Raw genomic sequence first — 54885 nt, forward strand, 5'->3', positions numbered from 1 at the left:
GACCATCGCTTCACGCTCGGTGAGTTTCGAGAGGGCCTTTTCCAGTTCCTCGCTCAGGAGGGTCTTGGCGGCGTTCTCGACGGGGCTGTCGAGGTTCTCGTCGGGAATGAAGTCGCCGTAGAAGGAGTCCTTCTCGTCCCCGATGGGCGTTTCGAGCGAGACGGGTTCCTGGCTGACCTTCTGCACTTCCTCCACCTTCGCGGCGTCCCAGCCGGGACCCATGGCCTCGGCGATCTCCTCGTAGGTGGCCTCGCGGGACAGTTCCTGCTGGAGCTGGCGGGCGGTGCGGGTCAGTTTGTTGATCGTCTCGACCATGTGCACCGGGATGCGGATGGTGCGGGCCTGGTCGGCGATGGCGCGGTTGATGGCCTGCCGGATCCACCACGTGGCGTACGTGCTGAATTTGTAGCGGCGGCGGTACTCGAACTTCTCGACCGCGCGGATCAGACCCTGGTTGCCTTCCTGGATCAGGTCCAGGAAGCCCAGGCCGCGCCCGGTGTACTTCTTGGCGATGCTGACGACCAGTCGGAGGTTCGCCTCGATCAGGCCCTGGCGGGCGGCGGCGCCGTCCTCGGTCTGGCGCATCAGGCGGCGGCGGGCGCGGTCCTCGAGTTCGAGATCCTCCTCGAGCACCTTGCGGGCCTCCTCGCCTTCCTCGATGCGACGTGCCAGCGCGATTTCCTCTTCGAGGGTCAGCAGGGGCACGCGGCCGATCTCGTGCAGGTACTGGCGGACCGGGTCGTTGGACACGGCGCGGGGCATGTCGTCGAAGTATTTCTCCTCGTCGTCGTCCTGCGCGGCGGCCGGGCCGTCCTCGGCGGCTTCTTCCTCGGTGTCGTCCTCGTCCTCGTCGAGGTCCTGCACCTCGATGTTCTGCCCGGCGAGGTACAGCTGCATGTCCTCGAAGGCGTCGGGGCTCTCGGGGTCCAGGCCGTTGGCTTCCAGGGCGCTGGCCAGCGCGGTGGCGATGTCCTCGCTGGAGAGCACCCCGGCGGCGCGTCCGGCCTTCAGGAGTTCCTGAATGCTGGCGTGCGCGTAGTAGGGCTTCTCGGGCTGGCCGCCCTTGACGGGCGCGGCGGCGGGCTTGGCGGCCGGTTTCGCGGCGCGCGCAGTGGGCTTGGCGGCCTTGGCGGGCTTTTCAGGCGCAGCGGCGGCGGCGTCCGCCTTCTTGGCAGCGGGCTTCTTCGCGGGCTTTTCGGGCGCGTCGGCCTTGGCCACCTTGGGGGCGGCCTTCTTCGCGGGGGCCTTCTTGGGCGCCTCGACCGTCTCGGCGGCCACGACGGGCGCGGCCGCTTCGGGTGCAGGCTGTGCCAGTTCGGGCGCGTCGGCCTTGGGCGCGGCCTTCTTCGCGGCGGGCTTGGCGGGCATGGGGCTGGTGGCGGTCGTGACGGGTTTGGGCGTCGTGCCGGGGGCCACCCGGGCGCGGGCGCGCGCGGCGGCCTTGGGTTCGCCGCTCTCGGCGTCGATCTTCTTGCGGGTGCGGACGGTCGTGGAATCTGCCATGCGGCCTCCTGGGGTGGGGTCGGGGCGAATGCTGGTGGGTTGGGGGGTGTCCGGGCGGCGGGCCGTGTGCCGGGCGCCGGGCACCTGAACGCGTCAGTCTAGCAAACGCGCCCAGGACCGCATCGTGACGGGATCATGACGTGGGAGGGGGGAGCTGGTGGGGAACGCCGGGCCAACAGGTGAGATACGAGGCTGGCCGCCCACTGGTTCCCACCCCCGGACGGGGGGCAGGCGCGAGGTGGGGTCAGGCGCGGGTGACGGTCAGGACCTTGAAGCCCGCCTCGCGCAGGGTCTCGCGGACCTCGCCCAGGGCGCGCAGGTCAGACTCGTAGGGCAGGAAGTCGTTGGCGACGAGGTGCAGCGTCCCGCCGGGGCGCAGGCGGCGCCCGGCGGCGGCGATGAATTCCCGCGCGACGTCCAGCACCACGCCGCGCCCCACGTGGAAGGGCGGGTTGGTGAGGATCACGTCGAAGGTCGCCCCCGGGTCCAGGGCGGCGTCCACATCCGAGTGGACGGCCGCGCCGGTCAGGCCGCTGGCGGCCAGGGTGGCCTGGGCGCTGCGGACGCTGGGCAGGTCGCCGTCCACCAGGGTCACGGTCGCGCCGCGCCGCGCGGCCCACGCGCCGATCAGGCCGGTGCCGCAGCCCAGGTCCAGCACGTCCTTCCCGCTCAGCGCGCTGCCGTCCGGGTCGAGGCGTTCCAGGGCGCCCAGCATCAGCGCGGTGGCCTTGTCGGGTTTCGCGGCGCTGAACACGCCCGGCAGGCCCACGACCGTCACGCCGAAGGCCTCGAAGCCCTCGGGGTCCGGGAGGGCCGGGGTGGGACCGGGGCGGCGGATGAGTTTCGCCACGCGCATCCCACCGTCACGCGCCACGACCTCGCCCGCGCCGAAGGCGTTCCCGGCCAGGCGCACGTACCGGTCGAAGCCCTTGTCACGGTCCCCGGCGATGTACAGCGTCCCGCCGGGCGGCGTGCAGGCGTGCGCCCAGGCGACCTGCGCGGCGGCGTACGCGTTCCCACGGTCCCCGGCCAGCACCAGCGCCACGGTCCGGGCGCGGTCCGGCCAGCGCTCCAGCAGGGACTCGCCGGGCACCGCCGCGTGCGCGTCCAGGCCACCCGCCGCCAGGGCGCTCAGCGCGGCGGCGCTGCCCTCCACGGCGCGCAGCGTCACGCCCGGCAGGCTGCCCAGCAGGCCGCCCATGGCACTCAGGTCCAGCACGTCGCCGCGCACGCGGTCCTTGCGCATCACGCCCGCCAGCAGCGCCTGCGCGGCGTCCACGTCCGGGTAGCCACGCACGCCACTCTTCGTGAGGGCCTTCAGGGAATCCAGGCGGGGCGGGAGGTTCGCGGGTCGGACCTCGAAGTAGTTCACGGGGGGCCGCGCCTCCGGGCGGCTCCCGGTCGGGGCGGCCGGGCGCTCGGAGGCGGGTCGGTCAGAGGCGGGGCGGTCGTTCTTGAATCGGATTTTCTGCTTGGGCCTGCGCGTCACCCCCACAGAGTCGCACACCGGGACGCCATTCAGGCGACGCGTCCCCCGAGCGGCCCACCGCGACCCGGCGCCCGCTGCCCGTCCGGCGACCGGGAAACGCGGCCCCCACGTCTTCGCAGGGACCGCGCGTGTCCGGCGTTATGCGGATTCCGTTTGTTTCGTTGACAGCTCGGAACACCACCGATCTGTCAACTCCACGCCCGGAACCCGTTTCGCTCCTTCTCGCATCCGCTCGGGTTGAAAGGTTTTGCAAACCTTTCAACCGGAGGTCGTCTTACTTCAGCGGGTCGGGGTTCACTTCACGACGATGTTGATGATGCGGCCGGGCACGTAGATCTCCTTGACGATCTGCTTGCCCTCGATGAAGCGGGCCACGTCGGCGTTGTCCTTCGCGGCGGCCATCGCCTCGTCCTGCGTGGCCGCCTTGCTGATCGTGACCTGCCCGCGCACCTTGCCGCTGACCTGCACGCCCATGGTGACGGTGTCACGGGTCGCGGCGGCCTCGTCCACGGCGGGCCACGCGGCGGTGTGCACACTGCCGTCCTGCCCGCGCGCCGCCCAGATCTCCTCGGCGATGTGCGGCACCACGGGGGCCAGCAGGCGGTTGAAGATGTCCAGCGCCTCGTCCCAGGCGGGCGTACCGAACACGGGGGCGCGCTTGGCCTTCACCAGGGTGTTCGTCAGTTCCATCAGCGACGCGACGATGGTGTTGAAGCTCAGGCGTTCGAAGTCCCCGGTGACCTTCTTCAGGGTGCTGTGAACCGCGAAGCGCAGGTCCGCTTCACTGACGGTCTCGGCGGGGCCGGTGACCTTGTCGTCGGTGAACAGCGTCCAGACGCGGCTCAGCCACTTGGCGGGGCCGTTGATGCCCTGCGGGTCCCACGGGCCGCCCAGTTCCCACGGCGCGATGAACATCAGGTACGTGCGGACCGTGTCCGCGCCGTACTCGCGCACCAGGTCGTCGGGGTCGACGACGTTGCCGCGCGACTTGCTCATCTTCTCGCCGTCCTCGCCCAGGATCATGCCCTGGTTGCGCAGGTGCGCGAAGGGTTCGCTGTGCTTGGTCAGGCCCATGTCACGCATGACCTTCACCCAGAAGCGCGAGTACAGCAGGTGCAGGATCGCGTGCTCAATGCCGCCCGTGTACAGGTCCACCGGCATCATGGGATCCTTCGCGGGGTCGAAGGGACCCTCGTGGTAGTCGGGGCTCAGGTAGCGGTACATGTACCAGGACGAATCCACGAAGGTGTCCATGGTGTCCGTGTCACGCTCGGCGGGACCGCCGCAGACGGGGCAGGTGGTCTTCAGCCACTCGGTGTCCAGCTTCAGGGGGCTTTGGCCGGTGGGCGTGAACTCCACGTTCTCCGGCAGGCGCACCGGCAGCTGGTCCTCGGGGACGGGCTGCGCGCCGTGCTCGGGGCAGTGCACGAACGGAATCGGGGTGCCCCAGTAGCGCTGGCGGGCGAACAGCCAGTCGCGCAGGCGGTACGTGGTCTTCGCCTTCGCGATCCCGCGCACCTCCAGCTTCTCCACGATCCCGGCGATACTGGCCTTCCCGCCGGGCAGCCCGTCGAACTCGCCGCTGTTCACGATGACGCCCTCGCCGGTGTAGGGCTCGGCCGCGTCCTCGGCCATCGGCTCGGCACCCTCGGCGCGGATGACCTCCACGACGTCCAGGCCGAACTTGCGCGCGAACGCGAAGTCACGGTCGTCGTGCGCGGGCACCGCCATGATTGACCCGGTGCCGTACGTGACCAGCACGTAGTCCGCCACCCAGATCGGCAGTTGATGCCCGGTGATGGGGTGCGTGGCATAGCTGCCGGTGAACACGCCGGTCTTCTCGCCCTCCTGCTGGCGTTCCACGTCCGTCTTGCGGCCCGCTGCCGCCACGTACGCCTCGACCTCCGCGCGCTGCTCGTCGGTAGTCAGGTCCGCCACCTTGGCGTGCTCGGGGGCCAGCACCATGAACGTCGCGCCCATCAGCGTGTCCGGACGGGTCGTGAACACCGTCTCCGGCCCGGCCGGCGTGTCGAAGGTCACCTCCGCACCCACCGACTTGCCGATCCAGTTCGTCTGCATCAGGCGGACCTTCTCGGGCATGTCCGTGTCGCTGAAGTCCAGCAGCTCGTCGGCGTAGTCCGTGATCTTCATGTACCACTGACTCAGGTTGCGTTTCTCCACGGCCGTGCCGCAGCGTTCGCAGTGGCCGTTCACGACCTGCTCGTTCGCCAGCACCGTCTGGTCCTTCGGGCACCAGTTCACCAGCCCGCCCTTCTTGTACGCCAGGCCGCGCTTGTAGAACTCGATGAAGAACCACTGGTTCCAGCGGTAGTACTCCGGGTCGCACGTGGCGAACTGGCGGCTCCAGTCGATCATGGTGCCCATCGCCTGGAACTGCCCGGTCATCCGCTCGATGTTCGCGTACGTCCACGTCGCCGGGTTCGTCTTGTTCTTGATGGCGGCGTTCTCGGCGGGCAGGCCGAACGCGTCGAAGCCCATCGGGAACAGCACGTTGTACCCGCGCATCCGCAGCCAGCGCGCCCGGGCGTCGGGCGCGACGTTCGCGTACCAGTGCCCGATGTGCAGGTTCCCGCTGGGGTACGGGAACATCGTCAGGGCGTAGAACTTCTCGCCCGGCGCGTCCTCGTCGAACTTGTACAGGCCGCTCTGCTCCCAGGCGGACTGCCATTTCTTCTCGATGGCGTGCGGGTTGTACCGCTCCATGCGCGGCTCGGGAATGTTGATCGGGTGCTCGTTGTTCATCTGGACTCCTTCGGGGGTTGAAAGCTGAAAGTTGATGGTTGATGGAAACCGTTGCGTCTGCCAGTGCTGAGGCTGGTCTATCAACCACCGACCATCCACCATCAAAAAAAACGCCCCGGCAGCCAGCCGGGGACGCTCGAACGGACTTATGCAGTCAGTTGAGGCGTCCCCGGTTGGTAAGCGCAGAGCGGATCATGCCTGGAAGTGTAGCGCAGAACCTGCGCGGCCCGCCATCCGCCATCTGAGCAGCGCCGGAACGGGGGCGTTGCTAGCCTGCGCAGATGGATTCGCAGGTGACGTATCTGGAACTCAGTGAGGGGCGTGAACACAAATTCTACGAGGTGACTGTGGCGGGAGCCATCCTCACGATTCGCTACGGCCGGATCGGGACCGAAGGGCAGTCGAAGACGATCACCGCCGCTGCGCCAGCCGAAGCCACGCGAGAAGCGACAAAAAAACTGGCCGAGAAACGTCGCAAGGGCTACGCGGACGCCGTGCCGGGCCAGACGGCCAGGAAAGCCGTCGAGAAACCCCGGGTCAGATTGCACCGGACCCTGGAACCCTACCGGGCGCAGATCGAGGCGACGCTGAAGCCCGTCATGTTCCTGACGCTGCACGATTCGCAACCGGGGCCGATGGGCAGCATGGTCGGAGGCACACCCTACCGGCGGCAGGGGGAATCCTGGCCCGCCGCGCCGGACGGGACGCCCATGACGTTTCTTGCGCAACTGAATTTCGCGGAATTACCGAAGTTGCTGGGGTTTCCCACGTCCGGCCTCCTGCAATTCTTCATCGGCACGAACGACCTGTACGGCTGTGATTTCATGCGGCCCGGTCGGGCGAACCCCGCTGTGTACGAGGTGCGCTGGATTCCGCAGCCCGTCACTGATCTGTTCCTTCTGGACGATACGACCCCGGATCACGCCTGAGAGTATTCACCACTGCCGGCCGGACGCGGGATGGGCATCACGGGTGAGCTGGCCGAGCACCCGATGTCGGACAGGGACCGGCTGTTCACGCAGGCGATCGGGATTGATTTTCTCGACGAGGGGTCTTCTCCCGATGAGGATCTCTCGAAGGGCGAGTGGCTGGAGGAACGGTATGACGAGGCCACGCTGTTCGGGCATCAGGTGGGTGGGCATCCGACCTTCACGCAGGAGGATCCACGCCTGCCGGACGATCCGCGCGTCCTCCTGTTCCAGCTGGATTCGGACTGGCAGCGGGGCGTGATGTGGGGGGATTCGGGGATCGCCAACTTCTTCATTCACCCGGACGACCTGGCCCGGAGGGACTTCAGCCACGTGGCGTACAACTGGGACTGCTGCTGACAGCGGTTTTCAGTTCCATTGAAGGGCCAACAGCACGCCCTTCAATTCCACTTCCAACCGCTGCTGAGGACGGCTGCTCGCTTCGCTCTTTTCAGGGGTGCTGAGGAAACCCCTCAACACCCCTGAAAACCGCTGTGAGCACAACGTCTGGAGGCTGCCCCGACGATTCCGGGCAGCCTCCAGTCAGGGCAGCGGCACTGAAGCCGTCCCGGGTTACATCGCGGGAGGAATCTCGATGCCGATGAGTCCCAGGGTGTCTTCGAACGCGGTGCGGACGCGGGCGACGAGGGCCAGCCTCGCTTCCCGCAGCCCCTCGGGGCTGGCGAGGACGTTCGTGGCGGGTTTGCCCTGCTTGTCCTTGGCGTTGTACCAGGCGTTGAAGGACGTGGCGAGGTCCAGCGCGTACTGCGCGACGCCGTGCGGGGAGTGCGCGCGGACGGCCTGTTCGACGACCTCGGGAAGTTTCGCGACCTGCTTGGCGAGGATCAGGTCCACGTCGGGCAGGGCGTCCCAGGCGGCGCCGGTGCCGTCCACTGGGTGCCCGGCGTCCTGGGCTTTGCGGAGGATGTTCGCGGCGCGCACGGCGGCGTACTGGATGTACGGGGCGGTGTCGCCCTGGAGGCTGCTGGCTTTTTCCAGGTCGAAGTCGAAGGCGCGGCTGGGTTCGTTGCGCAGCATGGCGAAGCGCAAGGCGCCCACGCCGATGCGGCGGGCGATCTCCTGCGCGTCGGCCCGCGTGGCGAGGTCCGGGTTCTTCGCGCTGAGTTCCGCGAAGCCGCGCGCGGCGGCCTGTTCCAGTGCGCTGTCCACGGCCAGGGTGATGCCCTTGCGGCCGCTGATGGTCTGGCCGCCAAGGTTCACGAATTCGTAGCTGAGGTGGATGCTGCGCGCTTCCTTCTCGGTCTCCCCAGCGACGCCGAGGCTGCTGCGCACGAGCATCTGGGGGTGTTTCTGGCGGGAGTCGATGACGTTGATGACCTCGTGCGCGTGCCCGAAACGGGTGGCCTGGGCGCTGTCGCCGGTGGGGTCGCTGGTCCAGATGGTGTGCCCGGCGGGGTCGGTCATGAAGGGTTTGAAGGTCATGCCCTCGAACAGGCCGAACTTCCAGAACTGGAAGCCGATGTCCTTGGCGACGTACATGGCGGTGCCGTCACTGCGGCGCAGCACCACATTGGATTCCTCCAGGCCCGGCATGAACTCGCTGACGTCCATGATGAACGCGCCCGCGAACTTCCCTTCCGTGGGGTACGAGGTGTAGCGGCTGCCCTCCAGGATGTCCATGGCGCGGTTCAGGAAACCGCTGCCGACCACGTCGGACTCCCAGACGAGCAGGTCGTACGTGGCGCCGATGCGGAAGCAGGTGTCCAGCTGGGCCTTCACGGTCTGCTCGACCAGGGGGCGCAGCAGGCCTTCTTCGAGCTTGTGCATGACCTCGCGGATGCCCGCTTCCATGTCGGCCTTGGCGGGGTCGGCGTTCAACTGCACGTAGCCCTCGCCCAGCCAGTGGTCGTACTTCTGCTCGCCGTTCCACACGCGGCCGTAGTGGTCCATGGCGAACAGGCTCTCGGCGGCTTGCCGTCCGGTGTCGTCGATGTAGTTCTGCACCTCGACCTCGTACCCGGCGGCGCGGAAGATGCGCGCCATGCTGTCCCCGAGGACGACGTTGCGCAGGTGCCCCACGTGGAGTTCCTTGTTGGGGTTCACGCTGGTGTGCTCGATGACGACCTTGCCCTCCTGCGCGGGGAGGTTCAGGGGCGTCTGCACGACGCCGCGCACGAAGCCGCCGACATCCACGAAGAAGTTCAGGAATGGCCCGGCGGCCTCCACGCGCTCGATGCCGTCCGGCAGCTGCACGGTCTGCGCGAGCGTCTGCGCGACCTGCGCGGGGTTCTGCCCCAGCGCCTTGGCGATCTGGAACGCGGCGGGCGTGCCGTAATCGCCGGGTTTGTTCGCGGGCGTCTCCTGGATGGCGGCGTCCAGCGGGGCGCCCATCTGTGCGGCGGCGGCCTCCACGGCGGTCTTGAGTCGAGCCTTCAGGTCCATAACTGCCAAGTGTACGGGAAAGCGCCTGGGCGGACGACCCCGCCCGGGGCGGTTACCGGTTCAGAAGATGCGGGGGTTGGGGGGCGTGTCCAGGGTCATGTCGGGGGTTGTTTCGTCCGCCCAGACCTTCATGTGGGTCAGGCGGGCGCTGCCGAACGAGGTCGTGAAGGCCACGTCGGACGCGTCGCGGCCCTGCGCGATGATCAGCCGCCCGGCGCGGGGGCGGTTGTGCCGCGCGTCGAAGGTGCGCCACTGCCCGTCGATGAACGCCTCGAACCACGCGTGAAAGTCCATGGGGACCGGGTCGGGCGTGATGTCGATGTCGGGCAGGTACCCGCACACGTACCGGGCGGGGATGTTCAGGGCGCGGCAGAACGCGACGCCCATGTGCGCGAAGTCGCGGCACACGGCGCGGCCGCTGCCGAGCGCCTGGAAGGCGGTGGTGGCGCTGGTGGAGCCGTAGCCGTACGTGCAGGTGTCGTTCAGGTAGTCGCTGATGGCCTGCACCTGCGCCCAGCCGCCCTGGATGTGCCCGAAGCGTTCCCAGGCGTCGGCGCTCACGAGGTCGCTGTCCACGTAGCGGCTGGGGAGCAGGTACGTGATGGTCTCGTCGGGCAGGCCCTCGACGGGCGTCTTGGGCAGGTCGGGGTGGGCGGGGTCAGGGTTGCGGGTGGTCTCGGCGATCAGATCGTGCCCGATGGTGAACGTGCCGGGCTGCGCGACCGTGCGCCAGACGGTGTTGCCGTGCGTGTCGGTGTACGTGTGGATGCCCTGCGCGGCGCCCAGCGGGCGCTGGGCGAGGAGGCGCTGGCGGGTGCCGGTGGGTTCCAGCCGGTCACGGGGCTGCACGACGAACAGCATGGGGGTGGGGTAGGGCACGTCGAAGGTCAGTTGGAAGCCCGCGCGGATGAAGACTGGTCGCTCGAAGCCGGGGGTGGGGTGGGTGTGGTCGGGGGCAGCGTCGGGCTGGGCCATATCCCTCAGTGTGAGGCGCGGTGGGGGCGGCGTGGGTGTGAGGGCACGCACCCCGGGCGTTCATGTTCCGCCCGCGGGGTACAGGCGGGCGGTACGCTGCGCCCCATGAACCGTCTGGGACAGGAGAGCAGCCCGTACCTTCGTCAGCATGCGGACAACCCGGTGGCGTGGTGGCCGTGGGGCGAGGAGGCATTCCGGGAGGCGCGCGAGCGGGACGTGCCGGTGCTGCTGTCGGTGGGGTACTCGACGTGCCACTGGTGTCATGTGATGGCGCACGAGAGTTTCGAGGACGAGGCGACGGCCGGGTACATGAACGCGCACTTCGTGAACGTGAAGGTGGACCGCGAGGAGCGGCCGGACGTGGACGCGGTGTACATGGCGGCCACGCAGGCCCTGACCGGGCAGGGTGGCTGGCCGATGACGGTGTTCCTGACGCCGGACGGCGCGCCGTTCTACGCCGGGACGTACTTCCCCCCGCGCGACGGACACGGCCTGCCGAGTTTCACGCGGGTGATGGCCAGCGTGGAGCGCGCGTGGCGTGAGGAGCGCCCGAAGCTGCTGGGGAACGCCGAGGCCCTGACCGAGCATGTCCGCGAGGCCAGCCGTCCGCGCGTGGCGGAGGGTGAAGTGGACGCCGGGCTGCTGGAGCGGGCGGTGGGGAACCTGCGGCGGGTGTTCGACGAGGCGCTGGGCGGCTTTGGCGGCGCACCGAAGTTCCCGGCCCCGACGACGCTGGATTTCCTGCTGACGCAGCCCACGGGCCGCCTGATGGCGCTGCACACGCTGCGGCGCATGCTGGCGGGCGGGCTGCACGATCAGCTGGGCGGCGGGTTCCACCGCTACAGCGTGGACGAGGCGTGGCGGGTGCCGCACTTCGAGAAGATGCTGTACGACAACGCCCAGCTGACCCGCACGCTGCTGCGCGCCTACCAGCTCAGCGGGGATCCGGCGTTCGCGCAGGCGGCGCGCGGGACGCTGGAGTACCTGCGCCGCGAGATGCTCGCCCCGGACGGCGGGTTTTACTCCGCGCAGGACGCGGACACGGGGGGTGTGGAGGGCCTGACCTTCACCTGGACGCCCGCCGAGGTCAGGGCCGTGCTGGGCGACGCGGACGGCGAGCTGCTGTGCCGTCACCTGGGCATCGCGGAGCCCGGCAACTTCCTTGACCCGCACCGGCCCGAGGTGGGGCGCCGCAGCGTGCCGTTCGTGGCGCTGCCCGTCCCGGATCTGGCGCTGGACCTCCGGCAGACGGAAGGTGAGGTCGCGGCGCACCTGGACGCCCTGAAGGCCCGCCTCCTCGCGGCCCGCGCGCAGAGGCCGCAGCCGGGCACGGACGACAAGGTGCTCACCTCGTGGAACGGGCTGGCGCTGGCGGCGTTCGCGGACGCGGCCCGCATCCTCCGTGAGCCCGAGTATCTGGAGGTCGCGCGCCGGAACGCGGCGTTCATCGAGGATCACCTCGCCCTGCCGGACGGCACGCTGCGCCACACCTGGGGGGGCGGGCAGGCGCGGGTGGAGGGCCTGATGGAAGACCACGCGCTGTACGCCCTGGGGCTGGTGGCGCTGTTCCAGGCGGGCGGCGACCTGACGCACCTGCACCGCGCGCGCGAGTTGTGGGGGGTGGTGCGCCGCGACTTCTGGAACGAGGAGGCGGGCGTGTTCATGGCGTCCGGAGGCCGCGCCGAGCCGCTGCTGGCGCGGCAGGCTCCGGGTTTCGACAGCGCCGTGCTGTCCGAGAACGCGGCAGGGGCGCTGCTGGCACTGTGGATGCACCGCTACTTCGCGGACGAGGCGGCGGAGGGCATGGCGCGCCGCACCGTGAACGCCTTCCGGAGCGACATGCTGGCTGCCGCGGGCGGATTCGGTGGGCTGTGGCTGGCCGCCGCGTTCCTCCACGCCCCCCACACCGAGGTCGCCATCGTCGGCACCCCTGGGGAGCGTGCCCCGCTGGAGGCAGTGGCAGCAGACGTGTTCCTCCCCTTCGCCGTACTGGCCTTCACGGAGGCGGGTGGTGACCTGCCCGTCCTTCAGGACCGCCCCGGCGACGGGCGCGGGTACGTGTGCGTGCACCACACCTGCGACCTGCCCACCACCGACCCCGGCGTGTTCCGCGCGCAGCTGGACCGGGTGGCCAGTGGGGGCCGGTAGGCTCAGGGCAGCCGCGTCCAGGTCAGCTCCACTGAGCCACTTGCCGACTCCCGGCAGCTGAACGAGTACCGTCCCACGACCTCCCCCCGGTCCAGTAACGTGACGCGGAACCGTTCGGACTCTCCCCCACCGGACAGCAGCTCGAAGCGTTCCGTGTCGTATTCCACCTGTACGGACCGCCTCAGATTCAGCGACGCGGCGTCCTGGCAGGGCGTCCCAGCGTTGCTGCTCCCGACTGGGCCGCAGGCAGTCAGGGCAGGGATCAGCAGGACAGCCGCCCGGTTCACCCATCCATCATGTCCCCCACCATTCCATTTCGTGCATTGCGTTCAGTGTTGTCCCCGGAGTAGTTGCATGATTTTAGCCGTGTGAGCGTTACGCTCGGGGCATGAGCGCGCCCACTACTCCGGCCGCCAGCGCCGCGCCCGCCACACCCACCCCGCCCCCCACGCCCGCCGGGATGCTGCGGCTGTTCGTGGGTGTCGCGCTGGTCGGCATCGGCGGCGGCCTGCCTGCCCACACCCGCCGCGCCCTGAACGCCCGGGGCTGGATGACCGACGCGGAATTCGCCGAGGCCTACACGCTGGCGCAGCTCACGCCCGGCCCGAACGCCGTGAACCTCGCCGCCATGATCGGCGCGCGCCTGCTGGGCGGGGCCGGCGCGGCGCTGGCGGTCGTGGGCATCCTCACGCCCGGCCTGATCGCCATGCTGACCGTCACTGCCGTCACTCTCGGCCTGCCCGGCGGCCTGCCCAGTGGCGTACAGAGCGGCCTGCGGGGCGCGGCCTGCGCGGCGCTGGGCGTCATGCTGACCGCCGCCCTGCCTGTCCTGAAGGTCACAGCGGGCATCCGCTTCGGCCCCACGCTGGCCGTGATCACCTTCCTGCTGCTCGCCGTGCTGCGCGCTGACCTGCTCCTCGTCCTGGCGGGCACCGTGATCGTCGGCCTGATCCTCCACCGCCCCCGGAGCGGCGAATGAGACGGATTTCTGCCGCTCCATGGCCAGATCGGCACCCCACCGATCCGTCCAGTCCACTCCCGGCACCCGTCCTTCTCCCACGCGCATCCGCGCGGACCCGGCGGTTCTCGCCAACCACCGGGCCGGAGGCGAGATGACCGCCGATTCCCTCGACATCCTGCTCACGTTCGCGCGGCTGGGCCTCGTGAGTTTCGGCGGCGCGAACCTCCCCGAGATCGAACGCGTGCTGGTCGAACAGAAGGGCTGGATCACGCCGCAGCTCCTCGCGAACGGCTTCGCGCTGGGGCAGGTCATGCCCGGACCGAACATGCTGGCCATGACCCACTACGGCTTCGCGGCGGGCGGCTGGCTGGGCGCGTTTGCCGCCACCCTGGGCTTCTACGGCCCCACCGCGCTGCTCAGTGCCGCTACGATGACCGCGTGGCAACGCCTGAGCCGCTGGCGCTGGCTGCCCTCCCTGCGCAGCGCGCTGCTCCCCTTCGGCGCGGGCGTCCTGCTGGCGGGCGTGCTGGTGCTGGCGCGAGGTAGCATCCACAGCTGGACCGAGGCGCTGATCGCCGCCGCCTCGTTCGCACTGCTGTGGCGCACACGCGTCAACGCCGCGCTGATCGTCGTGGGCGCCGCCGTGCTGGGCGCCGTCCTCGGCCTGTAGAGGCTCGGGTAGACTGGCCGGATGCCGCGCCTCCCCCACGCCCCCCGGAGCCTCTCTTGAAACCCTGGGTCCACCTGGGCTCCGCGCCCGTGCCCGGCAGCCGTGACGAACTGCAGCTGTGGCAGCGCGACACCGAGTTCAGCATCCGCGTGCGCGCCGCGCCGTACGACCTGATGAACTCCCGCCAGCACGGCAGCGAGGAGGCCCTGGCCGATCTCGCCCTGGCAGGGCTGGGGGCCGCCGCGCCGCGCGTGCTGATCGGCGGGCTGGGTATGGGCTTCACCCTCGCCGCCGCGCTGCGCACCCTGCCCGGCGCGGCGCAGGTGACGGTGGCGGAACTCGTGCCGGAGGTCGTCACCTGGAACCACGGCCCGCTGGGCGAGGTGGCCGGGCATCCCCTGCGCGACCCGCGCGTGACCGTCGCAGTGGCCGACGTGGCGGAACTCATGCGCGCCCACCCCGCTGGCTTCGACGCGATCCTGCTGGACGTGGACAACGGCCCCGAGGGCATGACCCGCGCCGCGAACGACGCCCTGTACGGCCCGCGCGGCCTCGCCACCGCCCGCGCCGCCCTGCGCCCCGGCGGGGTGCTGGCCGTCTGGAGCGTCGAGCACGTCCCCCGCTTCACCGACGCCCTGACCCGCGCCGGATTCACCACCCAGGTCCATCACCCCCGCGCCCGCCACGGCAAAGGCGGCAAACACACCGTCTGGACGGGCCGAAAAGGCGGGTAGCGATTCGCGGGAACCGCGCCCCGCCTCCCCTCCTCACCCTCCGGTGAGGAACCGCGTCGTCTCGCGGAAGAGGAGGTCCACCTGCTCGAGGTTATCGAAGGTATGGCCGGCGCCGGGGATGGCGACGGCGTCGCAGCGCAGGGCCTGGGCGTAGCGGACGCCGTACTCGGGCGGGCATGTTTTGTCCTGGTCGCCGTGGAAGACGCGGGCCTCGCCGCCCCACGCGGCGGCGGCGTCCAGGGGGCGCAGGCGGGTGACTTCCTGGAGGAAGTCGCGGCCCAGCGGCCAGCCGCCATAATCGGTGATCGTGGCGGGCAGGAAGCCGCCGCGCAGGAAGGGCAGCCAGAGGTCCGGCAGGGCGGGGGCCCACAGGGCGAGGCGGTGGGGGCGGGCCTGCGCGGCGCTCTGGGCGGCGACGAGGCCGCCCATGCTGAAGCCGAGGAGCATGACGCGTTCCGGGTCAATTCCGGGCTGGCGGCGCACGTAGTCGAACGCGGCGAGGGTGTCCTCGACCTCGCGGGTGACGGTCATCTCGCTGAAGTCGCCGTGGCTCTCGCCGCTGCCGCGGAAGTCGAAGCGCAGGCTGGCGACGCCGCGCGCGGCGAGGTGCCGGGACAGCAGCGGGAAGAGGCGGTGGTCGCTGGTGCGGCTGCCGGTGAAGCCGTGCAGGAGGATCACACTGGGCCAGCCCTGCGCGGGGGCGTCCCCGGTGGGGCGGTGCAGCATGCCGTACACGCGCTGCCCGCCGACGCTGAACTGCGCGAATTCCTCGTTCAGGGCCTGTTCGTTGCTGCCTCGGGCGCGGTCGGTCATGCGCCGATGCTAGGGACAGACGGGGTGAGGATGCAATGCGCCCTTTGTTCACGGCGGGATTTAGGGCCGCCGTGGGAAGCCCTCAGCGGCCCTGAACCGGGCGGAGCAGAGGGTCAGGCCGGTCAGCTGGTGGTGTGGCCTCCGGTGTCTGGCCTCAGCGTTTGACCTTCACGAGTTCGGTGGTCACGCCGCTGTTCTCGCTGCGGATCATGCCGGTGCCGGGCGCGTACCAGACGCTGCTCTTGATGGTGGTGGTCTTGGGCGCGCTGCTGCCCGGGAGGGTCATGGTCATGGTGGAGGTGGTGTCGAGCCGCCACGCGGTGAACGTCCCGGCGGGCACCTTGACGGATTCGCGTTTCACGATCTTGTTGACGCTGGTGCTCTTGGCGGTGATGCCGCCGCCCATGTTGACATTCTGGTCACTTTTCCAGCTGTAGCCGGGCCGCCAGACGTTCAGGGGCGGCAGGAAGGCGCTGCTGGTCGTCGTGAGGTTGTCCTTGCCGCCGGTGGACATCGTGCCGGTCAGGCCCTTGGCGGTGCAGGCCCAGGTCATGCTGGTGGTGGTCCCGGCGACGGTGGTGGTGGAGGTGACGCTGTTGCTCCTGGCCGCGTTCGTGGTGGTGTAGGTGCTCGGGCTGGGGCCGGACATGCGGTAGGTGTAGACGCCGCTGGGGAACACGTCTTTCAGGGCGCAGGCGGCGTGCGCGGCGGGGCTGGCGAGAGCGGCGAGAGTGACGCTCAGGACGAGGCGGGGGGTGGGTGGGCGCATGGGGTGTCCTCCTGTGGGCCGGGGGCGTCGTGCCGCTCCCGCGTTGCTGGCGCTGTGCTTGTCGCCAGCGTAGCCGCCTGAAGATGTGAAGACAGGCCCATGCTCCTGGGATGAGCCTGCAGGCCGTTCATGGTGTTTTAAGGGCACCGGGGCCGGAACGCCCGGTCTCTCCTCTGCCCGTCACGCCCCTCAGGGCGTGAGGCGGTGGCGGTCGCGGGGGAACGCGCGGGCGTAGCGGACGTTGCTGATGCCCAGCAGTTTGGCGGTGAGGCGTTCGGCGCCGATGGCGAAGCCGCCGTGGGGGGGCATGCCGTACTTGAAGACCTCGGTATAGCCTTCCAGCGTCTCGGGCTTGAGTTTGTACGTGGCGATGGAGTCCATGAGCATGGCGTGGTCGTGGATGCGCTGACCGCCTGACGTGATCTCGATGCCGCGGAACAGCAGGTCGAAGCCGCGCGTGATCTCGCTGCTGGGCGTGCCGTCGGGGTTCGCGTCCGGGTGGGCATAGAAGGGGCGGGCAGCGCGGGGGTACTTCGTGACGAACACGAAGTCGCTGCCCTCGGTCTCCGCGTAGTGCTGGCACAGCAGGCGCTCGGCTTCCGGGTCGAGGTCCTTCCCGCCCACCGCGTGCCCGTACTTCTCGGTGACCAGCGCGCGGGCGTCCATGAGGGTGATGCGGGGGATGTGGGCGGGCACGTCGGGGATGGTCGCGCCGAGCAGGTCGAACTCGGCCTGCGCGGTGGTCTTCAGGCGGGTCATGATGGCGGCCAGGAGGCGGTTTTCGAGGCTCATGACGTCGTCCTCGTCCTCGATGAAGCCCATCTCGACGTCCAAGCTCAGGTACTCGTTGAGGTGGCGGCTGGTGGCGTGTTCCTCGGCGCGGTAGACGGGCGCGACCTCGAACACGCGCTCGAAGACGCCCACCATGATCTGCTTGTACAGCTGCGGGCTCTGCGCGAGGTAGGCGGGGTGCCCGAAGTAGTCGATGGGGAACAGGTTCGCGCCGCCCTCGGCGCCCGCGGAGACGATCTTGGGGGTGCTGATCTCGGTGAAGCCCTCAGTCATCAGGTGGTCGCGGAAGGCGGCGACGAGTTCCGCCTGGACTTTCAGCGCGGCGCGTTCCTTCAGGCCGCGCACGGTGACGACGCGGTAGTCGAGCATGGTTTCCGGGTTGACGTTCCATTCCATCTTGGGAATCTCGACCGGGGCGGGCTCCACGGCCGCCGAGATAACGCGGAAGTCCTCGACCTGCACCTCGAACCCGCCGGGGGCCTTGGGGTGCGCCTTGACCTTCCCGGTGACCTCCACGCTGCTCTCTGCCAGCGGCAGGGTCAGGCCGCTGCCGACGCACTGCGTGACGCCGCTCACGTCGCGCAGCACCAGGAATTGCACGCCGCCCAGGTCGCGCCGGGCGTGCACGAAGCCCTGGAGGCGCACGGTCTGACCGTCATGGTGGCTGAGGTCGCGGGTGAGGGTGCGGGGCAGGCGTTGCTGGGCCGGTTCGGTTGCTGGGGTGGTCATGCGGGCTCCTTGTTCATCGGTGTTCACTGAAAAGCCCCCGACTCCGGTGAGGGTGTCGGGGGCGCGGTATGCGGCGTGACGTCCCCTAGCAGGGATCATCATTCACGTTGTTGTTCGCCGCGATCATGCGGGGCAGTGTACGCGCGCCCGGCAGGGATGGTCAACGCGGGCGGCTAGGCAGGCGCGCGGGACACCGTGACTCACATTTACCGACCGACCAGACGGTATGCTTAATGTATGGCCCGTACCCGTCAGCCCGAACTCACCCGCGCCGCGCTGCTCGACGCCGCCCTGGCCGTCCTGCGTGACCACGGCGCCGCCCTGTCGCTGGACGCCGTCGCCCGCGCCGCCGGCGTCAGCAAGGGCGGCCTGCTGCACCACTACCCCACCCGCGACGCGCTGCTGCGGGCCCTGGGATTCGCGCTGATCGACGATTTCCGCCACAAGCTGGACGCGGCACACGCCGCCGAACTGGCCGCGCACGGCCCGGCGCGCGGCGCGTGGCTGCGCGCGTACATCACCCTGACCTTCACCCCCGACCAGGACGGCGAGGCGCTGCACGCGGCCCTCGCGCCGCTGGCCGGGCACCCGGCGCTGCTGGCCGGACTGAGTGAGGCGCAGGCGTTCCTGCTGACCGACGCCGAGGCAGACGGCGTGCCGCCCGGCACCGCGCACGCCATCCGGCTGGCCTGCGACGGCTACTGGATGGGTGACCTGACCGGCCTGCCACGCCTGAACGGCACGCAGGCGCAGGCCCTGCGGGAGACGCTCACCGCATGGACCCGCTGAACCCAGGGGACCAGCTGAGCCCCCCGGCCCACGGGTACGATCCGGGCCCCGGCTGGCAGCGGCGCTTCTGGAGCATCTTCGGCGGGCAGGCGCTGTCGCTGATCGGGTCGGCCATGACGCAGTTCGTGCTGCTGTGGTGGATCACCGACACGACCGGCAGCGCCGCCGCGCTGGGCGTGGCGGGCGTGGCGGCGCTGCTGCCGCAGGCGCTGCTGTCCCCGCTGGGCGGGATTCTCGCCGACCGCTACAGCCGCCGCGCGATCATGATCACGGCCGACGTGATCAGCGCCGCATGCATGCTCGTGCTGATCAGCCTGTTCGCCAGCGGCGGCGTGCAGCTGTGGCACGTGTACACCATGATGGCGGTGCGCAGCGCCATGCAGGCCGTCCAGACTCCGGCAGCGGGGGCGAGTACCGCCATGCTGGTGCCCGCCAGTTTCCTGCCGCGCGCGGCGGGCCTGAACCAGACCCTCCAGGGCATCATGACGGTGGCCGCCGCGCCCCTGGGCGCCCTGGCGATCAGTGTGCTGCCGCTGGGCGCGGCCCTGGGGATCGATGTGGTCACCGCGCTGCTGGGTATCGCGCCGCTGCTGCGCTACGCGGTGCCGCAACCCCGCGTGACCCGGCTGGCCGGGGCGGGCGTCCTCTCGGACTTCCGGGCGGGCGTGAACGTGGTGTGGCGCGACGCGGGCCTGCGCCGCCTGTACCTGCTGCTGGGCGCGGTGGTGCTGGCCGTCATGCCGACCTTCACGCTGACGCCACTGCTGGTCAAGACCCACTTCGGCGGAGGGGCGGGGCAAGTGGCCCTCATGGAGGGCCTGTCGGGGGTAGGCATGATCGCGGGCGGCGTGCTCGTCGCGGCCCTGAATCCACGCCGTCCGGTGGTGACGATCCTCCTGTCGTTCGCCGCCTCGTGCCTGACGGTGGCCCTGACGGCCCTGGCGCCCGGGGATGCGTTCTGGCTGGCGGTCGTGTGGTGGGTCGTGAGCGGCGTGACGTTCTCGTTCGGGAACGCACCCATGACGGCGCTGCTTCAGCGTGTCATCCCGAACGAGTTGCAGGGCCGCGCGCTGTCCCTGCTGAACATGGTCATAGGGCTGGCCGGGCCGGTGGGGCTGGCGCTGGCGGCCCCGCTGGGCGAATGGATCGGCGTGCGGGGCGTGTTCATGGTGGGCGGCGTCCTGAGCGGCGCGGCGGCTCTGGCGGGTTTCCTGTCCCCGGCCCTGCGCCGCCTGGACGCGCCGGTCGGTCCCCCATCCGGCGAGGCGTCCCGGGCCAGGTAGGTATGCGGGACGCTCAGCCGCTATCCTCTTGGGCATGTCAACGAACGTTCGTTCGGCGGGCCGCCCGTCCGGGCTGGCGCGGCCCCGAAGCCTGCTGTTCGCGCCGGGGAACCGCGCCGACCTGATCGCCAAACTGCCCCGCAGCGCCCCCGACGCGGTGGTCATCGACCTAGAGGACGCCATTCCCGGTACGCCCGAGGCGAAGGCCGCCGCCCGCCCGGTCGCGCGCGACGCCGCGCGGGACCTGATCGCGGCCGCGCCGCACCTCCCGGTACTCCTGCGCGTGAACGCCGTCCACTCGCCGTACTTCGCCGAGGACCTGCACGTGCTGACGCCCGAACTGGCGGGGGTGGTCGTCCCGAAACTGGAACGCGCGGACGACGTGCGCCAGGTCGTGAACGCCCTGGCGACCTCCGGGCTGACCCTGCCGATCCTGGCGGGCCTGGAGACCGGCGCTGGCGTGTGGCACGCGCACGAGATCCTGCGCGAGGACGCCGTGCGCTGGGCGTACTTCGGCGCGGAGGACTACACCACGGACCTGGGCGGGCGGCGCACGCCCGGCGGGCTGGAGGTCCTGTACGCCCGCTCTCAGGTGGCGCTCGCCGCGCGGCTGACCGGCGTCCCCGCGCTGGACATCGTCGTCACCGCCCTGAACGACCCGGCACGCTTCCGCGAGGACGCGGAACTGGGCCGCGCACTGGGCTACGCCGGGAAGCTGTGCATCCACCCCGCGCAGGTCGCCCTGGCGCACGAGCTGTTCGGCGCGACGCCCGCCGAAACGGAGCGCGCCCGCGCCCTGCTCGCCGCCGCGCACGACGCCGCCACGCAGGGCCACGGCGCGTTCAGCTTCGAGGGTCAGATGGTGGACGAACCCATGCTGGCCGCCGCGCGCGCCATCCTGGCGCAGGATCACGCCGGACTCCCCCACGCCGGAGGCACCCATGAATGAGGATCTGAACCGCCCGCAGGGGCGGTACCTGGAGGAACTGACGCCCGGCACCGTGATCCGCCACCGCGTGACGCGCACGGTCACGGAGGCGGACAACGTGTTCTTCACGACCATGACGATGAACCCGCAGCCGCTGCATCTGGATCACGAGTACGCGGCCGCGTCCGAGTTCGGGCGGCCGCTGGTGAACAGCCTGCTGACCCTCAGCCTGCTGGTGGGCCTCAGCGTGCACGAGCTGACGCTGGGCACGCTGGTCGCGAACCTGGGCCTGACGGACGTGGTGTTCCCGAAGCCGGTGTTCCACGGCGATACCATCCACGCCGAGTCGGAGGTGCTGGAGGTCCGCGAGAGCCGCAGCCGCCCCGACGCGGGCATCGTGACCGTGGAGCACCGCGCGCTGAACCAGCGGGGTGAGGTCGTGGCGAGGTGCAAGCGGACGGCGCTGATGCAGCGGCGACCCGCCTGAGCCGGTCGGCCTGATGAGCGCCCGCGCCGACGATCCGGGCGGCCTGCTGCTCGGCGCGTTCCTCAGCGCGCTCGACACCGTCTCCCCTGCCCGGCTGCTGGCGCCGCACCTGGGCGGGCCGCGCCCGGATTTCATCCTGGCAGTCGGGAAGGCCAGCGTGCCGATGGCCCGCGCGGCGCTGGACGTTCACCCGGGCGTTCCTGCGCTGGTGGTCACCCCGCACGGAACTGCCCCGGACCCTGAGGCTCCGACCAGTGAGGGGTGGGCGGGGGTGGATGTCATCGAGGCGGGCCACCCGGTGCCGGACGGCGGCAGTATCCGGGCGGGGCACGCGGCCCTGGAAGCGCTGGGGGCCCTGCGGGCCGGGCAGGGGGCGCTGGTGCTGCTGTCCGGCGGTGGGAGTGCGCTGCTGTGCGCGCCGCGCGGCGTGACCCTGGCGCAGAAGCAGGCGCTGACCGGTGAGTTGCTGCGTTGCGGAGCAGACGTCACGGAGATCAACACGGTCCGCAAGCACCTGTCGGCCGTGAAGGGCGGTCAGCTGGCGCAGGTCACCCGCGCGCAGTTGCGGACGCTGGTCCTGTCGGATGTGGTGGGCGACCCGCTGGACATGATCGCCAGCGGCCCCACCGTGCCCGACCCGACCACCTTCGCGGACGCGCTGGCCGTGCTGGACCGCTACGGGCTGGCCGCCCCGGAGGCCCGCGCGCACTTTCGCAGTGGCGCGCCGGACACGCCGGACACCCTGCCGGACGCGCCCGCCACGGTGATCGGCGGGAACCGCCACCTGCTGGACGCCGCGCGGTCGTACCTGACAGCCCGGGGCGTGCGCACACTGATCCTGGGGGACACCTTCACCGGCGAGGCCCGCGCACTCGCGGCGTTCCACGCGTCCCTGATCCGCAGCGTGCGGGAGCACGGCACGCCCACGCCGCGCCCCGTCGCGTTCCTGTCGGGCGGCGAGGCGACCGTCACGCTCGGCCCGGACGCGGGGCGGGGCGGGCGGAACCTGGAGTTCGCGCTGGCCCTCCTGACCGAGCTGGGTGGCACCCCGGCCGGGCTGCGCGGCGTGCACGTCCTGTCCGCCGGGAGTGACGGCGTGGACGGCAGCAGCGACGCGGCGGGCGCAGTCCTGCACCCGGACAGCCTGGACCGCGCCCGCGCGCTGGGTCTGGATCCGCGCGGGTACCTGCGCCGTCACGACGCGCACCCGTTCTTCGACGCGCTGGGTGACCTGCTGCGCACCGGACCGACCGGGCACAACGTCGGTGATGTCCGCGCCATACTGATCGAATGACGCGCACCCTCCCCCGCCCGGCGTGAGCGGCAGGGCACCTCACAGCGCCGGGCGTGTCGTACGGATTCCGTCTGTTTCGTTCACAGATCGGAAGATCACCGATCTGCCAACTCCACGCCCGGAATCCCCCTTGCTCCTACTCGCTCTGCTGCGCAGCTCTCCGAGTCCGCTCGGAGTGAGCGGTATGGGCACACGGTTCATCCGGAGTCCGTGTCAGTCGTGGTCGAGGACGCGGTTACGGCCGTCGCGTTTCACGCGGTACAGGCGGCGGTCCGCGTCCCCGAGCAGCCGGTCGAAGTCCGGGGTGGCCGTCTGGGCCACGCCGATACTCAGGGTGACGCTCATGCCGGGCGCGACGCTGCTCCAGGGATGCAGCCGGATGAGCTGCTGGAGGTCGTGGCAGCTGGCGCTGAGATCCCCGGCGGGCCCCGGGCGCAGCAGCACGAATTCCTCGCCGCCGTAGCGCGCGGCGATGTCGCCAGGGCGGGCCACGTCGAGAATCATGCGGGCCACGCGTTGCAGCACGAGGTCACCCGTCTGGTGGCCCCAGGTGTCATTCACGACCTTGAAGTGGTCGATGTCGATCAGCGCGGCGCTCAGGGGGGTGTGGTCGGTGGCGGTCTGCACGAGGTGCTCGCCCTCGGTGAAGAGGTGCTCGCGGTTGGCGAGGCGGGTCAGGTGGTCGGTGCGGCCCAGTTCGCGGATGCGGGCGTTCAGGGCGCGCAGTTCCTGCAGGTGTGCCTGGAGTTCGGCGTTGCGCTGGCGTTCCTCGCGCGCCTGATCCTGCAGGGACTGGATGCGGGCGAGGATCTCGAAGGTCTGGAAGTTCTGGCGGCGTTCGGCGGCGTGGGTGCGGCGGGTGTAGGCGAGGGTCTCGCGCAGGTGGTGCAGGGCGGCGGCGGGATCGCCGAGGTGCTCGAGCAGGCCGCTGAGCTGCTCGTGCAGGTCGGGCAGCAGGACGTGGTCACCCAGGAGCGTCAGGTCGCGCAGCGCGTCTGAGAGCAGCGTGCTGGCAGCCTGGGGGTCGGCGTGCGCGGCGAGGGCCAGGGCGACGATGGCGCGCAGTTCCGGGTTGCGGCTGTCGTCGTGCAGCTGCCGCAGGCGCCGCTGGGCGCGGCGGCGTTCAGCGGCGCTGGTGCCGGGGGGCTGCACGAGCAGCAGGGTGGTCAGCAGGCTGGCTTCCAGGTGGGGGTGCTGGTCGAGGTGCGGGTAGCGCAGGGCCTGCTGCACGTGCCGGTGGGCGCTGGGGAGGTCACCCTCGTCCCGGTCGAATTCGGCGAGGTTGGCGTGGGCGATGGCGACGCCGAAGGTGTAATTCAGCCGCCGGAAGGTACCGAGCGCCTCGGTGATGTGCGCGCGGGCCCGCTGCGGGTCGCTGCGGCGCAGTTCGACAGCGAGGTCGTGCAGGGCGGTCGCGGTGAGTTCCGCGTCATTGATGTGCCGGGCCAGGGAGACCTGTTCCTCGTACAGTTCGACGGCGCGGTCGGCCCGGTTCACGGTGCTTTCGAGGGCCGCGAGGATGTTCAGGGCCCGCCCGAGCCACACGCTGGGCTGCCCGAGGCGCAGGGTGCCGATCGCGGCGCTGATGTCCTCGGTCGCCTGCGGGAGCTGCCCGTCGCGCCAGTCGAGGTACCCGAGCAGCACGCTGGCCTGCGTGTGCGCGGGGGTGTTCAGGTGCGCGCGGGCACTCTGGCGGGCGCGGACGGGGTCCGTGTCGCGCTCCTCCCAGGCCTGCGCCAGGGTGAGGTGGAGTGGGGCGGGCGCGTCGGTCATGATTTCTGCTGTCACGATACGGCGCGCGGGGGGATCAGCGCCGGTCACTTGTCGTGGCCCCCGTCAGGGGCACGGCAACAGGGAGGGTCAGGGCGCGGCCCAGAACGCCCCGAGCGCCTCGACCACCTCGCTGGTCTTCTCAAAGTGCGGCAGGCCGTCGGTGCCCTGGATGCGCACGGCGCGCACGCCGGGTTGCGCCGTGAACTGCGGGAGGCGGTCGAAGGACACGAAGGCGTCCTGGTCGTACAGCACCAGCGTGGGAATCTGCAGGCGGCTGTAGAGGTCGCCGTAGGCGTCGGCGGTGAACAGCTGCCCGCTGATGAAGTACACCGGGGCGTACTTCGCGCCGGGCTGCCGGGTGGTGTCCAGCGAGTAGTTCACGAGGCCCTGGTCCACGACACCCCGGAAGGAGCGGCTCAGGAAGTACTCGATGCTGATGCGGGTCCGCAGCAGCGCGTACAGCGGGGTGCTGACGGCGTTCAGGCGGTTGTAGAGGGTCTGCCCGCCGTCCTCGTCCGCAGCGCGCTGGGTGCCGCCGCGCGGCTGGCCCAGGCCGCTGGGGCTGATCAGGGCCAGCGTGCGGATGCGGGGCTCCTGCAGCGCGGCGCGCGCGGCGAATTCGCTGCCCAGGCTCAGGGCGACGACGTCCACGTCGCGGCCCACCTCGGCGACCAGGGCGGTCAGGGCACCCGTCATCAGCTCGGAGGTGTACTGCACGTCCGGGCGGTCGCTGCTGCCGAAGCCCGGCCATTCCAGCACGTACACCGGGCGCTTCCCGGCGAAGGCGTCCCACAGCGGCTTCATCTCGTAGGCGCTGGCGGCGGCGTTCACGCTGACGGTCAGGATCAGGGGACGGCCCTCGCCACGCGGGTCGGCGTAGTACGCGACCCGCCCGAAGCCCGGCAGGGTCAGGAACCGGCGCTCGCCACTCAGGGCGGGACGCAGGGTGGTGGTCGCGGCGGGGGCGGCAGCGGTCTGGGCGGCGGCCACCTGGGTCTGCGCGGCAGCGACGGCGCCCACGGTCAGGCCGCCCAGCAGCAGACCCAGGGTCACGGCGCGGCGCACCCGGCTGGGGCGGGGGGTCGCGCGGAGCTCGGTGCGGGAGTGCGTCATGCCTCCATCCTCCCGGCCCCTCCCGAGGGAAACTGTCCGGGAGAACCCAGTGTGTCTTCATGTGCCCTTCGGCTGCGGCGTGCGGGCGGCTGCTCTATGCTGCGCGGCGATGCGTGCCGAACTGCTGTCCCGCGTGCTGTCCCTGCTGCCCGACCCGGCCCACGCCGGGCGGCCCGAACTCGCCGCGTACCACGCGATGCTGCGCGACTACCCCGGGCGCGGCGGCAAGGGCATCCGCAGCGACCTGCTGCTCGCCAGCGCCCGCGCGCACGGCGTGCAGCCCGGAACCCCGGCGTGGGAGGGTGCGCTGTGGCTCGCCGCGGCGCTGGAACTCTTCCAGAACTGGGTGCTGATCCACGACGACATCGAGGACGACAGCGAGGAACGCCGCGGCCGCCCGGCCCTGCACCGCCTGCACGGCGTGCCCCTGGCGATCAACGCCGGGGACGGCCTGCACGCCTACATGTGGGCGGCCGTGCACCGCGCGGGCGTGCCCGGCGCGATGGAGGCGTTCCTGGAGATGATCCACCGCACCGCCGAGGGCCAGCACCTCGACCTGGGCTGGGTGGAGGCCCGCGAGTGGAATCTGACCGAGCGCGATTACCTGGACATGGTGCGCCTGAAGACCGCGTACTACACGGTCGTCGTGCCGCTGCAACTGGGCGCGCTGGCCGCCGGGGCCGCGCCGCACCCGGACTTCCTGCCGGCCGGGCTGGCGCTGGGCGCGGCGTTCCAGATCCGCGACGACGTGCTGAACCTGAACGGCGACCCCGCCAAATATGGCAAGGAGATCGGCGGCGACCTGCTGGAGGGTAAACGCACCCTGATCGTCCTGCACTGGCTGGCCCACGCCCCCGCCGATCAGCGTGACGCCTTCCTGGCGCAGATGCACCGTGACCGCCCCGACAAGGACGCGGGCGTCATCGCGGACATTCACCGCTGGCTGCTGGAGAGCGGCAGCGTCGCCTACGCGCAGGCCTACGCCGACCGTGAGGCCGTCACGGGCCTCGCCGCGCTGGAGGGGGCCCTGGCGGACGCCGCGAACCCGCAGGCGGCGCAGGACCTGCTGGGCGCCATGCGGACCCTCGCGACCCGCGATTACTGAACCCGCATTCGGATCGGAGGGGGCGGCAGCGCCCCCTCCGTTTCTGTCTGCTCAGCCCCGGGCGAGGGCCAGGGCCTGCGGGGCGGAGCGGGCGAAGGCCTCGTTCAGCGCGCGGATCACGTCGTGGCGGGGCGTGCCGTCCGCGTTCAGGTACAGCCCGGAGTTCACCTCGATGCCGAACGCCGCGCGGCCCGGCGCTGCGTACGCGGCGCTGATGGTGTCGGTCTGCCACGGCACGCCCACCTGCACGTCTGGGTGGGGGGTGCCCGCCAGCACGGGCGCGAAGGCGTCGGCGCAGGCGGCGCGCAGGGCCTCCCACCCCGCGCGCGGGAAGGTGGGGGCATCGTCCGTGCCGGTCATCAGGCACAGGCCCGGGCGGGGTGTGCCCGTGTCGTGGCTCAGAGCCGGGCCGTTTGGGGCCATGCAGTGCCCCACGATGAGCAGCGCGGCCTCCTGCGCCTCCAGGGTCACGAGCGCGTGGAAGGGATCCCAGTAGCGGCGCAGCCGGGTTTCGCGCGCCGCCTCGCTCAGCGTGAACTCCGGCGGGTAGAGGGACTGACGGTCGAAGGTGCCGCGTTTGATCACGCCGTTCTCGTCCCGGTCGTCCCGCTCGCGGTTCAGGTCCACCGCGAAGCGACTCCAGGCGGCCTGCACGCTGCGCGCGCCCGGCAGGTGGAAGATCAGGTCGGTGTACGGGTCGCCGTCCAGGAACACACGGCTCAGGAGCGACTCGCGCGCCCTGGCGTTCAGGAGGTCCGGGCCGAGCATGTCGCTCAGCACCTCGGCGGGCAGCGCGCCGGACGGGTGCGGCGTCACGACCAGCAGTCGGTTCAGTTCAGGCACGCCCGGAGGATACGCCCATCAGCGGGGCCACAGGCGCCCCACCCACCCGGCGGGGTTGGTGCCCTCGCCGCGCACGCGGATCTCCAGGTGCAGGTGCGACCCGGCGCTCAGGCCGGTGTTGCCGACCTCGCCGACCTTGTCGCCCCTCTTCACCTTCTGCCCGACCCTGGCGGTCACGCGGCTCTGGTGGAAGTACAGGCTCACCACACCCGCCCCGTGGTCGATGACGACCAGACCGCCGCGTACCGGGTAGCGCCCGGCGATCACGACCGTCCCGTCGTTGACGGCCAGCACGGGCGTCCCGGCCTTCGCGGGGTAGTCGGTGCCGAAGTGATACGCGACCGGGCCGCCCGCCACGTACGTGCGCGGCTGCCCGAACGACGAACTGGTCGGTGACACGCCCCTGAGCGCGGGCGCGAAGGGTCTGCTCCAGGCCTGCGGGGTGCGGCGTGCGTATGCCTTCTCCACCAGCGCGTCCTCCGCTGCGCGGGCGGGGTCCACCAGCACCTTGCTCACGCTGGGGGGCAGGTTCAGGTGCTGGATGGGATCTTCCAGGCCCAGCACCGGGATGCGGCCGCGCACGAGCTCCCCGTCCAGGCTCACCTCGTACACGACCGGGGTGGTCTTGCCCAGCACCACGCGGCCCACCACCACGAACTGCCCGGCGCCGCCGATGGGCCGCAGGACCTCGTTGGGCATCCGGACGTCCTCGCCGACCTCGCTGGGGAAACGCACGGTCGCCTGCGCGGCCCGCGCGCCGCTCAGGCCCAGCAGGAACGCGTCACCCATGCGCAGGCTGGTGGGCACCGTGATGTTCACGCCCGCGATGCGGGCCGTGGCGGGCGTGGGCGCCAGCTGCCCCGCCGGGAGCGGCGCGGGCAGGCCCGGCTTCTCGGTCGCGGTGGGCGGCGTCTCGCCCCTGGCGGGCAGTTGCAACGTCTGCCCGACCTCCAGCGTGGTGCCGGACAGGTTGTTCAGCCGCAGCAGGGCGTCCACGGTCGTCCCGTTCACCCGCGCGATCGAGTACAGCGTGTCCCCGGCCCGCACCACGTACGGGGCGGCCAGGGCCGGCAGCGCGGTCAGGAGCACAAGGGCGGCCAGCGTTCGGCGCGTCATGCGCCCTACCCTACGCGCAGGACGTGAGAAACCGCCCCCGGATCCACATCCGGAGGCGGCGCCCTCGTGCCCGGTCAGTCGAGGTCGAGGGTCAGGGTGACGGGGCCGTCGTTGGTCAGGTCGAGGACCATGTGCGCGCCGAAGACGCCCTCGCCGACCGGGAGGCCCAGGGCGCGCAGCGCGGCGTTGAAGGTGTGGTACAGCGCGCGGGCGTGGTCGGGCGGGGCGGCGGCGGTGAAGCTGGGGCGGTTGCCGCCGCGCGTGTCGGCGTACAGCGTGAACTGGCTGACGCTCAGGATGCCGCCGCCGATGTCCTGCACGCTGCGGTTCATGCGGCCCTGCTCGTCGCCGAAGATGCGCAGCTTGGCGATCTTGGCGGCCATGGCGTGGGCGGTGGCGTCGGTGTCGCCGGGCGCGACGCCCAGCAGGACGAGCAGGCCGGGGCCGGTCTGCCCGGTCAGTGCACCGTCGACGGTGCAGGTGGCGCGGGTGACACGCTGGAGGGTGGCTCGCACGTCAGTTCGCGTCGGGAGCAGCGTCGGGGCTGGCGCTGGGCGCGGCGAGGCGTTCGCGGACGCTGCCGATGGCGCCTGTGAGCAGGTCGGCCTCGGTGAAGTCCAGGTTGCCGCGGGTCTTCTCGGCGAGCATGGTCAGGAGTTTCAGGCTGCGCTCGGCGGTCTGGCGGGCGCGGCGTTCTTCCAGCAGGCCGTCGCGGGCGGCGCTGGCGGTGGCGGCGTTCAGGTCGCCCAGGGCGGCCTCGGCGGTCGCCTGCAGGGAGTTCACGAGTCCGACGAATTCGGGGTTCGGCATGGCTGGAAGTGTAGCGGCTGCCAGTGGTTCGCCGCCCGCCTGCAGGGCAGGGGGCGGCGTGGTGGGGTGGGGTCTTCAGCTCAGGCGGGGGCGTTTGCTGCGGGCCTCGCGGCGGGTCTTGGGGTCCAGGCCGACGAGCAGGAAGAAGTTCTCCAGCGCGTTTTCCTGACCCTTGATGTCCGGGTGTTCGTGTTCGGGCGTGCCGGTCACGAAGGGCAGGGTGCGGTAGAGGTCCAGCGCGTGGGTGATGACCTCGTCGGGGCCATGGTCGTCGGCGAACGCGCCGAGGCGGGTGTAGACCTCGCGGCGGCTCTCGGCGTGTGTCAGGAACGCGTCGGGGTGCGGGGTTTCGCCCGCGCGGAGCATGTCCTGCCGGGCGATGCGGCGGTAGTGCTTGAGTCCGGTCTGGATCTGCTCGGTGGAGAGGATTTCCTTCATGCCGTCCTCCAGGGTACCCCGCGCGCCGCCGGTGGGGCGAGGTGCGGGGTGCTGTGCCGAGTATAGGCAAGGAGGCTGCCGGTGCGTGCGGCGCGGCTCATGAGGCGGCGCGGCCTGCGCGTATACCCGTGTGCATGATGTGTATCGTCCGCACTGTCAGTGACGTGTGTGGAGGCCGTCGGTCGTCATCCCTTCGGTGGAGCTCGCCGGGTCCGCGAGGCGTCCGCGTGAGAACGCTGAGGGTGTGGCATTTTCGCCAAATGCTCCGCAGGGCGTGTAGCAAAGCACTTTCCGGGCACCGTGCGGCATGAGTCTTATTCTGAGAATCATGGCAACACCAGTCCGTTTCTGACTCATAAATCAGCTTTGCGGACGTATAGAGGGCGTATAGGCGCATACAACGTGCCGGAAAAAAGATGAATTAAGGACGAATAAATAAAGGTAGGTTAAACTTGCCCTACCGATGAAAGCCACGCGCGCCCTCCTGACCCTCCTGGCCCTGTGCGGAACCGCCACCGCCGCCTCCTACACCGTCAAACCCGGCGACTCCCTGTACTCCATCGCCAAGAAGGCCGGGGTGGACGCCCCCACCCTGATGAAACTGAACAAGCTGCCCAGCACCACCATCCAGGTCGGGCAGACCCTCAACCTGGGCGGCACCCCCGCACCCGCCGCGCGCCCCCAGGCCGCCGCGCCCGCCGCGGCCCCCCAGGGCGTCAGCATCCGCGCCGCCGCCACCCGCTTCCTCGGCGCCCGCTACGTGCTCGGCGCGACCGGCGGCGGCGCCCTGGACTGCAGCAGCTACACCATGAGCGTCTTCCGCCAGCTGGGCATCAACCTGCCCCGCACCGCCGCGCAGCAGTGGCGGGTCGGCAGCGCCGTCAGCCGCCGCGACCTGCGCGCCGGGGACCTCGTGTTCTTCAACACCATGGGCCGCACCGCCAGCCACGTCGGCGTGTACCTCGGCGACGGCATGATGGCCAACGCCAACAGCTACCGCGGCCGCACCGTGATTGAACCCCTCTTCGCGAACTCCTACTGGGCCAGCCGCTACGACGGCGCCCGCCGCGTCCTGAACTGACCGTCGCCGCAGCGCTTTCATCGGACCCCCGCCCCCACCAGGGCGGGGGCGCTGCTTTACCATCAGAGCCGGGCGGCCCGGCTCAGCGTTCGCCGGGCGAACTGAGCGTCACGAACGTGCCCGACCCCTGATGCGCGGCCGTGTAGAGCACGGTCTCCCCCGCGCGTGTCAGGACCGCCTCGGCCTGAATGCCGTCGTCCGGCAGGGCGTGCGCGACCGCGTACCCGCGCGCCGTCAGCAGGTCCCGCACCAGGGCCGGGTCCCAGCGGGCCAGCGTGAACTGCTCCACGCGCGTCTGACCGCTGCGAACCTCGCGCCGCACGCCCCGCGACGACGGGCACGACGGCGTCAGGTCCGCCGGGCGGTCCGCGACACCCCACACCCGCGCCGGATCCGCGAAGCAGTACAGCTCCCCGCGCCAGCGTGCGCCGGACTGCCACCACACCACCCCCCCCAGCACGGCGAGAACGGCGAGAGCAGCGGCAAGGACAGCAGGAGCACGCATGACCCGCAGGCTAGCGCGCCGCACGCCCCACGGCCCAGTGCTCCGGGGCGGAGCGGGTCAGGGCGTCGCGCCGCGCCAGGTCCGGGGTCTGGGGGTCGTCACCTGCCGGATGACGCCGGGCGGGGCGCTCGCGGTCACGTGAGGCTGGCAGCCAGGGTGCGCCGTTGCCCTCCGGCGCCGTCGCTGACCAGACCGCCGTGGTCCGTGACGGTGGTCTGCACGTCCTCCTGCCCCAGCCGCCGCACGGATTCGTGGGCCCGGGGGAGGTCCGGGGTGGCACCGGGCCTGGGTGGTGTGGCCGGGCGTGGCGATGACGCGCACGCCGCCGGGCAGGTGGTCCCCGTCCCCCACGCGCCGCTGGACGGGTAAGCGGCCGGGTTCGCGGTTCAGCAGGGCGCGCATGAGTGGGTTGAGGTTCGGGTCGTCCAGCAGGGCGCGGGCCTGTTCGCGGCTGGGGAGACTCTGGGCGCGCCGGTCGCCGGTGACATACGGCACCTCGTCGTCCAGCGCGCAGACTTCGGCGTCAGTGGCCCGCACGACGTCCTCCAGGCTGCCGGTCGAGGGCGTCATGCACCACGAACCTCGCGCCGCACCTGCCCGAGGGCGTACCCGCCCTGGGCGAGTTCGTCGGTGATCGTGCCGAGCATGTCGGGCGGTCCGGCGTCCATCAGGGTCAGGATGTGGTCGGGCCCGACGGGCGCGACCGGGTGGAGCAGGCCGGGGCCCACCTTGAGGGTGGCCGGCGAGTCCAGGAACGGCACCGAGGCGGCCAACGGGCGCAGCCTACCGCCTGTCGGGGTTCCCCGAGGTACGGGGCACCGTGGGAGTCTACTCGGCCTGTTCGGCTTCTTCCAGAGTGATGCCCAGCAGACCGTCCACGTCCAGGAGGATGACCTGCTGGCCGTTGCTCTTGACCAGTCCGGCCTGCTGGAGGCGGCGCATGACACGTGAGACGGTCTCGCGGCTGGACGAGATGCGGGCCATGATGTCCTGGGTACTCAGGGGGAGCACCTCGGGGTTGGGAACGCCGGCGCGGACGCGCTGCTGGTAGAGGTTCGTAAAGACGTGACTGAGGGCGGCCTCGGTGTTCAGGCCGAAGGCGATCAGCTCGTCGTTCAGGAACGTGACGCGTTGCACGAGCATGGCGCTGAGGTTCCACAGCACGTCGGGATAGCGGCGCAGGATCTGCTGGAAGTGCGTGCGGTACAGCATCAGGGTGGTGACGTCGCTCAGGGCGCGGACGGTGGCGCTGCGTTCCCCGCCGCCGAGCACGGCCGTCTCGCCGACGACGGCCGGGGCGTACACGTCGCCCATGACCCGTTCGCGGCTGCCCAGGCTGACGCGGGACACGCGGACGACGCCGCGGGTGATCAGGTGCAGCGCCTCACCCTCGGCGTCCTGTTCCAGGATGGCCTGACCGGCCCGGAAGTGACGTTCGGTGGTCACCTGGGACGCTTCCAGCAGCGCCTCCTGGGGCACATTCTGAAAGAGTGGTGAGCGCTTGAGATCGTCCTGCCGGGCCATGACCTGCCCATCCTAGCCTGACTTGGCACGCCTGAACAGTCACCGCGTGAGATGCAGGCCAGCGCGCGAATGCGAATCCCGCCGGTCAACAGGATGCGGATGTGGGAACGGTTCCGCTGTAGGATGCGCCGCGTGACCCGCGCGCCCACCTCCGTCCGCACCGTTCCCCCGGCCCTGGAGGGCCGCGCGCTGGTCCAGGCCTTCGGCGCGCAGACGGTCTTGCGCGGCGTGAGCGTCGCCGTGCAGCCGGGTGAAGTGGTGGCCGTGACGGGCCCGTCGGGCAGCGGCAAGAGCACGCTGCTGCACCTGCTGGGCGGCCTGGACACCCCGCAGTCGGGCGAGGTGCACTGGGCAGGCGAGCGGGTGGATTCACTGGGGACGCAGCTGCGCGCGCAGCGCCGCGCCGCGCAGCTGGGGCTGGTGTTCCAGCATCACTACCTGCTGGAGGACCTGACGGTGCTGGACAACGTCCTGATTCCCACGCGGCTGTCCGGCCGGGGCGACGGGGTGAGGGCGCGGGACCTGCTGGCGCGGGTGGGCCTGTCGGGCCGTGAGGACGCGTACCCGGGCGTGCTCAGTGGCGGGGAGCGGCAGCGGGTGGCGGTGGCGCGGGCGCTGGCGGCGCACCCGGCCGTGGTGCTGGCCGACGAGCCGACCGGCAGTCTGGACCGCGCGAACGCGCAGGCGGTCGCGCAGCTGCTCGTGAATCTCGCGCGGGAGGAGGGAGCGGGCGTGCTGCTCGTCACGCACGACGACCGCCTGACCCGCTACGCGGACCGCACGCTGCACCTCCTCGACGGGCAGTTCACGGACGAGGCCCCGGACTTCGCGTGACGGCCCGTGCCACAACAGACGGGGCCGCCCAGCGGTGACACCGGGCGGCCCAGGAAAGACCGGTTACTGCCTGATGATCTGCGCGTCCTTGGGGAGCTGGCGGATCGCAGTCGCGGTGACGCCGCTGTTCACCTTGTAGCTGCTGACGGTCAGGTCCGCGATGGTCTTGCCGCCGCTGAGCAGCTGGATGCGCGTGGGGCGCCAGCCGGCCTCGGTGATCCACACGCGGCTGCTGTCGCCGCCGCCGGTCCTGGGCGTGGCTTCCAGCTGGTACACGCGCTTCCCGGCCGTCCCCGTGGTCCCGAGGAGCTTGACGTTGTAACGGGCGAGCATGCTGGCGGTGTTCGTCAGCTGCGTGAAGTCCAGGCCCAGCCCCGCCTGATCGGCGGCCTTCTGCGCGCTGGTCACGGTGATCTGATTGGTGAGGTACATGTACTGGCGGATCTCGGTCCTGTCGGCCACGATGACGTTGTCGGCCAGCGCGTCGGGCGCCATGAACTGCACCCGGGCGAGGCTCTGGGCGGGGATGGCCTTGACGGTCAGGTCGATCTTCTGCGCGGCGCTGTCGAAGCTGGCGTTCCCACTGAGGCGGAAGGAGACGTCCTTGGCGGCCTTCTGCGCGGCGTCCACCTTGTTCACGATGTCCTGCGCGGACTGCGCGCCCGCGACGCTCAGGAGGCCCGCAAGGAGGGTCAGGGTCAGGCGTTTGCTCATGCGTGGCAGTATCCCGCGCGCCCTCATGAGAAGGGAAGCGGGCGCCTGACGGAAGGTTTAACCTCGCGCCAGGACGGGATTTATCATCACAATCCGGTCAGCATGGCGCGGGCAGATGCGGGGGGACCCTGAACCGCACCCGCCCCACCTGCCCGCCCGACCTGAATCCCGCCGTCAGGGGCGGCCGAGGTCGATGCTGTACCCCACCTTGACGCCGAAGCCCAGCGCGCCGTCCCCACTCCGGCCACCCGCCACGTCCACGTTCACGCGGCCGCTCCCGGCAGGCACGCTGGCGTTCACGCCCGCCCGCAGGGGCGCCGCCGCGACCCGCCAGGATTCGTATGTGGCGTAGGCGCGCAGCAGGCTCCCCTCGCCCAGCAGGTCCGGCGCAGCGACACTGCCGCCCACACCCCAGGTGGCCTGCGCGGCCAGGGTGCTGGGGCGGCTGCGCCAGCCGGTCACGCCCGCCAGCGCGTCGAGGTTCAACGCCACGCCCGCCGGGGTCGCGTACCCCACGCCGCCCGTGACGGCCAGCAGGTCCGGACCGCCGCGCACGCCCGCGCGCCACGTGACGGTGCCGGTCACCTCGGTCTCCGGGTCGGGGACGGGCGCGGGGTCACTGCCGTCCCCGGCGTCCTCCGGCAGGTCTGCCGGGTCGGGCGCCACCACGCGCGTCAGGGCGCGGCGGCCCTCCACGCCCAGCGTCCCGTGCGCCTGCGGACCGAACTCGCCGCCCAGCACTGCCACGATGTCCCGGTTCACGCGGTACCGGAGAGCCAGGTCCGCGTTCCAGCCGCGCACTCGCAGATCGGTGGGCGCCTCGGCGTACGCGGCGAGCGGGTCAATACCCGTCGCGGGCAGCGTGAACACCGCCCCCCCACCACTGACCGCGACCGGGCCGGCACTGCCACTCACGCGGCTGCTGAGGCGGTACTCGCGGTTCAGGGTGACGGTCAGGTCCGTGCGGGCCGACACGGTCGCCAGGGGCGGCAGGCTCAGTCCGCGGCGGTACCCGACGCTCAGGGCGCGGGAGGACACGGCGGCGCTCAGGGTACCGCCCGACACGCTCAGGTCATCCACACCGACCTGCCCCCACAGCGGGTACGTCCAGGGTCCAGTGGGGTTCGTGTACGCCACCCCGAAGTTCACGCTGGTGGCGTGCGCAGGAGAGGCAGCGAGCAACAGGCCACCCAGCAGGGCGGCGCTCAGGGGGACGCGCAGGTGAACTCGGAGCGGCATACCGGGCAGCGTAGCAGACGCCCCGCCGCGCGCCGCGCCTCCTCACGAACCGGTCAGTTTCACGTGAGGCGCGCGCGGTACGCTGCGCCGCATGCGACCCCTCCCTGCCCTGACGGCCGTCCTGCCCGCCCTGCTCCTGGGGGCCTGCGCGCCCCTGCAACAGATCGCGCTGGTCCCGCAGGTCGAGGTGCAGGGCGTGCGCCTGACCAGCCTGACCCTGCCGGGGGGCTTCGGTCGCGCGCCCGTCGCGAACCTGACCCTGAACCTGCGCGTCACGAACCCCAACCCCCTGCCCCTGCGCGTCGCGAATCTGGCGGGCTCCCTGATCATCGACGGGGCGAACGTCGGGGACGTGACCTTCCCGAACGTCGCCCTGCCCGCGCGCGGCAGCGCCGAGCAACTCGCGCAGGTCAGTGTGCCCGTCACGCTGAACACCGCCGCGTCGTTCCTGAAGGTCGCGCGCGGGCAACTGGTCACGTACCGCGTGGACGGCGGCTTCACCGCCGATTTCGGCCCGCTGGGCCTCCAGCAGTTCGGGCCGTTCACCCTGTCGCAGGGCCAGTGGAAGCAGGACCCGATCATCCCGTTCTGAGGCGCCTGCCCTCGCGCTACCCTGCGGGCGTGACCGACGCCACTTCTGACCTTCCGGACCCGCAGCGCGCCTGGGCGTACCGACCGGCCTCTCCCCTGCCCGGCGCGCCGGATGGGCCGCTGCGGGGGCTGACGTTCAGCGTGAAGGACCTGTTCGGCGTGTCGGGCTGGCCGCTGCGGGCGAGTACGCGCGCGCCCGTGCCGGACCCCGGCGTGAGCCCGCTGGTCACGCGGCTGCTGGCGCTGGGCGCGTCGGCGGTCGGGAAGACGCACCTGCATGAGATCGCGCTGGGCATCACGGGCCTGAACGGCTTCGGCGGGACGGACCACCCCGGGCTACCGGGGCGGGTGCCGGGCGGCAGCAGCAGCGGCGCGGCGGTCAGCGTGGCCCTGAAACAGGTGGACTTCGCGCTGGGGACCGATACGGGCGGCAGCATCCGCGTGCCCGCCGCGTGGTGCGGCGTGGTGGGGTTCAAACCCACCAAGGGGCACCCGGCGTGGCCGACAGGCGGCGTGCTGCCGCTGTCCGTGACGTGTGATCACGCCGGGCCGCTCGCGCGGGACGTGGCGACGGTGGCGCGCGTCCAGGAGGCCCTGACCGGGCGGGCCGTGCCGGAGGTCGCCGTGCGGGGCCTGAGGGTGGGGCTGTGGCTCCCGGACGGCTGGGTCACGGAGGATGTCCGCGCCGCACTGCGGGACGTGGCGGGCACCCTGTCCCGCATGGGCGCGACCGTGCAGCCCGTGGACTTCCCCGAGGTGCTGGACGCGTACTCCCCGATCGTGCTGAGCGAAGCGGCGCACGTGCACCGCAGCGCGCTGCGGCTGGACGACCCGGGCTTCCTGCCGTTCACGCTGGCGTCCCTGCGGCAGGGCGCGGCCCTCACGGGCACGGAGGTCCAGGCCGCCCACGACCGCCGCGCCGCGTACCGCGCGCAGCTGGACGACCTGCTCACCCGCTTCGACCTCATCCTCGCCCCGGCGGTGCCCACCTCGCCCCCCGCGCAGGGGCAGGACGAGGTGCTCCTGCCGGACGGACCCACCCCACTGCGCCGCGCGGTGCTGCGCCTCACCGCGCCGTTCAGCCTGCTGGGCGCGCCCGTGGTGGCCCTACCCACCCGCACGCCGTTCGTGGGCGCGCAGCTGATCGCCCCGCACGGCCAGGACGACCGCCTGCTGGGACTGGCCCGTGCGCTGGACCGTACCCTGGACAGCGAATGAAAGCCCTGTCGCTCCTCCCTGTCCTTGCGCTGCTGAGCGCGTGCGCGCCCACCGCCCAGACCCAGCCCACCTACACCTACGAGGGCGAGGCCCGCTTCCTGCTCCTCCCGCAGAAACTGCGCGTCACGTACACCGTGAACCCAGGCACGCACGAGGCGCGCGGCGAGTATCGCAACCTGAGCAGCGGCGACACCTTCACCCTGACCGGCACGCAACTCCCCGGCCCGGACGGCGAGACGTTGACCGCGAAGATTGACCCCGGCGACACTCCCCGACTGAACGCCAGCCTGCTGGGTTTCGGGATCAGCAACGTGCCCCTGAAAGCCAGCGGCACCCTGTCCGCCACCATCACCGCCACCCGCCTGAGCGGCACCCTGCGCGTCAACGGCCTCAGCTACCCCGTCACCCTGACCCGCGTGCGCTGAACCGGTCAGCCCCGCTTCATGAGCCGCGCGTACCCTGCCCCCCATGCGCCCCCTCCCGCACGCCCGCCCCGCGCTGACCGCCGCCCTGCTCCTGCTGCCGCCCGCCCTGAGCGGCTGCGCGTGGGGCGCGTACTTTCCCGCGATCACGCCCCTGGAACGGCAGGTGAACGGCGTGTACGAGGGCGAGGGCAATGGCCCGACCGGGCGCGTCCCGTACCGCCTGACCCTGGGCCTCGTGGAACGCGACGGGCGCGCCAGCGGCAGCCTCGTGAACCTGGAGAGCCGCAAGGTGTACGCCGGGAGCGGCAGCTTCAAACGCCTCGTGGACGGCACCGAGATCACCCTAAACCTGTTCGAGAACGGCGCGCACCGCGCGAACCTGTACGTCGTGCGGCGCGACACGGACGGGCAGATCCGCCTGGACGGGCACCTGCGGACCGTCGTGCTGGGCCGCGAAGCCCTCAGCTACAGCGTCAGCCTGCGCCCCGTGGCCGCGCAGCCCTGAGCCTGCCTACTGGTTGAACGGCTTTTCCTGAATGAGGGTGAACCCCCGGGTCTTGAGCGGAGCCGGACTGGACTGCGTGAACACCCGGTCCTCCCGCAGCGTCTGGAGGCCCGTGCGGAGGCTGAGCCCCACCTGCACTGTGACCAGCGCCGTGAGGAACCACGGCAGCACGCGCCGCCACACCGGACGCGGCGCCCACGGAGCCGCCGCCACCGCGCCCCCGGTGAACGCGGCCCGCAGTCGCCGCGCGTCCATCGCCAGGAGCAGCAGCGCCGCCAGCAGCAGGTGACCGCTGAACAGTTTCACCGGCACGTCGTAGAAGAGGTTCAGCGCGAACACGTTCGTCATCGTGACCGCCGCGACCAGCGCCCCTGCCGTCAGGGTGCGGCGGTGCATGAGCAGCAGCGCGGGCAGCACCTCGGCCACGCCCGCCACGAGCTGATACCCGGGACTGGCCGCCATGAACCGCCACAGCAGTCCCATCGGGCTGGACTCGCCGTACGTGCCCGCCAGCTGCCAGCTGTTCAGCAGCCCGAACTGCGAGAACGCGAACTTGCTCAGGCCATACATGGTCAGCCACCAGATCAGCACCAGCCGCAGGAACGTCCGCAGCGCCGCCCGCTGCCCCGCCGTGGGTGCCGTCCGCTGCCGCGCCGCCCAGACCAGCCCGGCGGCCACCGCCAGCAGCAGCAGGCACAGCGTCCACGCCCAGTCGAACGCCGTATCCCCACTGCCCGTCGGTTCGGGAATGGGCGGTACCGGCACCTGAAAGACCGCCCGGCTGACCACGTCCGCGAGCTGCCGCACGGCGGGCAATCCTTCCAGATGCAGGATCGGTTGCGTGCCGACACCCAGCGACAGGAACGCGTACGACGCCGGGAAGGTGAAGGCCAGCCGCCGCCAGAACGGACTGGCCGTCAGGGCGGGTTCAGCAGGGGCGGCGTTCAGGCTGGTCACGCCTTCCAGTGTGCCCCGCGCCGCGCCACTGCGGGACCGCACCTGCCGCCTCCAACCGCTGCCCCGCGACCCGTTAGAATCCCTGTCGCTGCTCCTGCCTCCGTGGAGGCGTGGAAAGGCCCCGGAATCCATCCGTCAGGCTGAGAGGAGAGTCATACATGAAGGCAATGATCGTCACCTACGGGTGTCAGATGAACGAGTACGACACGCATCTGGTGCAGTCGCAACTCGTGAGTTTCGGGGCGGACATCGTGGACAGCGTGGACGTGGCCGATTTCGTGCTGCTGAACACCTGCGCCATCCGCGGGAAACCCGTCGAGAAGGTCCGCAGTCTGCTGGGCGACCTGCGCAAGATCAGGGCCCGCCGCCCCCTGGTGATCGGCATGATGGGCTGCCTGGCGCAGCTGGAGGAAGGGCAGCAGATGGCGCGGAAGTTCGGCGTGGACATCCTGCTGGGGCCGGGCAGCCTGCTGGATATCGGGAAGGCGCTGGAGAGCAACGAGCGCTTCTGGGGTCTGGCGTTCCGGGATGAGCTGCACGATCACGTGCCGCCTGCGCCGGCGGGGCAGTTGCAGGCGCACCTGACGATCATGCGGGGGTGTGATCATCACTGCACGTACTGCATCGTGCCGACGACGCGCGGGCCGCAGGTGAGCCGTCATCCGGACGACATCCTGCGGGAACTGGATTCGCTGCTGGTGGCGGGGGTGCAGGAGGTGACGCTACTGGGGCAGAACGTGAACGCGTACGGCGTGGATCAGGGGGCGCGCGTGGGCGGGTACCCGAGTTTCGCGAATCTGTTGCGGCTGGTGGGGCGCAGTGGGGTGCGGCGCGTGAAGTTCACGACGAGTCACCCGATGAACTTCACGGAGGACGTCGCGGCGGCCATGGCCGACACGCCCGCCATCTGCGAGTACGTGCACCTGCCAGTGCAGAGTGGCAGCAGCCGCGTGCTGCGGCGCATGGCGCGCGAGTACACGCGGGAGGATTACCTGCGGCACGTGGCGGACATCCGCAAGCACCTGCCGCACGCGGTCCTGGCGACGGACATCATCGTGGGATTCCCCGGCGAGACCGAGGAGGACTTCCAGGACACCCTGAGCCTGTACGACGAGGTCGGCTTCGACAGCGCGTACATGTTCGCGTACTCGCCCCGCCCCGGCACGCCCAGCTATAAGCACTTCGACGACCTGCCGCGCGAGGTGAAGACCGAGCGGCTGGAGCGCCTGATCGCGCGGCAGAAGGAGTGGAGTGCCCGGAAGAACGCCGCGAAGGTCGGCACCATCCAGGAGTTGCTGCTGCGCGGCGAGGCGCACGACTCGGGCTTCCTGGAGGGCCACACGCGCGGCAACCACCCGACGGTGGTGCCCAAGGCGGTCGGCGTGACCGGCCCCGGCGTGCACCTGGCGCGGATCGAGCACGCCACGCCGCACATGATGTACGCGACACTCGTGGATTCGGCCGGGAACGCCCTGCCGGAGCTGCCGAAGCTGAACCCGGAGGCCGCCGCGCTGACGTCGCCCCTGGCGATGGCCTGACCGACCCCCACTGGACCGCGCCGCTTCCGCCTGTGCCGGGGGCGGCGCTCATGGTTCAGGGCGCGCCCACCAGACGCTTCTCAGGGAACCATCATGTTAAGGAGCAGTTCAGGCGCGAAAGTGAACCGCATGAACAAAGTGATCCTCGCCGCGCTCGCCACCCCCCTCATCCTCGCCTCCTGCGGCACCGCGCTGGGCGGCAGTGACGGCAGCGAGAAAATCCTGAGCGTCACCACCAGCCACACCAGCGCCGGCGCGCCCGTCCTGTGCAACAGCGTGAACGGCGCCGACACCGGCACGCAGATCACCATCGCCCTCGCAGCCGCCGGGACCCTCCAGAACGTCAAGGTGAACCTCACCGACGCCGCCGGGAAGACCGTCGGCACCACCGACGTGTCCGGCAGCACCCTCCTGAAAGGCGACAAGGACGGCGAGTACAAACTGCCCGTCACCCGCCGCGCGAACGAGAGCCTCACCGTGAACACCGCCGTCACCAGCCCCGCCGCCGTCACCGTCAGCGGCACCCCCGTCGCCACGCTGAAGGCCGACATCGTCATCAACCGCAGCCGCAGCAGCGTGAAACTGGCCAGCACGGTCGCGCTGCCCGTGTACGCCAGCTGCACGAAATAACCCCCCCGCGCCCCCGCACCGGCCCCCGCCGCGCGCGGGGGTCCTGCCGTTCATGACCCGCATGAGGACACGGGCGGGCTGTTCCTTCATTTGTGCAGGGACGTTCAAGCGCGCCGTCATGTTCACCGCGTGGGGGCGGCACACAGTGAGAGGCATGAAGAAACTGATGCTGGCCGCGGCGGGACTGACGGGCATTCTGGCAAGTTGCGGGTCGTACGGCAGCGCTCCGGACGGAAGCGGGAACGCGCGCGTGGTGGACATCACCACGGAGTACACCCTACAGGGCAGCAGCCCGGCGCAGTACGTGGGCTGTGACGCCGTCTCGAACCCGACTGATCCGAGCCGAGCGACAAGTACGCAGGTCGTGGTGAAGTTCGCAACGGGGGGTAGCGTCACGCAGGTGGACGTGACGCTGAAGGGCACGACGAACAGCGATTACGACGAGACGCAAACGTTCACCGTCGGCGACCTGAGCAAAGACAGCTCTGGGAACTATCAGGCTGTGTTTGACTTCAAGTCTGCTACGAACGATTTCCTGCCCGCCAGTATCATCGTTGAACCGAACGACCCTGTCCGCACACCCCGAGCCGTCACCGCGTCGAACCTCGCCGGGTCGTTCTACGCCGATCTGAAGGTGTACACCAGCACAGGCTCCTCCTTCATGATCAGCAGCGTCAACCTCAGCAAGGTGAACGTGTACCGCAACTGCACCCTGGCTGGCACTGCCCAGCCCCTCACCAAGTAATCGCCTGCCCCCCACATGGCCCCTGCCTTTTCGGTGGGGGCTTTGGCTGTTTTCTCATGTCAGGTCAGCTACCCATCACGAGGGCGTCAGGTTCGGCGGGCAGAGTGAGAGGCATGAAGAAGATCGCTCTGGCTGCCGCTGCCCTTGCCTCTGCCCTTGCCGGTTGTTCCGTGACGGTCAGCGTGCCGGATTTCACGCCGGGTACGCAGCCCTCGCCGTCGCTGCGACTGAAGGAGTTCACGTACAGCACGCAGTACCGCACGGCTGCGGATTACCGTGATCAGGACGGGACGTTCATTGCGGCCGGGTCGTACATCATCTGCGACAACAAGAGCACGACGATGTACGTGGATCTGGATTGGACGGGTGGCCTGAAGGAGGTCTACGCGCAGTTCGAGGGTCTGAAGACGGGTGGCACGAAGAACTTCAGCTTCTACTCGTATGGTGCGGCGGATTACAGCGGGTCGGGTCTGCTGAGCGCGACGTTCGGTCCGGGCACGGCGCCCCTGGGTCTGCCCGGTCAGCTGGGCGCGCAGGCGATCGTGGTGAACCCGGTGATTCTGGACGTGAAGGGCAACACGTTCGTGAAAGTGCAGGGTGTGGACGAGGCGGGGCGGTACAGCAACGTGCTGGAGTCGGCGCAGGCGTTCCCGGTCGTGGACTGCCAGTAAGCGTCACGTGATGCGCGCCGCCCCGGTTGCCTGGGGCGGCGCGTTGCTGTGGGGGTTCAGGTCAGGGGGGTGAGGCCCGCCTCGATCTGCGCGCGGTGCGGTTCGAGGAACGGCGCGAGGATCAGGGTTTCGCCCAGGTGGTCGGGGTGTTCGTCGACGGCGAAGCCGGGGCCGTCGGTGGCGAGTTCGATCAGGATGCCCTGCGGTTCGCGGTAGTAGATGCTCTGGAACCAGTGGCGGTCGACCTCGCCGCTGGTGCGCAGGCCCAGGCTGCTCAGGTGGGTGTTCCAGTTGTGGTACTGATCGTCGTGGACGCGCAGGGCGATGTGGTGCACGCCGCCCGCGCCGGGCCGGGCCGGGGGCAGGGTGGGGTCGATGCGCAGGTGCAGTTCGGCGTGCGGCCCGCCGCCTTGCATGGCGTACACGTGGATGGTGCGCCCTGGTTGTTCGGGGTCGGGGTAGGTGCCTGCGGGGGTGAGGTGGTAGGCGCGTTCGAGGACGCGGGTGGTGGGGAACAGGTTCGGGAGGGTCAGTTCGCTGGGGCCCAGGCCGAGGATCTGTTTGTCTACGGGGATGGGGCTGGCGTCCCAGGGGGTGCCGTCTGGGCCGCCCTCGACGAGGCTGAGGCGCTGGCCTTCGGGGTCGCTGAAGTCCAGGTGGGGGCGGCCGTGGCGGGTGACGGGCGTGACGGGGGTGCCGCTGGCGGTCAGGTGTGCCTGCCACCAGTCGAGGGTGCCGGTGGGGACGCGCAGGCTGGTGCGGCTGACGCTGTGGTTGCCGGGTTGTTCGCGGGGGACGTCCCACTGGAAGAAGGTGAGGTCGCTGCCGGGGGTGCCGTCGCGGTCGGCGTAGAAGAGGTGGTAGGCGGTGACGTCGTCCTGGTTGACGGTTTTTTTCACGAGGCGCAGGCCGAGGGTCTGGGTGTAGTACTGGAGGTTGGCGCGGGCGTCGGCGGTGACGGCGGTGACGTGGTGCAGGCCGTGCGGGGTGAGGGGCGTGGTGGTCATGCCCACACTCTAATTCGTTTGATGTTAAGCGATTGTGACGAGCCGACAGCCACCCCTGCCGCATCCGGGGAGCAGGCAGGCCGGCGCAACCGCAACAGCGAGCACCTGCGATCAACGGCGGTCGGAAGTGGACTGGAAGAGCGCACCGTCGGCCCCACGACGGAATGGGACACTGCGGTCAGACCGGAGTGGTCAGGGCGTCCCGGACAGCCTGCGCGAACAGGTCCGGGCGCGGCGTACTGCCCTGCGCGAGATCCGGGCGGCCCCCACCCTTCCCGCCGCTGGCGGTCAGCGCGGCGCGCAGCACCCCCCCGGCGTTCACGGCCGGGTGCGCGCTGCCGATGCCGACGCGGCCCTCGCCCGTCACCGCCGCGACCACCGCACCCGCCGGGAGGTCCGTCAGGGTCGCCTGAAGGCCCGCCGGATCAGGCAACGTCACGACACGCAGGGTCACGTCCCCGAGCGTCTCGGTGGGCGCGGCGTCCCGGAGTGCGCGGGCGTGCGTGGCGTGCAGGGCGTCCACCTGCGCGGCCAGCGCGGCGCGCTCGGCGGTCAGCGCCTCGACGCGTTCCGTCAGGCGCTCGACCGGCACGCTGAACCCCTGCGCGAGGCGCCGGGCGTCCGCGTACACGCCGCCCAGGTACGCGCTGGCCTCCTCGCCCGCCATGAAGGTCACGCGGGTCACGCCGCCCCTCACGCGCTCCGTGCGCAGGATCACGACCGGGGCGGCCATGCTGGCACGCGGGACGTGCGTACCGCCGCAGGCGCTCACGTCGAACGGCGTGCCGTCCGCGCGGCGGTAGATGACCAGCCGCGTGTCACCGCGCACCTTCGACTCGCGCCGCAGCGGGTAGCGGGGCAGCTCGGCCTCGGGCACGACCGGAGTGTCCAGGGTCAGCTCGTCGCGGCCCAGCGTCTCGCGCAGCAGCGTCTCGGCGGCCCGTACGTGCGACTCGGCGGGCTCGCCACTCAGGTCGATGGTGCACTCGGGGGCGTTCATGTTCACCGCCACCACCTCGAACACCGGGTTCACCTGCACGAACGCCTGGGCGAGCAGGTGCTCGGCGCTGTGGCGCTGCATGTGCCGCCAGCGGCGGTCCCGGTCCACGTTGCCCTGCACCGTCTGCCCGACCGGGGGGAGCATGCCGTCCAGCGCGTGCCAGATCAGCCCGGTGGCCTTGTCGCGGCGGCTGCCGGTCACGCGGGCCTCGCCTTCAGGCCAGCGCAGCGTGCCCGTATCGGCCGCCTGCCCGCCCGCGTCCGGGTACAGGGCGGTGGCGTCCAGCGCGACCGCCTGCCCTTGCGCGTGCGTGACGGTGCCGGTGAAGGTCATCAGGGTGCTGTCGTGGTACAGGGGGCGGGTCATGCCGCCCAGGGTAGCGCCGCCGACCTCACGGTCACCTCAAGGCCACGTAAATTCACCGTCAAGAGCGGCTGAACATTTCATTGCGGCAGCATCAGACGCACTTTCCTACACTGGGGTCATTCAAGCGGGAGCGGTGTTCGCCCCTCATTCAGGAGGAACGTATGTCGAACTTCGGAATCTACATGATCGGGATCATCGTGCTGATCGTGGCCCTGTTCATCGCCGGGAACGCCTTCGCGTGGCCGCAGTCCTACACCCTGATCGGCGCGGTCGTGCTGCTGGGCATCGGCATTCTGGCGGGCGTGACGAGCACCAAGCGCCGCGACCCCCCCGCCGGTGATCCGCCCGTCCGCTGATCCCCCCTGGCCCCCAACGTCAATCGCCCCGACCACTCCGGCCGGGGCGATTGCATGTGAGGAATGGTCAGATTTCCACGTGGGCGGGCTGGGCGCGTTCGCCCTTGGCGCGGCGTGGAATTTCCAGGTTCGGCATCATCAGCGTGGCCAGGAAGGCCAGCGCGGCGACGATGATCGAGTAACGGTAGATGGAGCTGATGGTGTCCGCGAACGCGACCTTGGCGGCGCGGGCGCTGGCGAGCGTGATCTTCTCGCCGTCATTCACGCCACTCAGGGCGCCGCTCAGGGCCTGCTCGGTGGCCTGCTGCTCGGCCTGGGCTTCACCCTGGTCGAGGCCCTGCTTGATCCCCGCGAGAATCTGCGCGCGGGCCTGCGGGCTGGCCAGGGCGGGCGCGGGAATCTTCGCGAGGTTGTCGCGCAGCGCCTGCGGCAGCTGGGGGTTGGCGGCGAGGGCCTGCACCTGCGCGGCGTCGCCGCTGTTCACGGCCTGCTCGACCGTGGCGTAGGTCTGCGCGAAGCTGGCCTTGACCTGGGCGGGCACGCCACCTGCGGGGATGCCGGTCAGCTGCTTACGGGCGTCTTCGGGCAGGGACTTGATGAACGGGTCGTTCTTCACGGCCGTCAGGGCCTGCTGGTCGCCGGTCTGGATGGCTTTCGTGATGTTCTCGCGCAGCGTGGCGAAGCGCACCTTGACGTCCTCGGGGTTCTCGGGGGTGGCGTTGCGGTCACCGGTGGGCGCGTTGCCGCTCCTGATGTCGTCGCTGATCTTCTGGAGGGTGGTGGCGACGGTGCCCTGGTTGCTGGCGGCCTGCGCGGCGAACTGCGTGGCGAGGTTGCTGCTCACCCCGGCGGTGAGGATCGCGCCGAAGATGGCGGTGCCGATGGTGCTGCCCATCTGCTGGAAGAACTGCCCGGCGCTGGTCGCCACGCCGATCTCCCAGGGTTTGACGGCCAGTTGCAGCGCGGTGGTGTACAGCGGCAGGGCGGGGCCGAGGCCCAGGCCCAGCAGGACCATGCGGATCACGACGCTGGTGTAGCTGCTGTCGGCGTTCAGGGTGCTCAGCGCGAAGAAGCCCAGCCCGGCAGTGATCAGGCCGATCAGCATCAGGGGCTTGTAGCGGCCCATGCGGCTGGCGATCTGGCCGCTGCCGATCGCGCCGATGATCAGACCGACCGTCAGGGGGATGGTGGCGGTCCCGGCGGCGGTGGCGCTGACCCCCTGCACCTGCACGAGGTACAGGCTGAGGAACAGGATCGCGCCCAGGAATCCGGCGCCGATCATGAAGCGCGCCAGGGCGCCCCAGGCGAAGGTGGGGTTCCTGAACAGCGTGAGGGGCAGGATGGGGCTCTCGTGGCGGCTCTCGACGAACAGGAACGCGATCAGGCTCACGGCGCTCAGGCCGAACAGGCCCAGAATCTCCGGGCTGCCCCAGGCGTAGTTGCCGTCGGCGCCCCAGGTGAGGGCCAGCAGGAGCGGCACGGCGAACACCAGGATCAGGAACGCGCCCAGCCAGTCCACGCGGGCTTTCAGGCCGCTGGCGAGGCGGGGCATCTTGCTGGCGATGAACGCCAGGGCGATCAGGCCGATGGGCAGGTTCACGTAGAACACCCAGCGCCACGACACCTGGTCGGTCAGGAAGCCGCCCAGCAGCGGGCCGATGACGCTGCTCAGGCCGAACACGGCGCCGAACAGGCCCTGGTAGCGGGGACGGTCGACGGGTTCGAACAGGTCGGCGATGATCGCGAACGCCACCGAGCCGAGCGCGGCGGCGCCGACGCCCTGCAGGCCGCGGAACACCACGAGCTGCATCATGCCGCCGCCGAACAGGTTGCCCAGGAAGGGTTCACCCGCGAGGCCGCACAGGGCGCTGCCGATCAGGAAAATCACGATGCCGATCATCAGGATAGGTTTGCGGCCGTACAGGTCGGACAGTTTCCCGTAGATGGGCACCAGTGCGGTGTTCGTCAGCAGGTACGCGGTGGTGACCCAGGAGTACAGGCTCAGGCCGTCCAGTTCCTGCGTGATGCGCGGCAGGGCGGTGGAGACGATGGTCTGGTCCAGCGCGCTGAGGAACAGACCCAGCAGCACGCCGAAGAGGATCAGGCGTTTGGTGGGCATGTCGAGGGTCTTGGCGTAGTCGATACGCCCTTCGGGTTCGGCGGTGTGTGCGCTCATGGGTGCTCCTGGCAGGAGTAGATGGGTTCGAGTTCGTCCAGCACGCGCTGGAGGTGGTGGGTGGCGGCCTGCACGGTGTCCAAGTGCAGGCCCTGGAAGGCGGTGACGTACGCGCGGACGAACTCGCTGTCCATGCGGCCCACGATGTCGCGTCCGGCGTCGGTGAGGTCCACGAGTTTCTCGCGGCGGTTCTCGGGGTTCTCGGTGCGCTGCGCCAGGCCACGCTTGACGAGCCGCTCGACGAGGTGGCTGGCGGCCGGGACGCTCAGGCGGGTCAGTTCGCTGAGCTGCGTGACGGTCATGGGCGCGCGGGCGCGCAGCTGGTGCATGGCGGTGATCTGCGAGAAGCTCAGGTCCCATTCGAGGAGCTCGTCCTGCATGCCCCGCATGACGCGGCTGCTGATCAGGCGGTGCAGGCGTTTCATGGTCCTGCCGAAGGCTTCGGCGGCCTGCACGTGTTCGGGGCTGAGGTTCGAGGGATCGGGCTCAGGGGGTGGTTGTTCCGGAGGCAACATGGTTCGAAGTGTGAAACAGTCTCACTATCAAGAAAGTGCGGCAGGCCACATCTTTCGAAGGGTCATCCAGATGGCCTACTCCGCCCAGGTCACTCCCCTCAAGAGGCAGAGGCGGCCCCGACGAGGACCGCCTCCAGTCAAACCTCCCGCATTTTGTACGGATTCCGTCTGTTGCGATGGCAGATCGGCATACCACCGATCTGCCGACTGCATGCCCGGAATCCGTCCTGTTCCTGCTCGCCCCACCCGGGTTGAACGGTTTTGGCAAACCATTCAACCGGAAGTTCGTTTTATTTCAGGGCGTTCCAGGCCGCCTGCACGGCCGCGCCCCGCTCGACGTTCACACCGAGCGCGCTGAAGGCGTCCTCCAGAATCCCCGCGATGGCCAGCGCGTCGTAGCGGTCGGCGTAGCCCATGGTGCTCACGCGGAACACCGTGTCCTCGTGCGGGGCCTGACCTGGCAGGGCGCGCTGGCCCATCGCGGCGAGCTGCGCCGCCACCTGACGGCCCGTGATCCCGGCGGGCGGCGTGAGAACCGCCACGGCGGGGCTGGTGCGTGGCGCCCAGGCGGGCGCACCCAGCGCGGTCCCGGCGGCGATCAGTGCGTCCGTCTTGCGGCGCTGCTCGGCCCACAGGACTTCCAGCGGCACGCTCAACAGGCGGTCGAGCGCCGTGCTCAGGGCGTAGATCAGGTTGATGGCGGGGGTCTGGGGGGTGTTCCCGGCCTTCTGCCCGGCCAGTTCGCGGGTCATGTCGAGGTAGAAGCCGCGTTCCGGGTTCTGGATCATGCGGGCCTGCACCTCGGGGCTGAACAGCACGAAGCCCAGTCCTGGGGGCGTGGCGGTCCCCTTCTGGCTGCCGGACACGATGACGTCCACGCCCCACGCGGCGGGGCGCAGTTCCGCCACGCCGTACGAGGTGATGCCGTCGGCGATGATGATCAGGTCCGGGTTCTGCGCCTTTGCGGCGCGGGCGATCGCTTCCAGGTCATGCAGGGCGCCGGTGCTCGTCTCGCTGTGCGTGATGAGCAGCGTGTGCGCGTCCCGGGCGGCGTCGGCGACCTCCTGCGGATCGAGGACCTCACCCCAGGGTTTGGACACGAGACTGGTGTCGTACCCGAAGCGGCGGGCCATCTCGCCCCAGCGTTCGCTGAACTTCCCGGCCTGGGCGTTCACGACCTTCGCGCCGCCGGGCGTGGTGCTGACCAGTGCACCCTCGAACGCACCGGTCCCGCTGCTCGTGGTGATGACCGCGTCGTACGGGTCGCCCAACAGCCGCGTGAGCTTCTCGCGGGCTTCCATCAGCTTGGCGATTCCGGCCTGCGCGCGGTGATGCATCTGCGGCTGGGCCAGTTCCGCCAGGACGTTCGGCGCGACCTCGACCGGGCCGGGCGCGATCAGGCGTTCGCGGTTCAGGGGCGTGAAGTCCGGACGGGCAGCGTCGCTCATGTGCTGCATCTTAGGCGGGCGGCCGTGGCGGCGCGGCGCCCCTGTGCAGCACTGCGTGAGAAACACCACCTTGACTGATCAGACTGTGAGGACACTGTGGGAATTCCCTGATGAAATGAGGGGAATGAAGCGAGCCGTCCTCCTCCTCCTGACCGCCGCCGTCTGCGCCGCCCATGCCCAGTCGGGCAGCGCCCTCCGTGACTCCAACGCCCCCACCGTGCCCTTCGGCACCCCCACCACCCAGCCCGCCCCCCTGACGCTGCCCGGCGGGCAGGCCGTCGACGCGAACGCCATGGTGGACAGCGCCGACCTCTTCGACCTGCTCGTGCAGGCGGACTTCCGTGCCTGCGGGCAGGCGGCGCACCGCGACCCCACCCTGGACGCCGTCGCGGCCCGCGTCGCGCGCGGATTCGCGCTGAAAAGCGAACTGCTCGCCGCGCGGCTGCGCCCCCTGCGCGCCAACCAGTTCGTCCTGCCGAAACTGGGCCGCGCGCCCGCCGTCCTGAAGGCGCTGGCCAACCAGTGCGCCATGCGCGTCGGCTTCAGCCGCTACGGCGTCGCCGTGCAGGACGGCCGCGCCGCGCTGGTCGCCATGCAGCCCGCCCAGATCGTCGCGGACGACGCCCGCGCGTGGCTGCTGCGCTTCCTGGACCTGACCAACGAGGCCCGACGCCAGGGGCAACGCTGCGGCGACCAACTGTTCCACAGCGCCGCACCGCTGACCTGGAACGACCAGCTGAGCGTGTCCGCGCAGGGGCACGTCAGCGACATGATCCGCCTGAACTTCCGCGGGCACGTCAACCCCGAGACCGGCAGCACCCCCGAGAGCCGCGCGCGGGCCGCCGGGTACCCCAGTGGCGAGGTGGGCGAAAACGCCGCGTACGACTCGGTCACGCCCGAGGACGCCCTCCAGAGCCTGCTGGACAGCCCCGGCCACTGCCGGACCCTCATGAATCCGGACTGGCGCGAGTTCGGCGCGGCGATGGGCAACGGCACGCCCGACACGGTGTTTGCCACGTACTGGGTGCAGAGCTTCGGACGGTAAGACGGCAGACGACTGATGGCTGATGGCAGGAGGGGGTGCAGGCGGGTGCGCCCCTATCCCCAGCCTGCACTGCCCTGCCGCCAACCCACTGGCCCGCATGAAGGCCACCGATACGGCTGGCGGGCGGACAGCGGCTAGGCTGCGGGCATGCGAATCGTGATCGTGGGCGGCGTGGCCGCCGGGATGAGCGCCGCGAGCCGCGCCCGGCGCTTCAACCCGGACGCGCAGATCGTGGTGTTCGAGCGGGGAGAACAGATCAGTTACGGCGCGTGCGGCCTGCCGTATGTGATCGGCGGGGAGGTCGAGGAGTTCGACCGGCTGATCGCACGCACGCCCGAACAGATGCGCGGGCGTGGCATCGGCGTGCGCCTGCGCCACGACGTGACGGGCGTGGACGCGCAAGCGGCGACGATCACCGTGACCGACCGCACCACTGGGCAGTCCTGCACGGAACCGTACGACCGGCTGCTGATCGCCACCGGGGTCTCCCCTGTCCGGCCCGACTGGGCGGTCACGCCCCTGGGCGGCGTGCACGTCCTGCGCGACATTCCGGACGGCGAGGCGCTGGACGCCAGCGTGCGGGGCGCGAAACGGGCCTGCATCGTGGGCGGCGGGTACATCGGACTGGAACTGGCCGAGGCGCTGCGCGCGCGCGGCCTGAGCGTCGTGCTGCTGGAGAAGGGCGCGGAGGTCGCCGGGCGCATGCTGGATCCCGACTACCAGCGCCGCGTGCGCGCCGAACTGGAACGCCACGGCGTGGATGTCCGCTGCGGCGTGACCGTGCAGGGCCTCACCGGAAAGGAACGGGTGAGCGGCGTGCAGACCGACCATGGGCTGGTGCGGGCCGATCTGGTCGTCGTGGCGGTCGGCGTGAAACCGAACGTGGGACTGGCGAAGGCAGCGGGCGCGCGGCTGGGCCGTACCGGCGCGGTGGCCGTGAACGCCCGGCAGGAGACCAGCATGCCCGGTGTGTTCAGCGCGGGGGACAACACCGAGAGCGTGCACCGCGTCACGCGCCGCCGCGTGCACATCCCGCTGGGCCTGACGGCCAACCGCATGGGCCGCATCGCCGGGGTGAACATGGCCGGCGGCGACGCGCGCTTCCCCGGCGTGGTCGGCACCGGCATCTTCAAGGCGTTCGACCTGGGCGTGGCCCGCACCGGCCTCACGCAGGCCGAGGCCGACGCGCTGGGCCTGAACGCGGTCAGCGTGGACGTCAGCAGCACCGACCACGCCGGGTACCACCGCACCAGCCGCCCCATCCACGTCCGCCTGACCGCCGAGAAGGGATCCGGCCGCCTACTGGGCGCGCAGCTGATCGGCGAGAACCACCTCAGCGTCAAGCGGGTGGACGTCGTCGCGGCCCTGCTGGGCCAGCGGGCCACCGCGCAGGACCTTTTCGACGCGGACCTCGCGTACGCCCCACCGTTCAGCGGCGTGTGGGACGTGCTCCTGGTCGCCGCGGACCGGCTGCACAAGCTGGTGTGATACGGATTCCGTCTGTTTCGTTGACAACCCGGAACATCATCGGGTTGCCCACTCCACGCCCGGAACCCGTTCCGCTCCTGCTCGCTCTGCTGCGCAGCTCTCCGACTCCGCTCGGGTTGACGGTTTTTGCAAACCTTTCAACCGGAGTCCGTATGATCACAGCGCGGCCCGCCTCCACCGGGAAGCGGGCCGCGAGATCTGTACGGTTTACGCCCGGACGAGGTACGCGCTGTCGATGACGTCCAGCGCGCGGACCTGATCGAGCTGTTCGGCGGTCAGGGCGTCGTCGAGGGTGAGGGTGAACAGCGCCTGTCCGCCCTTCTCGGCGCGGCCCAGGGCCATCCCGGCGATGTTCACGCCCCAGCTGCCGAGCAGGGTGCTGAGCTTGGCGACCGCACCGGGTTTATCCTGGTTGCTGGCGATCAGGATGAAGCCTTCGGGTTCGAGTTCAACGCGGAAGTCCCGCAGGCGGGTGAGGCGGGGGTTGCGGCCGAAGACGGTGCCGCCGACGGTGCGGGTGCGTTCCTTCTCGCCCTTGGCGCCGCCCGTGACCTTCACGATGACCTCGGTCTGGTAGTCGGGGCTGTCCTGTTCCTCGCGGATGGCGATGTTCACGCCGCGTTCCCTGGCCAGGGCGCGGGCGTTGATCATGTTGGGCGTCTCGTCGGTGATGCCCGACAGGTAGCCGACGAGGACGCTCGTGACGACCGGGGCGGGGTCGGCGGGGAACTCGCCGCGGAAAGTGACCTCCACGTCGTGCGCGCCGGGCAGCAGCTGCGCGAGGACGCGGCCCAGCTTCTCACCGAGTTTCAGGTACCCGCCCAGCGCCTCGAGGGTCTTGGCGTCCAAGGCGGGGGCGTTCACGGCGCCCTTGCTGACGTCGCCGTGCAGGGCGTCCAGCACACGCGAGACGATCTCCGCACCGACGCGTTCCTGCGCCTCGAAGGTGTTCGCCCCCAGGTGCGCGGTGATGCCCAGATTCGGGGCACCCAGGAAGATGTGCTCCGGGGCGGGGGGTTCGTCCACGAACACGTCCACCCCGGCGGCGAACAGGTGACCGCTGTGCAGGGCGTCCACGAGGGCCTGCTCGTCGATGATGCCGCCACGCGCGGCGTTCACGGCAATGGCGCCCTTCTTCAGGCGGGCGAGCTGCTCGGCGCCGATCATGCCGCGCGTCTCGTCCGTCAGGGGGGTGTGGACGGTGATGGCGTCCACCTGCGCGAGCAGCTCGTCCAGGGTGGCGGCGCGGGTGACACCCAGCCGCTCGAACTTGCTGTCCGGCACGTAGGGGTCGAAGGCCACGACGTGCATGCGCAGGCCCTGCGCGCGGTCCGCGACGATGCTGCCGATGCGGCCCAGCCCCACGATGCCCAGGGTCTTGTCCTTGAGTTCCAGGCCCAGGTACTTGCGGTCCCACTGCCCGGCGCGGGTCTTGCTGTCACTGCGGGTCAGGCCGCGCGCGGCGGCCATCAGGTGCATAACGGCCAGTTCCGCCGCCGAGACGTTGTTGCTCTCCGGGGCGTTCAGCACCAGCAGGCCGCGCAGGCTGGCGTACTCCAGGTCGATGTTGTCCACGCCCACGCCACCGCGCCCGATGACCTTCAGGCGGGGTCCGGCTGCGTCGATCAGTTCGCGGTCCACCTTCGTGCGGCTGCGGGTGATCAGCGCGTCGTACTCCGGCAGGCGGCGCAGCGTCTCGGCGCGGTCCATGTTGCCCTGGTAGTCGATCTGGAAGCCGTCGTGGTTCAGGTCGCCGGGGTTCATCTCGTCGCAGATCAGGACGCGCAGCGGCGCAGCGGCGGTCCGGTCGGCCTGGGTGGGGGCGGTGGCGGTCATGTCCCGAGGGTACGCGCCCCCCGGGCGACGGGCGCTGATTTGGCTAGGGGGAGGCAGCGGGCACCCAGCGCATCCGCAGGTTCAGCTCGTCCCCACCGCAGGGCTGGAATCCGGCGCGGCGGTACAGCCCCTCGGCGCGGTTGCCCCGGGCCACGTTCAGGACGACGGGCCGGTCTGCCCAGCGTTGCAGGGCCGCCAGGGCCGCGCCTCCATGGCCGCGGCCCTGCCAGTCCGGGTGCAGAGCAACATCGATCAGGGTGACGACCTCATCCCAGTTCACCAGGGCGTACCCGATGGTCTCTTCCGGTGCCGCCGCGCCGGCCGGGAACAGGTGACTGATGAGGTAGGTGCGGTGATCCGGGTACGCCGCCCGGTAGGCCTGCTGCTGCGCGCGGTGTTGCAGGTCATGCATCTGGTTGCGGATGGCGTCCGGCAGGGCGTTCAGGTGCGCCCGGTGGCAAGCGGCAACCGCCCGGACGAACGGATCGTCCGGGCCGGTCTCCTGCCAGCCGCGCGGGAGGTCAGGGTGGGGCGGGTGGTTCACGCGTGCAGGTAGGTGTGCAGCCACCCGCTGCGCAGCCCCGCCGGTTCCAGGTTCAGCAGACTGGGTGACGTCAGCGGCTGCGCCTTCCCGGCCCCGAGCAGCGTCAATGGCGCGCGGAGTACGCCGTGGCCGTCCACGTTCAGGGTGCCCCGCGACCCGGTCACGGTGGCGCAGGCCAGCGCGGTGTGGATCGTGGTGGGATTCAGCGGGCCGCTCAGGGCGGCGCTGATC

Annotated in this window: 54 protein-coding genes and 1 pseudogene (2 of these 55 cut by a window edge); 24 read left to right on the forward strand and 31 right to left on the reverse strand. The window is 70.7% G+C overall.

Going from position 1 to position 54885, the window contains the following annotated elements:
* The 3 genes from rpoD to leuS form a co-directional block, all read right to left on the reverse strand.
* A protein-coding gene (gene rpoD, locus SY84_RS02795; RefSeq protein ID WP_046842731.1) for an RNA polymerase sigma factor RpoD crosses the window boundary here: on the reverse strand, positions 1-1503 show its 5' portion. 168 nt of this gene lie to the left of the window's left edge; the window shows 1503 of its 1671 coding nt (coding positions 1-1503); its start codon is at positions 1501-1503; the stop codon falls past the left edge of the window.
* Between the two features lie 244 nt (positions 1504-1747).
* Complete coding sequence (locus SY84_RS02800) at positions 1748-2992, reverse strand: class I SAM-dependent methyltransferase (protein WP_046842732.1); 1245 nt, start codon at positions 2990-2992, stop codon at positions 1748-1750.
* Positions 2993-3286: 294 nt separating this feature from the next.
* Entirely contained in the window at positions 3287-5755 is a 2469-nt protein-coding gene (gene leuS / locus SY84_RS02805) for a leucine--tRNA ligase (protein ID WP_046842733.1), read from the reverse strand.
* Between the two features lie 281 nt (positions 5756-6036).
* Here leuS and SY84_RS16850 point away from each other — a divergent pair.
* Positions 6037-7083: pseudogene (locus tag SY84_RS16850) on the forward strand (DUF1963 domain-containing protein).
* A gap of 213 nt (positions 7084-7296) precedes the next feature.
* Here SY84_RS16850 and SY84_RS02815 read toward each other — a convergent pair.
* Positions 7297-9126, reverse strand: coding sequence for an arginine--tRNA ligase (locus tag SY84_RS02815; RefSeq protein ID WP_046842734.1), 1830 nt, complete (start codon positions 9124-9126; stop codon positions 7297-7299).
* Positions 9127-9186: 60 nt separating this feature from the next.
* Positions 9187-10101 (reverse strand): transglutaminase-like domain-containing protein, encoded by a 915-nt coding sequence (locus SY84_RS02820; protein ID WP_046842735.1) that lies wholly within the window; start codon positions 10099-10101, stop codon positions 9187-9189.
* Between the two features lie 105 nt (positions 10102-10206).
* On the opposite strand from SY84_RS02820, the gene SY84_RS02825 reads away from it, so the two are divergent.
* Entirely contained in the window at positions 10207-12249 is a 2043-nt protein-coding gene (locus SY84_RS02825; RefSeq protein ID WP_046842736.1) for a thioredoxin domain-containing protein, read from the forward strand.
* A 2-nt stretch (positions 12250-12251) separates the two neighbouring features.
* Here the strand turns inward: SY84_RS02825 and SY84_RS16405 are convergent, their stop codons facing one another.
* Positions 12252-12416 (reverse strand): hypothetical protein, encoded by a 165-nt coding sequence (locus SY84_RS16405; protein WP_157882872.1) that lies wholly within the window; start codon positions 12414-12416, stop codon positions 12252-12254.
* Between the two features lie 221 nt (positions 12417-12637).
* Between SY84_RS16405 and SY84_RS02835 the strand changes: the two genes are divergently transcribed.
* The 3 genes from SY84_RS02835 (at position 12638) to SY84_RS02845 (ending at position 14614) form a co-directional block, all read left to right on the forward strand.
* The gene (locus SY84_RS02835; protein WP_046842738.1) at positions 12638-13228 is read left to right on the forward strand and encodes a chromate transporter; all 591 of its coding nucleotides are present in this window, start codon (positions 12638-12640) and stop codon (positions 13226-13228) included.
* A gap of 133 nt (positions 13229-13361) precedes the next feature.
* Positions 13362-13880: a chromate transporter gene (locus SY84_RS02840; RefSeq protein ID WP_046842739.1), complete on the forward strand. Its 519-nt coding sequence runs from the start codon at positions 13362-13364 to the stop codon at positions 13878-13880.
* Positions 13881-13936: 56 nt separating this feature from the next.
* Positions 13937-14614: a spermidine synthase gene (locus SY84_RS02845; protein WP_046842740.1), complete on the forward strand. Its 678-nt coding sequence runs from the start codon at positions 13937-13939 to the stop codon at positions 14612-14614.
* 33 nt (positions 14615-14647) lie between these two features.
* Here SY84_RS02845 and SY84_RS02850 read toward each other — a convergent pair whose 3' ends face one another.
* The 3 genes from SY84_RS02850 to aspS all read right to left on the reverse strand — a co-directional run bounded on the left by SY84_RS02850 (position 14648) and on the right by aspS (position 17717).
* Positions 14648-15427, reverse strand: coding sequence for an alpha/beta hydrolase family protein (locus tag SY84_RS02850; RefSeq protein ID WP_046842741.1), 780 nt, complete (start codon positions 15425-15427; stop codon positions 14648-14650).
* 154 nt (positions 15428-15581) lie between these two features.
* A complete protein-coding gene (locus tag SY84_RS02855; protein WP_046842742.1) occupies positions 15582-16196 on the reverse strand; it encodes a hypothetical protein in 615 nt (204 codons plus the stop codon).
* A gap of 189 nt (positions 16197-16385) precedes the next feature.
* Positions 16386-17717 (reverse strand): aspartate--tRNA(Asn) ligase, encoded by a 1332-nt coding sequence (aspS, locus tag SY84_RS02860; RefSeq protein ID WP_046842743.1) that lies wholly within the window; start codon positions 17715-17717, stop codon positions 16386-16388.
* A gap of 237 nt (positions 17718-17954) precedes the next feature.
* Between aspS and SY84_RS02865 the strand changes: the two genes are divergently transcribed.
* The 5 genes from SY84_RS02865 to SY84_RS02885 are packed head-to-tail and all read left to right on the forward strand — an operon-like array spanning position 17955 to position 22498.
* The gene (locus SY84_RS02865) at positions 17955-18506 is read left to right on the forward strand and encodes a TetR/AcrR family transcriptional regulator (RefSeq protein WP_046842744.1); all 552 of its coding nucleotides are present in this window, start codon (positions 17955-17957) and stop codon (positions 18504-18506) included.
* Positions 18494-19789, forward strand: a complete 1296-nt coding sequence (locus SY84_RS02870) for an MFS transporter (protein WP_046842745.1) — start codon at positions 18494-18496, stop codon at positions 19787-19789. The genes SY84_RS02865 and SY84_RS02870 overlap by 13 nt, the downstream gene beginning before the upstream one ends.
* 34 nt (positions 19790-19823) lie before the next feature.
* Complete coding sequence (locus SY84_RS02875) at positions 19824-20738, forward strand: HpcH/HpaI aldolase/citrate lyase family protein (protein WP_046842746.1); 915 nt, start codon at positions 19824-19826, stop codon at positions 20736-20738.
* On the forward strand, positions 20731-21204 hold the full coding sequence (locus SY84_RS02880) for a MaoC family dehydratase (protein WP_046842747.1): 474 nt from the start codon (positions 20731-20733) through the stop codon (positions 21202-21204). The genes SY84_RS02875 and SY84_RS02880 overlap by 8 nt, the downstream gene beginning before the upstream one ends.
* 13 nt (positions 21205-21217) lie before the next feature.
* A complete protein-coding gene (locus SY84_RS02885; RefSeq protein ID WP_046842748.1) occupies positions 21218-22498 on the forward strand; it encodes a glycerate kinase type-2 family protein in 1281 nt (426 codons plus the stop codon).
* A 213-nt stretch (positions 22499-22711) separates the two neighbouring features.
* Here the strand turns inward: SY84_RS02885 and SY84_RS15750 are convergent, their stop codons facing one another.
* Together SY84_RS15750 and SY84_RS02895 are read right to left on the reverse strand one after the other, a co-directional pair.
* The gene (locus SY84_RS15750) at positions 22712-24271 is read right to left on the reverse strand and encodes a GGDEF domain-containing protein (protein ID WP_052751019.1); all 1560 of its coding nucleotides are present in this window, start codon (positions 24269-24271) and stop codon (positions 22712-22714) included.
* A gap of 87 nt (positions 24272-24358) precedes the next feature.
* On the reverse strand, positions 24359-25384 hold the full coding sequence (locus tag SY84_RS02895; RefSeq protein ID WP_081424488.1) for an alpha/beta fold hydrolase: 1026 nt from the start codon (positions 25382-25384) through the stop codon (positions 24359-24361).
* A gap of 109 nt (positions 25385-25493) precedes the next feature.
* Between SY84_RS02895 and SY84_RS02900 the strand changes: the two genes are divergently transcribed.
* Positions 25494-26489, forward strand: coding sequence for a polyprenyl synthetase family protein (locus tag SY84_RS02900; protein ID WP_046842749.1), 996 nt, complete (start codon positions 25494-25496; stop codon positions 26487-26489).
* A gap of 51 nt (positions 26490-26540) precedes the next feature.
* Here SY84_RS02900 and SY84_RS02905 read toward each other — a convergent pair whose 3' ends face one another.
* The 5 genes from SY84_RS02905 to SY84_RS02925 form a co-directional block, all read right to left on the reverse strand.
* Positions 26541-27332, reverse strand: coding sequence for an N-formylglutamate amidohydrolase (locus SY84_RS02905; RefSeq protein WP_046842750.1), 792 nt, complete (start codon positions 27330-27332; stop codon positions 26541-26543).
* 18 nt (positions 27333-27350) lie between these two features.
* The gene (locus SY84_RS02910; protein WP_046842751.1) at positions 27351-28448 is read right to left on the reverse strand and encodes a LysM peptidoglycan-binding domain-containing M23 family metallopeptidase; all 1098 of its coding nucleotides are present in this window, start codon (positions 28446-28448) and stop codon (positions 27351-27353) included.
* Positions 28449-28522: 74 nt separating this feature from the next.
* Positions 28523-28963: a D-aminoacyl-tRNA deacylase gene (gene dtd / locus SY84_RS02915; protein ID WP_046842752.1), complete on the reverse strand. Its 441-nt coding sequence runs from the start codon at positions 28961-28963 to the stop codon at positions 28523-28525.
* Position 28964: 1 nt separating this feature from the next.
* Complete coding sequence (locus tag SY84_RS02920; protein ID WP_046842753.1) at positions 28965-29258, reverse strand: DUF1844 domain-containing protein; 294 nt, start codon at positions 29256-29258, stop codon at positions 28965-28967.
* 75 nt (positions 29259-29333) lie between these two features.
* Complete coding sequence (locus tag SY84_RS02925) at positions 29334-29696, reverse strand: hypothetical protein (protein WP_046842754.1); 363 nt, start codon at positions 29694-29696, stop codon at positions 29334-29336.
* 463 nt (positions 29697-30159) lie between these two features.
* Between SY84_RS02925 and SY84_RS02930 the strand changes: the two genes are divergently transcribed.
* A complete protein-coding gene (locus tag SY84_RS02930) occupies positions 30160-30777 on the forward strand; it encodes a C40 family peptidase (RefSeq protein ID WP_046842755.1) in 618 nt (205 codons plus the stop codon).
* Positions 30778-30859: 82 nt separating this feature from the next.
* Here SY84_RS02930 and SY84_RS02935 read toward each other — a convergent pair whose 3' ends face one another.
* Genes SY84_RS02935 through SY84_RS02945 form a run of 4 tightly spaced genes read right to left on the reverse strand, consistent with a single transcriptional unit; the run spans position 30860 to position 32806 of the window.
* Positions 30860-31282, reverse strand: a complete 423-nt coding sequence (locus tag SY84_RS02935; protein WP_046842756.1) for a hypothetical protein — start codon at positions 31280-31282, stop codon at positions 30860-30862.
* Positions 31283-31339: 57 nt separating this feature from the next.
* Positions 31340-31852 carry a hypothetical protein gene (locus SY84_RS16410; RefSeq protein WP_157882873.1) on the reverse strand — a complete coding sequence of 171 codons (513 nt, stop codon included), beginning with the start codon at positions 31850-31852 and terminating at the stop codon, positions 31340-31342.
* The gene (locus tag SY84_RS02940) at positions 31849-32055 is read right to left on the reverse strand and encodes a hypothetical protein (RefSeq protein ID WP_046842757.1); all 207 of its coding nucleotides are present in this window, start codon (positions 32053-32055) and stop codon (positions 31849-31851) included. Before SY84_RS02940 ends, SY84_RS16410 begins: the two co-directional genes overlap by 4 nt.
* A 55-nt stretch (positions 32056-32110) precedes the next feature.
* Positions 32111-32806 (reverse strand): Crp/Fnr family transcriptional regulator, encoded by a 696-nt coding sequence (locus SY84_RS02945; RefSeq protein WP_046842758.1) that lies wholly within the window; start codon positions 32804-32806, stop codon positions 32111-32113.
* A 123-nt stretch (positions 32807-32929) separates the two neighbouring features.
* On the opposite strand from SY84_RS02945, the gene SY84_RS02950 reads away from it, so the two are divergent.
* Positions 32930-33640 (forward strand): ABC transporter ATP-binding protein, encoded by a 711-nt coding sequence (locus SY84_RS02950; RefSeq protein WP_046842759.1) that lies wholly within the window; start codon positions 32930-32932, stop codon positions 33638-33640.
* A gap of 63 nt (positions 33641-33703) precedes the next feature.
* Here the strand turns inward: SY84_RS02950 and SY84_RS02955 are convergent, their stop codons facing one another.
* Entirely contained in the window at positions 33704-34354 is a 651-nt protein-coding gene (locus SY84_RS02955; protein WP_046842760.1) for an outer membrane lipoprotein carrier protein LolA, read from the reverse strand.
* 174 nt (positions 34355-34528) lie between these two features.
* Positions 34529-35593: a hypothetical protein gene (locus SY84_RS02960; protein WP_245621389.1), complete on the reverse strand. Its 1065-nt coding sequence runs from the start codon at positions 35591-35593 to the stop codon at positions 34529-34531.
* A 91-nt stretch (positions 35594-35684) separates the two neighbouring features.
* Between SY84_RS02960 and SY84_RS02965 the strand changes: the two genes are divergently transcribed.
* From SY84_RS02965 to SY84_RS02980, 4 genes are read left to right on the forward strand one after another with little or no spacing between them, the layout of a single operon-like run.
* Positions 35685-36185: an LEA type 2 family protein gene (locus SY84_RS02965; RefSeq protein ID WP_046842761.1), complete on the forward strand. Its 501-nt coding sequence runs from the start codon at positions 35685-35687 to the stop codon at positions 36183-36185.
* Positions 36186-36214: 29 nt separating this feature from the next.
* On the forward strand, positions 36215-37402 hold the full coding sequence (locus SY84_RS02970) for an amidase (protein WP_046842762.1): 1188 nt from the start codon (positions 36215-36217) through the stop codon (positions 37400-37402).
* Positions 37399-37827: a hypothetical protein gene (locus SY84_RS02975; protein ID WP_046842763.1), complete on the forward strand. Its 429-nt coding sequence runs from the start codon at positions 37399-37401 to the stop codon at positions 37825-37827. The genes SY84_RS02970 and SY84_RS02975 overlap by 4 nt, the downstream gene beginning before the upstream one ends.
* A gap of 43 nt (positions 37828-37870) precedes the next feature.
* Entirely contained in the window at positions 37871-38332 is a 462-nt protein-coding gene (locus tag SY84_RS02980) for a hypothetical protein (protein WP_046842764.1), read from the forward strand.
* Between the two features lie 6 nt (positions 38333-38338).
* Here the strand turns inward: SY84_RS02980 and SY84_RS02985 are convergent, their stop codons facing one another.
* Entirely contained in the window at positions 38339-39289 is a 951-nt protein-coding gene (locus SY84_RS02985; protein ID WP_052751021.1) for a hypothetical protein, read from the reverse strand.
* Positions 39290-39447: 158 nt separating this feature from the next.
* Between SY84_RS02985 and miaB the strand changes: the two genes are divergently transcribed.
* The 4 genes from miaB (at position 39448) to SY84_RS03005 (ending at position 42873) form a co-directional block, all read left to right on the forward strand.
* Entirely contained in the window at positions 39448-40827 is a 1380-nt protein-coding gene (gene miaB / locus SY84_RS02990) for a tRNA (N6-isopentenyl adenosine(37)-C2)-methylthiotransferase MiaB (protein ID WP_046842765.1), read from the forward strand.
* A gap of 129 nt (positions 40828-40956) precedes the next feature.
* Positions 40957-41457, forward strand: a complete 501-nt coding sequence (locus tag SY84_RS02995; protein WP_157882874.1) for a hypothetical protein — start codon at positions 40957-40959, stop codon at positions 41455-41457.
* Between the two features lie 154 nt (positions 41458-41611).
* Positions 41612-42202: a hypothetical protein gene (locus SY84_RS03000; protein WP_046842767.1), complete on the forward strand. Its 591-nt coding sequence runs from the start codon at positions 41612-41614 to the stop codon at positions 42200-42202.
* A 113-nt stretch (positions 42203-42315) separates the two neighbouring features.
* Positions 42316-42873 (forward strand): hypothetical protein, encoded by a 558-nt coding sequence (locus SY84_RS03005; RefSeq protein ID WP_052751022.1) that lies wholly within the window; start codon positions 42316-42318, stop codon positions 42871-42873.
* Between the two features lie 56 nt (positions 42874-42929).
* On the opposite strand, the gene SY84_RS03010 is transcribed toward SY84_RS03005, so the two are convergent.
* Together SY84_RS03010 and SY84_RS03015 are read right to left on the reverse strand one after the other, a co-directional pair.
* Positions 42930-43880, reverse strand: coding sequence for a ring-cleaving dioxygenase (locus SY84_RS03010; protein WP_046842769.1), 951 nt, complete (start codon positions 43878-43880; stop codon positions 42930-42932).
* A 178-nt stretch (positions 43881-44058) separates the two neighbouring features.
* Positions 44059-45246, reverse strand: a complete 1188-nt coding sequence (locus SY84_RS03015) for a serine-tRNA(Ala) deacylase AlaX (RefSeq protein WP_046842770.1) — start codon at positions 45244-45246, stop codon at positions 44059-44061.
* 161 nt (positions 45247-45407) lie between these two features.
* Between SY84_RS03015 and SY84_RS03020 the strand changes: the two genes are divergently transcribed.
* A complete protein-coding gene (locus SY84_RS03020; RefSeq protein WP_046842771.1) occupies positions 45408-45602 on the forward strand; it encodes a hypothetical protein in 195 nt (64 codons plus the stop codon).
* A gap of 67 nt (positions 45603-45669) precedes the next feature.
* Here the strand turns inward: SY84_RS03020 and SY84_RS03025 are convergent, their stop codons facing one another.
* The 3 genes from SY84_RS03025 to SY84_RS03035 all read right to left on the reverse strand — a co-directional run bounded on the left by SY84_RS03025 (position 45670) and on the right by SY84_RS03035 (position 49741).
* Positions 45670-47778, reverse strand: a complete 2109-nt coding sequence (locus SY84_RS03025; protein ID WP_046842772.1) for an MDR family MFS transporter — start codon at positions 47776-47778, stop codon at positions 45670-45672.
* Positions 47775-48293, reverse strand: a complete 519-nt coding sequence (locus tag SY84_RS03030; RefSeq protein ID WP_052751023.1) for a MarR family winged helix-turn-helix transcriptional regulator — start codon at positions 48291-48293, stop codon at positions 47775-47777. The genes SY84_RS03025 and SY84_RS03030 overlap by 4 nt, the downstream gene beginning before the upstream one ends.
* A 290-nt stretch (positions 48294-48583) precedes the next feature.
* On the reverse strand, positions 48584-49741 hold the full coding sequence (locus SY84_RS03035; protein ID WP_046842773.1) for an aminotransferase class V-fold PLP-dependent enzyme: 1158 nt from the start codon (positions 49739-49741) through the stop codon (positions 48584-48586).
* Positions 49742-49865: 124 nt separating this feature from the next.
* Between SY84_RS03035 and SY84_RS15755 the strand changes: the two genes are divergently transcribed.
* Both SY84_RS15755 and SY84_RS03045 read left to right on the forward strand, forming a co-directional pair.
* On the forward strand, positions 49866-50786 hold the full coding sequence (locus tag SY84_RS15755; RefSeq protein ID WP_052751024.1) for a CAP domain-containing protein: 921 nt from the start codon (positions 49866-49868) through the stop codon (positions 50784-50786).
* A 147-nt stretch (positions 50787-50933) separates the two neighbouring features.
* The gene (locus SY84_RS03045; RefSeq protein WP_046842774.1) at positions 50934-52274 is read left to right on the forward strand and encodes an FAD-dependent oxidoreductase; all 1341 of its coding nucleotides are present in this window, start codon (positions 50934-50936) and stop codon (positions 52272-52274) included.
* Positions 52275-52481: 207 nt separating this feature from the next.
* On the opposite strand, the gene serA is transcribed toward SY84_RS03045, so the two are convergent.
* The 3 genes in view from serA to SY84_RS03060 are tightly spaced (at most 43 nt apart) and all read right to left on the reverse strand, a layout consistent with a single transcriptional unit that may run on beyond the window.
* Complete coding sequence (gene serA, locus SY84_RS03050; RefSeq protein ID WP_046842775.1) at positions 52482-54110, reverse strand: phosphoglycerate dehydrogenase; 1629 nt, start codon at positions 54108-54110, stop codon at positions 52482-52484.
* A gap of 43 nt (positions 54111-54153) precedes the next feature.
* Positions 54154-54654, reverse strand: coding sequence for a GNAT family N-acetyltransferase (locus SY84_RS15760; RefSeq protein WP_052751025.1), 501 nt, complete (start codon positions 54652-54654; stop codon positions 54154-54156).
* A protein-coding gene (locus SY84_RS03060) for an ABC transporter substrate-binding protein (protein ID WP_046842776.1) crosses the window boundary here: on the reverse strand, positions 54651-54885 show its 3' end. It continues 830 nt past the right edge of the window; the window shows 235 of its 1065 coding nt (coding positions 831-1065); the start codon falls outside the window, past its right edge — the gene reads right to left on this strand; it ends in the stop codon at positions 54651-54653. The genes SY84_RS15760 and SY84_RS03060 overlap by 4 nt, the downstream gene beginning before the upstream one ends.

The sequence above is a fragment of the Deinococcus soli (ex Cha et al. 2016) genome (genome assembly GCF_001007995.1).
Taxonomy (GTDB): Bacteria; Deinococcota; Deinococci; order Deinococcales; family Deinococcaceae; genus Deinococcus; species Deinococcus soli.

Excerpts from the sequence above, each read along its gene's own strand:
- leuS (WP_046842733.1), bottom strand. The coding sequence starts at position 5,755 with ATGAACAACGAGCACCCGATCAACATTCCCGAGCCGCGCATGGAGCGG.
- SY84_RS02815 (WP_046842734.1), bottom strand. The coding sequence starts at position 9,126 with ATGGACCTGAAGGCTCGACTCAAGACCGCCGTGGAGGCCGCCGCCGCA.
- SY84_RS02820 (WP_046842735.1), bottom strand. The coding sequence starts at position 10,101 with ATGGCCCAGCCCGACGCTGCCCCCGACCACACCCACCCCACCCCCGGC.
- SY84_RS02825 (WP_046842736.1), top strand. The coding sequence starts at position 10,207 with ATGAACCGTCTGGGACAGGAGAGCAGCCCGTACCTTCGTCAGCATGCG.
- SY84_RS02835 (WP_046842738.1), top strand. The coding sequence starts at position 12,638 with ATGAGCGCGCCCACTACTCCGGCCGCCAGCGCCGCGCCCGCCACACCC.
- SY84_RS02840 (WP_046842739.1), top strand. The coding sequence starts at position 13,362 with ATGACCGCCGATTCCCTCGACATCCTGCTCACGTTCGCGCGGCTGGGC.
- SY84_RS02850 (WP_046842741.1), bottom strand. The coding sequence starts at position 15,427 with ATGACCGACCGCGCCCGAGGCAGCAACGAACAGGCCCTGAACGAGGAA.
- SY84_RS02855 (WP_046842742.1), bottom strand. The coding sequence starts at position 16,196 with ATGCGCCCACCCACCCCCCGCCTCGTCCTGAGCGTCACTCTCGCCGCT.
- aspS (WP_046842743.1), bottom strand. The coding sequence starts at position 17,717 with ATGACCACCCCAGCAACCGAACCGGCCCAGCAACGCCTGCCCCGCACC.
- SY84_RS02865 (WP_046842744.1), top strand. The coding sequence starts at position 17,955 with ATGGCCCGTACCCGTCAGCCCGAACTCACCCGCGCCGCGCTGCTCGAC.
- SY84_RS02870 (WP_046842745.1), top strand. The coding sequence starts at position 18,494 with ATGGACCCGCTGAACCCAGGGGACCAGCTGAGCCCCCCGGCCCACGGG.
- SY84_RS02875 (WP_046842746.1), top strand. The coding sequence starts at position 19,824 with ATGTCAACGAACGTTCGTTCGGCGGGCCGCCCGTCCGGGCTGGCGCGG.
- SY84_RS02880 (WP_046842747.1), top strand. The coding sequence starts at position 20,731 with ATGAATGAGGATCTGAACCGCCCGCAGGGGCGGTACCTGGAGGAACTG.
- SY84_RS02885 (WP_046842748.1), top strand. The coding sequence starts at position 21,218 with ATGAGCGCCCGCGCCGACGATCCGGGCGGCCTGCTGCTCGGCGCGTTC.
- SY84_RS15750 (WP_052751019.1), bottom strand. The coding sequence starts at position 24,271 with ATGACCGACGCGCCCGCCCCACTCCACCTCACCCTGGCGCAGGCCTGG.
- SY84_RS02895 (WP_081424488.1), bottom strand. The coding sequence starts at position 25,384 with ATGACGCACTCCCGCACCGAGCTCCGCGCGACCCCCCGCCCCAGCCGG.
- SY84_RS02900 (WP_046842749.1), top strand. The coding sequence starts at position 25,494 with ATGCGTGCCGAACTGCTGTCCCGCGTGCTGTCCCTGCTGCCCGACCCG.
- SY84_RS02910 (WP_046842751.1), bottom strand. The coding sequence starts at position 28,448 with ATGACGCGCCGAACGCTGGCCGCCCTTGTGCTCCTGACCGCGCTGCCG.
- SY84_RS02920 (WP_046842753.1), bottom strand. The coding sequence starts at position 29,258 with ATGCCGAACCCCGAATTCGTCGGACTCGTGAACTCCCTGCAGGCGACC.
- SY84_RS02925 (WP_046842754.1), bottom strand. The coding sequence starts at position 29,696 with ATGAAGGAAATCCTCTCCACCGAGCAGATCCAGACCGGACTCAAGCAC.
- SY84_RS02930 (WP_046842755.1), top strand. The coding sequence starts at position 30,160 with ATGAAAGCCACGCGCGCCCTCCTGACCCTCCTGGCCCTGTGCGGAACC.
- SY84_RS02935 (WP_046842756.1), bottom strand. The coding sequence starts at position 31,282 with ATGCGTGCTCCTGCTGTCCTTGCCGCTGCTCTCGCCGTTCTCGCCGTG.
- SY84_RS16410 (WP_157882873.1), bottom strand. The coding sequence starts at position 31,852 with ATGACGCCCTCGACCGGCAGCCTGGAGGACGTCGTGCGGGCCACTGAC.
- SY84_RS02945 (WP_046842758.1), bottom strand. The coding sequence starts at position 32,806 with ATGGCCCGGCAGGACGATCTCAAGCGCTCACCACTCTTTCAGAATGTG.
- SY84_RS02950 (WP_046842759.1), top strand. The coding sequence starts at position 32,930 with ATGCGCCGCGTGACCCGCGCGCCCACCTCCGTCCGCACCGTTCCCCCG.
- SY84_RS02955 (WP_046842760.1), bottom strand. The coding sequence starts at position 34,354 with ATGAGCAAACGCCTGACCCTGACCCTCCTTGCGGGCCTCCTGAGCGTC.
- SY84_RS02960 (WP_245621389.1), bottom strand. The coding sequence starts at position 35,593 with ATGCCGCTCCGAGTTCACCTGCGCGTCCCCCTGAGCGCCGCCCTGCTG.
- SY84_RS02965 (WP_046842761.1), top strand. The coding sequence starts at position 35,685 with ATGCGACCCCTCCCTGCCCTGACGGCCGTCCTGCCCGCCCTGCTCCTG.
- SY84_RS02975 (WP_046842763.1), top strand. The coding sequence starts at position 37,399 with ATGAAAGCCCTGTCGCTCCTCCCTGTCCTTGCGCTGCTGAGCGCGTGC.
- SY84_RS02980 (WP_046842764.1), top strand. The coding sequence starts at position 37,871 with ATGCGCCCCCTCCCGCACGCCCGCCCCGCGCTGACCGCCGCCCTGCTC.
- miaB (WP_046842765.1), top strand. The coding sequence starts at position 39,448 with ATGAAGGCAATGATCGTCACCTACGGGTGTCAGATGAACGAGTACGAC.
- SY84_RS02995 (WP_157882874.1), top strand. The coding sequence starts at position 40,957 with ATGAACAAAGTGATCCTCGCCGCGCTCGCCACCCCCCTCATCCTCGCC.
- SY84_RS03000 (WP_046842767.1), top strand. The coding sequence starts at position 41,612 with ATGAAGAAACTGATGCTGGCCGCGGCGGGACTGACGGGCATTCTGGCA.
- SY84_RS03005 (WP_052751022.1), top strand. The coding sequence starts at position 42,316 with ATGAAGAAGATCGCTCTGGCTGCCGCTGCCCTTGCCTCTGCCCTTGCC.
- SY84_RS03010 (WP_046842769.1), bottom strand. The coding sequence starts at position 43,880 with ATGACCACCACGCCCCTCACCCCGCACGGCCTGCACCACGTCACCGCC.
- SY84_RS03015 (WP_046842770.1), bottom strand. The coding sequence starts at position 45,246 with ATGACCCGCCCCCTGTACCACGACAGCACCCTGATGACCTTCACCGGC.
- SY84_RS03020 (WP_046842771.1), top strand. The coding sequence starts at position 45,408 with ATGTCGAACTTCGGAATCTACATGATCGGGATCATCGTGCTGATCGTG.
- SY84_RS03025 (WP_046842772.1), bottom strand. The coding sequence starts at position 47,778 with ATGAGCGCACACACCGCCGAACCCGAAGGGCGTATCGACTACGCCAAG.
- SY84_RS03030 (WP_052751023.1), bottom strand. The coding sequence starts at position 48,293 with ATGTTGCCTCCGGAACAACCACCCCCTGAGCCCGATCCCTCGAACCTC.
- SY84_RS03035 (WP_046842773.1), bottom strand. The coding sequence starts at position 49,741 with ATGAGCGACGCTGCCCGTCCGGACTTCACGCCCCTGAACCGCGAACGC.
- SY84_RS15755 (WP_052751024.1), top strand. The coding sequence starts at position 49,866 with ATGAAGCGAGCCGTCCTCCTCCTCCTGACCGCCGCCGTCTGCGCCGCC.
- SY84_RS03045 (WP_046842774.1), top strand. The coding sequence starts at position 50,934 with ATGCGAATCGTGATCGTGGGCGGCGTGGCCGCCGGGATGAGCGCCGCG.
- serA (WP_046842775.1), bottom strand. The coding sequence starts at position 54,110 with ATGACCGCCACCGCCCCCACCCAGGCCGACCGGACCGCCGCTGCGCCG.